This window comes from Streptococcus sp. ELY_125 (assembly GCF_058314535.1).
This window is the reverse complement of record NZ_JBZFUM010000021.1, coordinates 1-42,799: the sequence shown is the minus strand read 5'-3', so window position 1 is coordinate 42,799 and position 42,799 is coordinate 1. Positions and strand designations below refer to the sequence as shown.

Sequence of the window (42,799 nt, the reverse complement as noted above, 5' to 3'; positions counted from 1 at the left end):
TAATCTGGCTTTTCTTTGTGAAACATGGCCTTACCTCACAAACTGTTTTCTTTTAGTATACTCCTAAACAGAGCAAAAAGCTCTTAGAAATGTAATTCCAAGAGCTTTGTCTTCAGTCTGAAACGCTCCACCGGAGCGTTTTTTTCATCTAAGTTTGTCTGTAAATAGTATAAAAGCTTTTGAGATTAGATATAGGAAGGAAAATAAGCCTTCCCACACTTCTGCTATTCGGTTGAACCTAGTCCCGATTGTTCTTTTTCTGTTAATTTACCATTGGTAAAGTTAATAATCATCTGGCCTTGCTTCTGTCCCTTAGCCAATTTGAGATTGCTAGACCAAACAGCTTGAAGTTCTGTTTGATCCGATGAAGCAGCCTCAGACAAGCTGTCAGGTGCACCGTATTTTGCGACCATATCGGCATAGGCTAAACCATCTTTTAAATTATTATAGTCCTTAGCTGAAAAATTGGTTTCACGTTTATAGGAATAACCCTTAATAGAACGTACCAAGGCACTATCGTTGAAGAGCTTCACTTCAACGCTGACATCATCAAAAGTCCAAGTGTAGACCTCCAAGGTAATATTACCTGAGCTTGGTTTTTCCTGCTTGTGACTGGTCGGTTCGCCAAAATACTTTTTGAGCTGGGATAAATTAGTTCCTCCAGCAAAATCATTATCAGCCTTGCCAAGGCTTACCTTATCAAAATTTTTACGCACATTATCATGATTGTCACTGCTTTGTAAAGTACTAGAGGAAAGTGATAAAGACGATGAACTAGTCGTTTTCTTATCGTTGTCCTTGTGACAAGCCACCAATAAAATGGCTGCTAATAAGGCCATCAATCCTACTGCTACTTTTTTCATTATCAACACCCTTTCTCTTTCCCAACCAGTTTGATATGGAGCCGGTGGGAGTCGAACCCACGTCCAAACATCCGCCAACATATTTGTCTACAACCATAGGTTATGTCTTGATTTGACCAAGAGACGACACATAACTCAAGTCCTCACTTAGCGAGCCTATAGATCTCCTTTTAATCAGCTAGGCTATGATTAAACGTAGCTTGCTGCTAATGAAACCTTCTGACGAACACAAGCAATCCGCTAGAAGATTACGCGAGCTGGTGTTTAGGCAGCTACTGCGTAAGAATTTGTATTTTTTGCAGTTATATTTAACTGAGCGTTAACGACGCCACCCGAGTTGCAAAATATATCGCACAATGCCTGTCGAATCCGTAACGACCCCTAAAAACATCACTTTGGCAATTATAACAAATCCGCTAAAAAATAGCAAAAATATATATTTTGGGGTATAATCAGACTATGTATAAGTTTGCCAAAAAGGCCATAGAGTGGCTGGGGATTGCTATCCTAATTATCAGTGCTATTTTAGTCATTTGGTTGTTTAAAGATGGGACGCTGAGTGATTTCGATGCATTTAAAAACTGGGTCTCTCAGTACAAGGTTCTCTCCCCACTGATTTTTATTTTAATTCAGATTATACAAGTAGTGCTCCCGATCATTCCCGGCGGGGTTACTACTATCGTTGGATTTGCTGTATTTGGTTTTTGGCAGGGACTCCTTTATAATTCTATAGGTATCATCATTGGCAGTATCATTCTTTTTTCTCTCGTCCAACACTTCGGTCGTAAATTTATCTTACTCTTCACTAAAGAAGAAACTTTTAAACGATACGAAGCCAAGCTGGAAAGTCCAGGTTATGAACGCCTTTTTATCCTATGTATGCTTTCGCCCGTTTCACCAGCGGATCTGATGGTCATGGTAACTGGCTTGACCAATATGTCTCTAAAAAAATTTTCTATTATCATGCTTATAACGAAGCCTATTTCTGTTATCGGCTATAATCTCATTTGGGAACTAGGAGGCAAATGGGCTTATTACCTCTTTGGCTTTACTAAAAAATAAAAGAATCGTGACCTTAGTTAACACGATTCTTTTATAATGGTCACTTATTTAGGCCATGGAGCGAACATAAGTATCCACAGCAAGCAAAGCATCAGCCACATTGGTAGCTGTAATAGTAAATGGCATCTGATGGATAGTTTCTGTATCAATTGTTGCTTGTTGGCCAACTCTAAGCAGATCCTCATAGGAGGCTTGCCCCAAATGCATCTCTTCTAGGGTTGTTGGCATGCCAATAGCTTGGTAAAAATGAATATATTTATTAATTTCTTCTTCCGATCGATTTTCCAAGAAAAGCTGTGTTAATGTTCCATAGGCAACTTTTTCCCCGTGAGTAAGATGATGAATATCACCTTCTAAAGCTGTAAAACCATTATGAATAGCATGCGCAGCAGCTAATCCACCGCTTTCAAATCCAAGTCCGCTAAGTAAAGTATTTGCCTCAACCACATTTTCAAGGGCCTTTGTGACCACTTGGGCCTCACAGCTCGCCAGTGCTTTAAGTCCGTCTGCAAATAATGTTTCCTCGCAAGCCTGAGCAATGGCTAGCCCAGCCAAAGTTTGACTTGCACCCGCCATGGTTTCACCATTTTTTTGCATGACTGCTCGCGCCTCTACCCAAGTAGCTAGCCCATCTGCAACCCCTGAAGCAAGCAACCTGACAGGCGATCTGCTGATTACTCTGGTATCTACTAGGACCAAGTCTGGATTTTTTGAGTAGAAAATATATTTTTCAAAGGCCCCTTCGTCTGTATAAATAACCGATAGCGCCGAAGTCGGAGCATCTGTGGAGGCAACCGTAGGAGCAATAATAACTGGTAAATCTAATAGATCTGCAATGGCCTTGGCGCTATCTATTGTCTTACCACCACCTAGACCAATGATTAGATTGCTCTGATCCTCTTTTGCAATAGCAACGACACGATTAATTTCATTTTCAGATGCTTCGCCATTAAAACTAACCCGAGTAGTCAAAATACCGCAGCCTCGCAAGTGAGACTCCTACTCCTCCCCAATAATTTCATAAACACGGTCATCACAGAGCAAAATTGGACTATTTCCTAGTTCTAAAATGATTTTATCGTTCTCAAACAAAGCTTTTTCACCTTGAATATAACGAGATGGACTTGCAAAAATTTTCATAATGCCCTCCTTTTTTCTATTCTAAATATAGTTACGCCCTTGTGTTTCCTTCCAATCAGCTGTAAAATCATCAACCGCTTTTTGGATTGATGGGTTCTCCAAACCAGATTCATATACTGCTCCACTAGCTGTTACAGCGTGAGCACCGGCTGTTAATGCCTTATTCATCTGGGCAACATTTTTGAAACTAGCAGCCAAAATCTTAGTTGAGCTACCTTTATTTTGAATAGCTTGTGCCAGTTGGGTAATCACTATTTCAGAATCCGTATTAAGGTTCTCCATTCTATTATAATAAGGTGCCAGATAATCAGCGTCGGCTTCAATTGCTAAAAGTCCTTGAAAAAGGCTATAAATAGCTGTTGCTGTGATATTGAATCCCTGTTTTTTAAGCTCTTTCATCGCTGCTAATCCTGCAGCAGAGACAGGAATTTTAATATAAAGATTACCCCCCAACTCATTTCTGAGCTTATGAGCATCCTTAATAATGCCCTTGACATCAGCTGCTACAACCTGTGCATGAAAACTAGATTTTTCACCGATAATTTTACGAATTTTTCGAGCTTGTTCAAAGAAGTCAATATTGCCTTCTTTTTTGACAATTGAAGGATTTGACGTTACGCCAGCTAGAGGTAAAATAGCTGCCCATTTTTCAATTTCTTCTAAATTTACAGTATCAAGCATAAATTCCATTGAAATTCTCCTTTAAACGGTAGCCATAATATTAAATCATGTATCTTCGATAAGACCTTATAAAGCTAACTGATTTTGCAGCACATAAAAGGATAACAACCACCAATGAAGTGGTACTGAAAGCGCCAAAAATTTGAAAAGCTAAAAAATATCTTACCCATAGACAGATTGCTACAGTCTCAAATAAAGCTATCCTAATCAAGGGTACCGTAACACATAACTATTACAGTTTATTTGAGTTAGTATTTCAATTACATTTCGATGTTAAATCGCTTAGCAAGTTATCGCAATCGCTAACTATTCTTGATAATTATTAAGATAATTATGGATCTCTCCACTAACAAATTGATACCTAAAGAAAATCAAATACAGGGCTGCTTAATGGGCTAAAATAGTCTGGAATAAGCCCTGTTTTAGGTCACCACCTCTAGAAAACAACCAGAGAAGTGCTGGGGACCAAAATTAAAAATTATTGGGCTGGTTCCCACTCCCATCATAAGTACCACAACATATCATGAGATTTTCAAAGAGCGTAAATCTCATAAGAGGTTAAAAATTGCTTTATGAGGATATAAAAAACCCCCAGCTGTTAGCTGAAGGTTTTATCCATCCTGAGGGAATCGAACCCCCATCTCAAGAACCGGAATCTTACGTGATATCCATTACACTAAGGATGGCGACGCTTAATATTATACCACGACAAGACAAAAGTTGCCATAGGAAAATAACAATCCGATGGAAAACAATCGCGAACTCTCTAATTCCTGAAATCAGGGGATCTTAAGTTAACAAGTGAGGAAAAGAGAAATCAGTAGACAGAGTCCTGATTTTCCTCGTTTTTTATAGTAAGTCAATAATCAATTTTAAATTCAAAACAGTCAGCAAGCTTGCAATCAAATAAGCCGTTATCATATTCCATCTAGCGTTGCTGTAGCCTCCCATCAGCTTTCGACTAGATGTGAAATAAATCAGAGGAAAGATCGAAAAAGGCAGAGCAAGAGACAAAAAAACTTGAGAGTAAACAATCAGCTGATCCAGCACCTTCTCTTGACCACCCCAAATCAGCGTTGCTAGCATTACAGGTAAAAGAGCCAATAAACGTGTCAATAACCTAATAGCCCACTGCGGTAGGCGAAGATTTAAAAAACCTTCCATAACAATTTGTCCGGTTAGAGTTCCTGTAATCGTTGAATTTTGCCCGCTCGCTAGGAGAGCTACGGCAAAAAGGGTGGACAAAAAACCACTGGCAACACTGCCAGCAATAGTTGGATCCGCAAGCGCATTGTACATCTGCGTAAAGGCACTAATCTTGCTGGCATGACCATAAAATAGGGAAGCCCCCAAAACCAAAAGTAAGGAATTAACAACAAAAGCTAAGCTCAGCTGAATATTAGAATCCCAAGTCATAAAGCGAATTGCCCGACGAATAGCCATTGGATTATCATAATCAACCCGCCTTGTCTGCGAAATAGATGAGTGGAGATAGAGGTTGTGTGGCATTACTGTCGCCCCGATAATCCCTAAGGCCAAGGTCAGCTTGGTATGAGCACCGACCTGATGAACGTCAAAAATTGAAGGACTGGGGACAAAGCCCTTGAATATGCCAGTGATGCTTGGATGCGAAATAAGCGTTAAATAAGCAAAAATAAGTAGAATGGTCAAAATCAAAGTCGATACAATCGCTTCGATCTTACGAAAACCCAGCTTCATCAATGACAGAAGCAAAAAGACATCCAAAATCGTTGCAAAAACGGCGACCATCAAGGGCCAGCCAAATAAAAGATGCAGGGCAATCCCAGAACCGATGATTTCTGCTAAATCAGTCGCCATTAGAGCTAACTCAATGATAACAAAAAGACCATAACGCAGCCATTTGGGCAGATGAGCCGCTGTCGCCTGAGCCAAGTCCTGACGTGTCACAATACCTAACTTTCCGGCCATCTGCTGCAACTGCATGGCCATCAAGGACGAAATCAAAACAATAGATAGAAGCAAATACTTATAGCTGGCTCCACCCACAACACTTGTGATCCAATTGCCAGGATCCATATAGCCGACTGCCACTAGAGCACCCGGACCAATGAAAGCACGTAAGCTTTGCCAAAAAGAAGCGCCTTCAGGAACATCGACACTTTGGTTAACCTCATCGAGTGAGCGTTTTTCCGCTGAGTTTGGACTATGATGCGTTTTCAAAAGAGAACCTCTTTTCTAACTATATTCAACTAGATTCATTATAGCACATATCAGCACAGCCAGCGATTTGGACAAATATCCCCCCCCTCCCATAAGAAAAACACAATAATTTGTAGGTATTAAAAAGAGCCTGAGACAAAGGTCCCAGTACCCTTTATAGCAATCGTTTTTTGCTATTTCACTCTTCGTTTCGTTAGCTGCACATAGTGTTAGACAGCAGCTCCGTCAGCTCCGAAGTAATACCAACGGCCATCTACTCTGACATAACGATTTTTAACACGTTCACCAGAAACTGCATCATAGTAGTATCTACGACCATTAATCGTAACCATAATACCCTTGGCTTGCTGACCTGTAGTTGGATCAAAATACAATTCTTGATTATTGATCTTCTGTTCTCCCTTAACAGCTACACCATTAGCATCATAATAGTACCATTGATTTGAGTTAGCGGCAGCTTCAGCAAAAGTATTTGTGACTAAAGATCCTGAGTCAGCATCATAGTGACGACGGCTGCCATCAGCAGCTACAACGCTGATTCCCTTAGCTTGTTTACCAGTCGCTTCATCAAAATAGAGCCTTTGACCATTGATACTTTGTGCTCCTTTGACGACATGGCCATCAGCATCAGCATAGTACCAAGCATTGTCACCTGTCGTGAAGAACTCAGCAGTCTTTCGATCACCTGAATTAGCATCATAGTAAGCAATTTGACCGTCCTGATCCGTCACAAAATCACCCTTAACCTGGATGCCTGAATCTGGATGGAAGTAAAGTGTCTGACCATTAACAGCCACTTGCCCTTTGGCCTGTTTGCCAGTCGCTTCATCAAAGTAATACCAGTTACCATCCATATTGCGGAAGCCCTTGACAACATAGCCATTAGCATCAGCATAGTACCAGTCATCACCGATTGAGAAGAAGTCTTTGACTAATTTAGCACCTGAGTTAAGATCATAATAACGCTGTCTGCCATTAGCATCTGTAAGGAAGCCCTTAGTTTGAGCTCCTGTTGTCTCATCGAAATGAAGCACAGCGCCATTGATGGTCACTTCACCCTTAGCAGCTATACCATGCTCATCGAAATAATACCAGTTATTGTCAACCTTAGCAAAATCATTCTTAATCATATTACCAGAATTTTCTGCGAAATAGCGAATGTTACCATCTTCATCAGTGATCATCTTGCCCTTAGCTTGGTAACCGTCTTGATCGAAGTAATAGGTAGCACCCTCAATCGTTTTAAGACCTGTGGCCATCACATTGTTTGCATCGATGTAGCGATAAACTAGGTTGTTGGGATCTGCTGGATCTACAGATGAGTACCAATTTGGTCCAGTAAATAGCATACCTGTCTTACCGTAGTAATGACGATCGCCTTTCTCATCTTGATAGATCGTGTCACGCAACTGAACACCATTTGACAGGAAGAAGTAAGTCTTGCCATTATCTGCTTTATAAGCTCCTGTTACCATATAGCCATCTTTATCAAAGTAATAGTAATGACCGCCCTCATAAACGAAGGAGGATACCGCCTTATTGCCAGATGTAGAGCGGTAAGTCATACCTTTACCATCAAAGTAGAAACCAGTTTGTGCACTCGTATCTCCTGTCAGAGCGGCTGGCAAGAAGTCACCCTTGTCATTAACAGTAAAGTATTTGCCAGTTGCATCATCACTGAGGACATATCCAGCACCCTTTTTAAGAATGTTAGTTCCATTGAAATACTTAGCTTCCCAAGTCTTAATTTTTGTTGACGTATCAAGTTTTTGTCCATTAGAAATCATCGGAACTTCGAACATGCTTGGGTATTTAGCCTTGAGCTCATCTAAGAATTCACCACCGTACTGTGCTTGGTAATCCTTACCACTACTCTTGGTATTAGCGGCATATAATGAGTGATCAATCTCAGCGTCAACAACTTCTTTACCGTAACTATCAATACGTGTAGCTGTCACAATTTCTTCACCTGGTAATGAATAAACTTGGTCCGGTACCCAATCGGCAATTGCTTGGATCCCTGCAGCATGGAGAGCCTTAAGCGCATTGGCCAAATCTTCCTTAGAACCATATTTATTATTTTGGCTCATAGCTAGGTCATAGCGGTCATCAAAAGCATAGCCATTTTTAATAATGGAATCAATGAAGGTGCCATCATCTGTTGATACGTACTGCGGTGCCATTTCAAAGGAAGTCACACCCCAAGCCTTAAAGAGATCGGCATTTTCAGCAATTCGCTTATTGGTATATTCAGAATCATTAGTAGCAAAGTCTTGGAAATTTGAGAAACCTTCATAGATCAGCTGTGAATCCAGAGCTGCTGAGGTCTTGTAGGTTAAGTCATCTGAACTCTTAGCTTCTTCACTAGCTGCTACACGAATATCCTGATTAGCCTGTGCCCCAACCGGTACCCAAACAGCCAGATAGCCGCTCATATCAACTGTTGAATAACCTTTGATATCATCAGCTGTAAAGGTCAAGTTCCCATTTTCATCTGTATATTTAACCAGATTAGTATCAGCATCAGTCAAGTAAGATTTGACACCATCCTGCGTACCTAACAGCAGAGGGCGATAGGCCTGATTAGCATGGACTTGCCCCACATTAACGGTAACCGTATCGTTAGCTGCTAAGGACAGGTTAGGATTATTGCTCACCAAGGTTACCATACCCGACGTACGACTAAGATCTGTTCCCTGACTGTCATCAGCCGTCATAATATCTTGGCCGAAGCGGACAGATGTTAAAACTTCTTGGCCAGAGTCAGTCTTGGCAACATTCATAGCTTGACCACCAGATACGTAGGCAATACGAGCCCGCATCAAGGTATCAATAGCATCAAAGTAAGGCGATTTAGTAGCCATATACTGGCCATCATCTGTATACAAATCACCATAATAAACCCGAGGCACAGATTCCATATTGCTCAATAAGAGGGCATAGGCGGCTGGAATATTATAATGGGTATAGGTCTTTTCAACCTTGTTCATGTCTTCATTGTAAATTTTGAAGGCCTCTTTGAGCTGATCCAAGGTAAAGGTATAACCATCCGTTGTTGTATCAATTTCCTTAGCGATAATCTTGGCAATAATCGTTTGTACCTCACTGTCGTGAGCCCGTACAAAGGAATAATTAGCGATTGTATCGCCATAAGCCGAGTCGTTGCGGCGTTCCTTATTCAGCGTATCGGTAATCAAGCTTTCCAATCCCTGCCGCTGATCAAGCTGTCTTGTTAAGGTTGACAGAGCAGCTAGACGAGAATAGTTATCAATAGAGATAGCAGCGCCGTTCGTATCAATATTATATTGATTATCGTTATAACTCCATGCTTCAAGGATGGAAATATGTGCTAAAGCATCAGCTTCTGATTTATTGACGCCGTAATATTCTTGGAAGTAATTAGTATAGACCTGAAGGAGGTCGGCATTGACATTATCAACCGCATCAACCCGTACACCATCAAAGTTAGCTTGGTCATCACCCATGACAATCGAGCCCCAGTTCATCAAATAATGCAGCTGGTTGAGCATTTCTGCTTGAACTACTGGATTCGAATTATCCACATCATTGGACAGCAAGAATTCGTAACCACCAATTGGGTTACTGTCAGCGAAATAACGCTGCTGACCAGTTTGTGTAGTTGGAGTGCGATTGAGCAAACGATAATCCGAATTGGCCCATGGTGTTAAATCACTATTATTGTAGAGTAAAGCACCATGTTGCAGATGGTCGTTGCGGTTGAGATTTTCCGAGTCAACATTCCACTTCGACTGCTGGGTGACGAAAGCCTTAATAGCCGAGCGAAGCCACTCTGTATTGTTCTCAGCTGTGATACGCTGCTCAATCTTCGTTTGAATAAGCTGAGCTGCTTTATTAAGGGCAACTTGCGAAGTTTCGTTCGTAAAGTTTTCATTATCTGAACCGAGGTAATCCGACATATAATTCAGATAAGCTACCTGCGTGTCCTTATCAGGCCACCAGCTCATCAGAACTGGACGTAAATCATCCGCTGTCGAAGCTTCCCAAGTTTGACCATTGCGCAAGATTGATTCTGGACGATACCAGCTGTTAGCTGTCAAATAGCCATCAACCAACTCAAAACTCTCAGCATTAGAATTGTAAGCCTTATTATGAGCTGTAAAATCATCAACCAAGTTGGTCAAGCCTTGTGAGAATGAGTAGGTTGATGTGCTGGAAAGCGCACCAGTATCAGCGTCAAAGTAAAGCATTTGACCATTGACTGTGATGGCAAAATTCTTTTTATAGCTGCCATCTGGCTGAACATAATAGTAATTCCCATCGATCTGCTTAACATTATCAAGAGACATAGCCGCCTCTTTTTCCTGATCAGTCAGGTCGGCTGCTTGAGCTGGGGCAGTTTCCACTGCAGCCACATCACGGCGCTCGACCCTAACTCCGTCGGAAGCTGGAACCTTCTCCTGCTCAGCAGCAGTTTGATTGGCAGCCTCTCGCTCTGGTGCTGTTTCCTGATCTGCTGGGGTTTCAGTCGTTTCCTCTGAAGACTGTGAACTACCCGCTGCAGAAACTTCGGTACTTTCTTCGGCAGGGGCACTAGATTCAGCTGGAAGTTCAGTATTGGCATCGTCAGAGGAAGCTGAATCTGAAGCTACAGCTCCCGTCTCCTGACTACCGTCATCTGCTGCAGCGACCTGTTCGCTAGCTGTCGCTTCATCTGCCGATACATGGCTATCACTGACAGAACCCATACCAATGATGCTAAGCAAACCAATAGTGGCCACGGCTATAGTTACCCACTGTTTTTTAACCTTGTGTAGTTTATAACGTAGTTTTTTTTCCATTAGGATTACTCCTTCAAGCCTTAGGCTTTAAATTATTTAGTTAAATGTACTGAGCACCAGTACTCCCTTAACCGCCAAACATGATAGCATTTTTACTTTACAAACCTACTATTTCTGATGTCATTTTCTTTGTTAATTATTTCAACTCAGTAACATTGCAATCCCTTGTCATTCATGGCATTTCCAAGACTTTGATTTCCATTTTCTGCAAAAAATAATGTATTTCTGAAAGCGTTTTTCTATAAAGTTTTTTCCTCAATCAGTTCAAAAAATCATTACAAGATATCGTAGACGATTACACCATAAAGAGTCGAGCACCGAGGCCAGTTCCAAAAAAAGCTGAATATACTTGAAGTATTCTCGAGTTGGCTTTAAGCAGCAACACTCAAGCAATACCAGCGACCATTGATTAAATATTTTCCCTACCTACTAGCAGTCTTTAAAAAGAGACGAAAAAAGCCCCAAGTTTAAGGCTTCTTCCTGACTAATAAAGATTTTTTTCCACTTCTTGCTTAACATACTCCCACTCCTGCTGGGCTCTAGCCAATTTGCGCTGATAGTCTGCTAAACCTTGGCTAGCATACTGAACAAGATAGTTTTGCTTGACAGGCGGTAACTTAGGAATTGGTATTTCCAATAGCTGAGCTGTTGAAATATTAAGAATTCCCTTACCGTGGTCTGCAGTTGCCAAGAGTTCTTGACCCAGATCCGATTCTAAAAAGAGCTTCAAATAAAAACCACTAACCTCCCCAATCGGACGTAAAACTGTAATATTTGAAGAAGCAACGATAGGATAATCCTGCTCTTCAAACACAGCTACCTTTTTAACCGTCCCTTTAGAAGCTACCAAAACATCACCAGTTTCTAAAAGATACTTGGGCAACTTGTCCTTTGATTCTTGAAAGGTTTTAAGCTGACCGTAGTCAATACCAAATTCTGTCATGTCAGATAAATTGATGTAGCTAATCTCCCCTGGCTCTGCTTTACTAGAGACGGCCTTCCCTTTAAAAGCACGCACCACCTGACCAAGAGGCACTTTTACGATCTGATTGGCAAGATATCCTTCTATCAACGCCATATGCATTCTCTCCTTCTCCTCTTATTTATCCATATCTGGTCCTGTAGCCAATATGGAAATCGCAATATACCTGCTCTATCATACCCTAATTTCTTAAGAAAATCAAAAGAATATGCAAAAGAACCCCTATAAATGACCATTTGGGGGCTATTAAAGGGGTTTTAATTTATTTTTATAAAGCCTTGAGCGCTGCGATCGCTGCCTCATAGTCAGGCTCTGAATTAACGTTCTCCAAATACTCAGTATAGCGCACTGTATTGGTTTCATCCAAAACCAGCACAGCCCGTGCTAAAAGGTGCCATTCTTCCATTAGCAGCCCATAAGCCTTGGCAAAACTATTATCATAGTAATCCGACAGCATGATAACATCCTCCAAATCCTGCGCACCGCACCAACGCTCTTGGGCAAAGGGGAGATCTGCCGATACTGTAATCACAAGAGTATCAGGCCTTGCAGCCAAGTCTCGGTTAAACGTCCGCGTCTGAGTAGAACAAAGACCCGTATCAATTGAAGGAACGATACTGATGACCTTTTTCCCTTGAAAATCAGATAAATGCTTTTTAGTCAAATCTGTCGCTGTTAAGGTAAAATCATGTGCTATATCCCCTACTTGCAACTGTTTAGCTTTATCAACCTTTACAGGTTTTCCTAAAAATGTTGGCATATTGCTCCCTGCTTTCTAGCCATCCATCAACGGCACCTACATGGTAACGCTTTTTTTAGGAGATTGCCAAGATTTTGACTATAAATTATTTGCCTTGAAAGGCTTGAAAGAGTTCAAGAATCTTATCGGCAATCGCTTGGTTATCAGCTTCAACTTGATCATCAGCGTAAGTCTTTAGATAAGTAAAACTACCGACTTGGACACCGTAGAGAGCCTCCTTGAACATCTCAATGTCATTTTTATCATTTCCAAAAGCTATGAAGGGCTCCTCATCAAGAATTTCCAAGATAGTCGAAGCCTTGCTAACTTGGTTAGGATTAAGATAAAGGCATTTTTCTTGTTCATGGTAAAAGAGCTCCAGTTTATCGGTGGACTTGATCTGATATGAGATATCAGCCACTAATTCTTCGTGATTACCCATATAGATAACCATTTTAATAGGATGTTCCAGCTCTTCCGCTGCTATCTTATTAGCTAGACTCAGGGGGTCAACCAAATTGATAAAAGGAATATGCTCCTCATTGCCCGTTGCATAATTAAAAGAATTATCAACAAAATATGGCAAATTGTAAGTACGGCAATAACTGAGAGCCTCACGATAGACTTCCGTATCCAAATTGTACTCTAGCACTAGCCGGCCTTGATTGTAGACCAGCCCTCCATTCAAGCCGATAACGCGCTCCTTGGCCAGCTCCTCACCTAGCATATCAACGGAATCCCGATACGACCTAGCTGACGCAAAAACGACAGTATGCCCAAAATCTTTGGCTTTACCAAGTACTGCTTTGATTTTACTATCTATACTAAACCCATCAAAAGACAGGGTACCGTCCAAATCAAAAATAAAATGCATCGCACATCTCCTATTCTTACGCACTTCCCTACGATTATAACAAAAAACTAGGCCGAAACCTAGATTTTATTGGACATTTATGACGCTACTGCTACTTTTTTGCGAATTTTTAAATAGAGAAAGAGGCAAACTAAGGATAGCACGAATACCGTCAAAATACTTCCCTCTACACCAAAAGCACCACCACTCAAATATGAAGCTCCTTTTAACTGCAACTGAATAATAGATGATGGCAAGGCAGCTGTGCCGGAAACTGGAATACCAAAAACAGAACCTTGAAAGCAATTCCACGCCGCATGAAGTCCAAAGACTCCCCAGATATTGCCCTTCCAAACGACATAGAGGCACATCATGAGACCAAATAATATGACCACTAAGAGAGAAAGGATGGTTACATGAGCATTTGGCAGATGTAATAAGCCAAACAGAAGCGAAGCTACCATGACGGCCGTAAACTTCCGATGGTGGCTAGCCACTGCTGGCATTAACCAGCCTCTAGTCAAGAGTTCCTCAGCTCCACTCTGAACTTGCCAAGCAAGTATATATAATAATAGGAATCCTAAGCTTTTAGCTGAGATATTAATTTTTTCCAACTCGACCATTCCAAAAAGGCTCAATAAAACCACCATAATACTAAAAAGCCCTGCACCGATCAACCACCCCTTAGCCAGTTCTCTACCTGCCTTCCTCTTAAACAGACCCAGCGAGGAAATAGGGCGCTTCTCCACCCATTTTACCCAACCAAAGACAGCAAGATAAATACCCCAGAAGGCAAACAGTCCAATTAAGGTAGAAACATCTGTTGAAAATGGTAGACTGGTTTGTATTTCTCCAGACAGATTAGGGACTGGAGAACCATTCCCCAGAAAATAAATCAAAATAACAGGTACTAGGCTAAAACCACCTATCAGAGTTCCTAAAAATAAGAGCATCAGGGCAATAAGGATCAATAATATAATTGATTTCGTTATCTTCCCCTTCGCTGTTTCGGTAAAAAGATCGGACTGCATCTTACAACCTCCTTTTTATCAGGTACTAAGTCGCTCAAATTATCCAACGGATAATTTGAAATTGGAATTAAGCTTGCAAAGCAAACATCAATGGGCGACTCAAAAGACAATAGAAAAGTTGACACAGTGGCTGAGGGTAAGACTAAGTCGGCTAAGCCAATAAGTCTTACCCCTGCACAGTAGGTACTTTAGCACCAATGAACCACTGCTGATTGAAGGTCCTTATTTAGGGCGTACTCGCATTTTCCGATATTCCTTAAAAGTCCCATTGGACCTTTTAATCCTTACAAGCGATAGCGGCGAGTGTGCTGAGCGCCATTAATCTTATTTCTAATTTCAAAAGGCTCTCTTTTTATTTTGTAATATTTAGCACCACTCATCTACTGCAGTTTGACCAGCAATACGGCCAAAAGTAAAAATGTCAGTCAAGGAGTTGCCACCCAAACGATTACCAGCATGAAGACCGCCAGCTACTTCTCCTGCTGCATAGAGGCCTGAGATAACACGACCTTGTCGGCTGATAACATGGGCTTGGGTATCAATTTTCAGACCACCCATGGTATGGTGAACTGCCGGTTTTCTAGGAGTTGCATAGAAGGGTGCTTTTTCACATTTAAGATCAAAGCTGCCTTTATTGAATTCAGGATCGTAACCGCTATCAACATAACGATTGTAATTCGTAATAGTTTCAACCAAAACTTTCGGATCAATAGCAATTTGCTCTGCTAACTCTTCTAGAGTATCGGCACGATAGAGCGTGCCTGCTGTCACCTGTGCTTCAATTTTTTCATCACTAGTGTTGTAAGCTGTTTGTTTGATATTATCGTCCGCAATCAGATAGAATAACCCACCATTATCAATAGCCGCTTGCGATAATTTATCACGACTGCCATATTCATCAACAAAGCGTTTGCCTTTCCTATTAACCATGATAAAGTTTGCAGGCGGTACCTGCAGGCCGGAAAAGAGAGCGCCAGTTTCCGGATCTGATACAGGCATCATCTGAGTAAAGCCCATGCCAACAAGATCAGCTCCAACACTTTGTCCAAGGATGATGCCATCTCCCGTAATAGCTGGTGAATTAGACGTTCTGATGTCATCATCAATTTCTGTCCAGTAAGTATTGTATTTTTGCAGCATCTTTGTGTTAGCACCGAACCCGCCAGAAGCTAGGACTACCGCCTTAGCATGGACTGTAATTTTTTGACCATTGCGACCAGTACCAATAATACCACGAACAATGCCATCCTCGACAATTAATTCTTTGACTGGGGTATCGGTCAGGATAGTTCCACCATTGTCTCGCACATATTTATCCAATACAGAGATATAAGCATAGCCCATGGGGACTTTCGGCTTGTGACCGCGGCGCCACAGGGCTCCAACCGGCATAGTGACTTCATTACGGTCAAACTCTAAACCGATATCCTCCAGCCATTTAACAGATTCGAGAGCCCGTTCTGTCAAAATTTTAACAAGGTCATAATCACCGTGAATTTCATTACCCTGCAGATCTATTCGCTTACCGCCAATGTAGGTTTGGATACGGTAGAGCAAATTTGAATCGAACAGATAATCTGGATTTTTAAGATAGCTTGCCAGTTCTAACTTCAAAGCACGGAAATCTTCCAGATACTCTGGGTCAATATCACCTTCATCAGTATCATAAAGATTTTTTAGATTTTGGGCTTCTCCAGGATGGGCTGAAAAGCTATTTTGCCACTCAGGCCAAGGCGCATTGATTGGGCCACCTGCACGGACAGTATTACCTCCCAATGCTGGGAATTTTTCAACAACAATAGCGGTCTTACCCTCTTGTAGAACAGCGGCTGCCGCCGCTAAACCTGCACCGCCGCCACCAACAACTGCAACATCAACTATATATTCTTTATCGTTCTTGTCTAAATCAGATGGTGCCTTTGGACGTTTCCGCAATACATCGGGATTCCCCCCTGCCAATTTGACAGCACGGGCAACTCCATCCAAAACGCCATTGCTGGTTACCGAAGCACCAGAAACGGCATCTACATTAAGCGTCTGCCCTTCCAAAATTTCATTTGGAATACGAGTAAAAACGATGTCTGCAATTCCAGAAGATTCTCCAGAACTATCAATATCAATTTTTTCAATTTTCTCATCGGAGAGAGTGACAGCCATCGGCAACTTGCCATTATGTCCTTGCGTCGTTACTTGGTAGGTTCCCGGTTCAAAGCGAATTTCTTCTGGAAGATTAAGCTGATTAGCCACAGTTACGAAACGCAGAAAACGCCAAAAACAGCTATCTAAAAAATCCACCGTCCGCTCGTCTCTTAAGTTTCCTTCACTATCAAAAGCCTTGTGAGCAAATCCAAGCAAGAATTCACTTCCAGGCATAACTCTAGCATTAACACCAGGAGCGTCCAAAATTTGACGTAAATGCAACTGAGCCCGAGATGATCCTTGTTCCGTATAAGAAGCACCTACAATCATAACGGGTTTTCCATCAAGCGGATGAATATTAAAGGACAGCCATTCAAGCAAACTATTCAAACTTGACGGGATTGTATGGTTGTGCTCCGGTGTTGCAATAATAACTCCTTCAGCCTCAGAAATCTTTTGATTAAAACTTTGGATAAGAGGCGATTCCGTCTGATCATCTGTTTCATTAAACATCGGAATGTCTGTGATTTCTAAAATTTCAATGTCAGCTTGTCTTGCAAAATGCTTGACCATAAACTGCAATAGTTTCCGATTGTAAGAAGTTTTTGCATTGGTACCTGTGATAGCTACTAATTTCATAACATTTCTCCTACTCTTTGACATCCCAAACAAAAGCTCTTTTGCGTTCAGTATCAGTTTCCTTAACTAACTGGTTTGTTAAAGTGACAAAGCTCTGAAATTCATCAAAAACATCTTCCAACTCAGCTAGCTTTTCAGGATTGTTAAACTGACCGCCACCTAAAACCTGCTCAGAATTGCCTAAAAGGAATTCATTTCCTGGCATGACACGAGCCTTTAATTCCGGAGCATCAAGAATTTGGCGTAAATGCGCCTGTGCACGTGATGTTCCCAGAGTTCCAAGCGAAGCCCCTACAATCATCGTCGGTTTGTTAATCAAACTACGACTAGTATAAGCGATCCACTCCAAAACAGAAGAAAGGGGGGCTGGTACGGTGTGGTCGTACTCTGGAGTTGCAATAATCACTCCTTCAGCAGCTGCAATTTTTTGGTTGAAGACAGCAATGGAATCAGGAACTACCTTATTTTCCGGTTCATTAAAAGCTGGTAAATCCTTGATTTCCAGCACCTCAATATCAGCTTGGTCAGTAAAATACCTAGCCATAAATTGCAATAGCTTTCGATTGGTTGAACGATTTGAATTCGTTCCTACAATAGCAACCAGTTTCATATTGTTCCTCCTAGTAATCATTAAGATATTAAGCCACCCGAATAATCCAGTGGATAATTCGAAATTGGAAATTGAGCTTGCAAAGAAAAATAAGAAAGACATGACTTTTTAAACTACTGCTCCTGTCAGAGCTACCTTGCTTTTTTAAAACTTTTTCCAAGCTTAGTTTTGATCTTTTAACCTAATCTTACTCTTTGTTCCCCCTTTTTGCAAGCGCTTTTAAAACAATCAATAGGCCTTTAGACAGTACGGTCAGATTACTAGATAGAATACTTGAACAAAAATAGCAGTTTTAAACTTAGGAGCTGCCGCTAGCAAGACAGACAGTTTTCAGTTTATCTATAAAAACAAGAAAAAGCTACTAGAATCTCTCCTAGCAGCTTTAGGGATAATGCTATCAACCTAATGATAGAACCTTATTTTTTAAGGTTATAGAATGAGTTGATACCCTTGTATTGAGCAACTTCACCAAGTTGATCTTCAATACGAAGCAATTGGTTGTACTTAGCCATACGGTCAGTACGTGACAATGAACCTGTCTTGATTTGACCAGCGTTCGTTGCAACTGCGATATCAGCGATTGTTGAATCTTCCGTCTCACCTGAACGGTGTGATACAACAGCAGTGTAGCCAGCTTCTTTCGCCATTTCGATAGCTTCGAATGTTTCAGTCAAAGTACCGATTTGGTTAACCTTGATAAGGATTGAGTTAGCAGCACCTTCCTTGATACCACGCGCAAGGTAGTCAGTGTTTGTAACGAAGAAATCGTCACCAACCAATTGAACACGGCCACCGAGACGTTCCGTAAGAGCTTTCCAACCTTCCCAGTCATTTTCATCCATACCATCTTCGATAGTGATAATTGGGTATTTGTTTACCAGCTCTTCAAGATAGTCAATTTGCTCTGCAGCAGTACGTTTCGCACCAGTTTCGCCTTCGAATTTAGTGTAGTCGTAAACACCATTTTCGTAGAATTCAGAAGAAGCACAGTCAAAACCAAGCATAATTCCGTTTTCACCAGCTTCGTAACCAGCTGCTTCAATAGCCTTAAGGATAGTTTCTACACCATCTTCAATGCCGTCAAAGCGAGGGGCAAATCCACCTTCGTCACCAACAGCTGTCTCAAGACCACGTTCTTTAAGGATTTTCTTAAGAGCATGGAAGACTTCTGCACCCCAGCGAAGACCTTCTTTAAATGTTGGTGCGCCAACTGGCATAATCATGAATTCTTGGAAAGCGATTGGAGCGTCTGAGTGAGAACCACCGTTGATGATGTTCATCATTGGAGTTGGCAATACTTTCGTATTAAATCCACCAAGGTAGCTGTAAAGAGGCACTTCGAGGTAGTCAGCCGCAGCGCGTGCAGCAGCGATTGACACACCAAGGATAGCGTTTGCACCCAATTTACCTTTGTTTGGAGTACCATCAAGAGCAATCATAGCACGGTCGATAGCTTGTTGATCGCGCACATCGTAACCGATGATAGCTTCTGCAATGATGTTGTTTACGTTGTCAACAGCTTTTTGAGTTCCAAGTCCGCTGTAGCGAGATTTGTCACCGTCACGAAGCTCAACAGCTTCGTGTTCACCAGTAGAAGCTCCTGAAGGAACCATTCCACGTCCAAAAGCACCTGATTCAGTGTAAACTTCTACTTCAAGTGTTGGGTTACCGCGTGAGTCAAGGACTTCGCGTGCGTAAACATCAGTAATAATTGACATTACAATACTCTCCTTATGAGTTTAATTTTTTTACACCCTCATCATAACACAATCCTTGTTAATAAGCAAACAAGAACCAAACTCAGATTAATGATTTTGACATTATAAATAATATTATAAGTCGTGCTTTATCTCAGTTTCTTTTCCTATTTATCTCTTCCAACAATCTTGTGGTAAAATGGTGATAAGAGAGGTAACACTATGGACAATTTAGAAAAGAAATTGAGGACCGCGGCCTCCGGTGAAACTAGGCTAAATCCTGATGAAATGAGGCAGTACTTAGGAACATTCAGGGAGCGAATCTTACTGACAGTTGACAAAAATATGGGCAATCGCGATGATGTTAAGACAGCTTTCCCAAAGATTTTAGCCAGTCTCAAATCCCAATACAGTACGGTTAAAGTTAAGTCCTGCCCCAATCTTACCCAAAGCAACCAGCTGCTCTATATGAAGATGGCTCAAGAGGCTGGAGTTAGTTTTACTAATGTTAATGAGAAAGGGATACACCCTTTTGATCTTATCGTTCATACGGACAAAGCTGTCAATCAGGAAGAAACGGATATTTTTAAAGTCTTCTCCTCCTACTTTGAAACCAAGCAAGCAGCTCCAGACGCAAGTAAAGGGTTCTGGAAAAGGTTGTTTAAATAGGCTAGGAACTGTTATCAACAGATCAAGAAATTTTTAGATAAGCTGAACGAACTTCTCCTTGCCTTAATCACTTTCTATTCTGGTCAATCTTATTGCACCCTTATTTATGAATACAAGAAGGGACTATTATGACAATATTTAAGCACACTTACATGACAAATGAGCAGCACTCCGCCAAGGTCCTTGGCTCAGGATCTCTGAATGTTCTAGCAACACCAGCTCTCGTGGCATTTATGGAAAATGCTTCCTGCCTAGCAATTGCGCACCTTTTGCCTAAGGAGCAGACAACTGTAGGAACAGCTATTGATGTTCAGCATTTGGCTGCTAGCAAAATAGGTGACAAGGTCACGGTCTTTGTTAAACACTACCAGGTAAAGGATCGTCATTTTGAATTTGATATTGAAGCTTATGTAGAGGAAAAATTGATTGGCAAGTCCAAACATCAGCGCGTCGCTGTCGATGCCCAACAATTTTTAAACCATTTGAATCATTAAGGAAGATAAATATGACAACCGAGCACTACTTACATGAAATTAAAATTTTTGAGAATGGTACCATTGACACATTTGAATTTGGTCATGTTGTGATTAAGACTGAAATTGTCAGCTCTTCTCTTAACTACTACGGCCACGCGCACGGTGGCTATTTATTTGCCATGTGTGACCAAATCAGCGGCCTAGTCTCCATTTCGACAGGTTTTGATGCGGTGACTCTGCAATCAAGTATCAACTACCTAAAGTCAGGGAATTTAGGGGACAAGCTAACTATTGAAGGTAGCTGCATTCATAACGGCAGAACCACCAAGGTCATCGATGTCACCATTAGCAATCAAGACAAGGAACTCATGGCCAAGGCTAGCTTTACCATGTACGTAACTGGCCAGCACGAGGAAGAAACAATCCAGTAGGAAGTGTGTGATCAACCACGGTCAGCGTGGTAATAAAACAATCGAGTGGCTATCTGACTCATTAAAAAAGCGCCTGTCAAGCGCTCCTATTAATCTTCAAAAAAATTTCGAAAATCTTTTTGGATAAATACAATATCGGGGTGGCTCCTTGCCACCTCATTTTTTTCCTTACCCAGCCAGATAATTTTTGCAGGATCTTGTTGCAGAACGAGGCCTGCCAAAGGGTAGACTTCCAAGGTTGACCCAATAACAAGGATGAGATCACTGAACTGAGTCCAACGAGCTGCCAAGGCTAAATTGTCAGGATCAATGGCATCTCCGTAGAGGACAATTTCCGTGTCGACATGATCTGCTAGAATAGCTATAGGATCACTGGTTAGCAGGGCGTGGACATGTCTTATGATAGCTTGATCATCCCGCAAATCAATTTCTTGAAAACAGCTTTGGCAAATCCCTCTGTCAGCCTTGCCATGAAATTCAATAATATCCTTTGAACCAGCCTGACGGTGAAGGCCATCAATATTTTGTGTCAGGACAGGGACTGCCTGCTTAGCTATCCAACGATGAACCTTGTTGGGCTCCAGTCTTTGTAAAAATTGTTGCTTATGCCACTGCCAGAATTCTCTAGGATAAGCTTGGAAAAAGGGACGTGATAAAATTTCACGGGCCTGAAAATAACGCTCATGGAGGTTCATTCCCTTCATGGCGGTATAGTCAGGAACCCCCGATAGGGTCGAGACACCTGCACCAGTGACAATAAGGGGGTTCTGAGCTGATTGGATGCGTTTTTCGAGGTCTTTTTGGTTCATAGCTGCCTCCTATCTTTTAGTTTTATTATACTACGAAATGAAAGTCTTAGCGTTTTCAGGCCACAGTCACACTTAAAGGGCTATGGAATCTATCTCAGATATTGCCAATGGATAGCTTTAAAAAGAGTTTGATACCTAAACTCTAGCTACGAGTACAGGAAAAACGAACAAAGATAGAATTTTAATCACTTGAAATTTATCATTGTTCGTTTTTATATGGTATACCTTATAAAATAAGAGCTGATTATTTCTAATAAGAATATTTTTGCTTCAGGCTCAGTGACACGCTACCAATCATTCTTGAGGCCTATCACAAATCGCGGTTGTAAAAGGCTGCTCTTTGTCTAAATACTCTCTCTTCCCCGTTTCTCATCTCCACTAGTTCCTGCCCTTTAAGTTGGAGCTGCTGGCAAAACTCATTGAGATTGCTTTCTAATTCAGCGATATAGGACTTAACCTTCTTGTCTTCGGACAGCCGTTTCTGAGCATCCAACAGAATATCTTGGTGAGCTTCAAAGGTCTGTCTCACTTCCATTTGTATATCGGACAGCTGCTGATCAGCTCCACTGTAGGCGTTCATACGTCCCGCGTATGCTTCTGCTAATTCATCAAAACTCATGTTAGACATCTCTCTTACCTCCTTATCAAATTCATTAACGACTAACAGGATTGGCAAAATGAGGTTCGGGTAAACTGGCTACCTGATTCTTAGCAGCATCGGCTGCCTGTCCCTGAAGAGCTGCCTCCAAACTAGACCTGACTTTAGAAGCAATCTTGGATTTCATCTTTGTTCCCAGAGCTTTTAAATCAGCTTTTAGCTCCTCACCAATCTCTTGGATCTCTGCCTTGGCTGTTAGAACCAAGGCTTTTATCATGATACGTTCTTGTTCTTTTTGGAACTCTTCCTGCGCTTTAGCTAAATCGGCCATCTCTTCTTCTAAGCTTGCCATCTTTCCTCCTATAGCAGTTTGATCTGTTGAGCGTCTTCTCTATCAGTCTCTTCAATACGGTCAGCCGCAGTCGTCAAATTTTCTGATAACTGTGTGACCTTAGAGGCAAACTGGTGGGCTTGAGTCTCATTCTCCGCTTCAACCCCAGACTGCCAGACTTGCCCAAGGGAGAGCTCCGATAACAGGGCTTCAACTTCTCCAGCGGGCAGTGTCTTAGCAATCTCAAGAGCCTGAGTACGCGTACGCTCAATAATCTTCTCAATCTTTTCTTTAGCTTCTTCCTGTTTCTTCGTTACCTTTTTCTCCTGAGCCTGGACATCTTCTTTGATTTCACTGGCCAGAGAGGTCAAAAGCTCCTTCTTTAGGAGGATTTTCTCAGATCCGGAAGCAGAGCCAAGGCGCTTGGTCAAGACACTGACGCTGGCATTTTTCATCTTGCTCTTATCTACTGAAAGGTTTTGGTTAGCTTTGCCTTTCTTAGCTTTGACCTTGCGCTTCTTCTTAAAAGAACCATAGGTATCGTTGTACTCATCTAGGTAGTCCTGAGTGCTCTTAAAGGGATTATGGTCATGCTTGGCTTGATACTTGGCGACCTTTTTGGCCTGCTCCTTAGTCATGCCAGAACAGAATTGGTGGTGCTTGACGTACCAATTCACATCAGGACCGTTGCCTTTGATATGAGCATATGCAAAATCATGGTCACTTATGGGATTGAGGTCATGTTTACCTTCAACAACCACCTTTTTCCCGTAAGGAATTTTTCCACCTTTATTGAGCCAAGTTAGATCCTTACCAGAATCAGTATAGATAGTGGCATGTTTATCCAAATACTTTTTATCTTCCTCGGTAATATCTCCATTATCATAAGCTGCTTGAGCTCCCCAGTCCGCAAAATTGGTGACTTTATCCACTTTATGGTCGGCAGCTACTTTAGCAACAGCAGGACCAGACTGACTGTAGCCAGACATGTTAGTGATTTCTCCGCCGTGGTTATCAACCTTCTTTTCGGTATCATTATAAAACTTTTCAACATCATCATACTGGGGTGTCATTCCACCAAAAGCTTGAATCGCATTACCTGTTGAGTCATTGATTCCAGGCTGGGTACCATAGACAGCTATTGAGGTTTGTTCGTAATCTACCGAACCATCTTTGTTTACTGGAGCTACTGCAATAGCTTGGGTGGTGCCATCCGTAGAATTAACAACTTCATAGTATTCAGGATTTTCGTCAGTTCCAAGATTTATTTTTGTACCTTTTTCTGCAGATGCATAATCTTGTACCTTTCCCTGTAAATCTTGCATTGTTTCATCGGTTAATGCCATTTGGTATAATCTCCCTCTCTAATTTCAGTATTATATACAATCTTAGCGGAAGGGCTTCCTGATTTATTTTGTTCTAGCCCCTTTAATTGATTATCTTTAATTAAAGCTCCTATATTGTCATCAGTTACTTTTGCGCTTGTAAGCTTGGCCTTCTCAGGAAGTTTTTCATACTCTTGAACTTCAATTCTTGAACTTCCACTGGATTCTAACTCAATGATTTCTTCATCTGTGGCACCATCACGATCTAACTCTAGGCCATTATGGAGCCCATAGTCCATAAACCCGTTGTTTCCGATCATTCGCCCTAGATAAGCTCTATTGCCATATTCATCATAAATTACTGGCACAATATGAGCATTCTGCATCCCACCTCGTCTGATAAAAATAGGAGAAAACTCAATCTTTTTCACACCTGAATAATGCTCTGTAATATAAGTCGCAATCTGTTCCTCGTACAACCTAAATCCATGTTGATAAAGCTCCCTTGCTTTTTGCTTTTCCATATAATATCGTCCTCCTATTATTCCAATAATTAAAACAATCACACCAATAAAACCACCCAACACAGGCCATAAAGCCTTGTGTCTTGTTTTACCTCTTGCCATAAAACACCGCCTTTACGTTATTTTACAAATGAACTAAGGGTTAGTTCCCTTATAGGATAACATAAAGTTAAAAGTTCGTTAAGGTCAGTTACATCCTGACTGTAGCCAGACATGTTAGTGATTTCTCCGCCGTGGTTATCAACCTTCTTTTCGGTATCATTATAAAACTTTTCAACATCATCATACTGGGGTGTCATTCCACCAAAAGCTTGAATCGCATTACCTGTTGAGTCATTGATTCCAGGCTGGGTACCATAGACAGCTATTGAGGTTTGTTCGTAATCTACCGAACCATCTTTGTTTACTGGAGCTACTGCAACAGCTTGGGTGGTGCCATCCGTAGAATTAACTACTTCATAATACTCAGGATTTTTCTTCGTTCCAAGATTTATCCTTGTCCCTGGTTCTGCAGATGCATTATCTTGTACCTTTCCCTGTAAATCTTGCATTGTTTCATCGGTTAATGCCATTTGGTATAATCTCCTTCCTTAATTTCAGTATTATAAACGATCTTAGCTAGAGGACTTCCTTCTTTATCTTGTTCCACCCCATCTAATTGATTATCTTTAGTCAAAGCATCTATATTATCATCAATTTCTTTTACGCTTGTAAACTTGGCCTTAGCTGGAAGCTCTTCATACTCTTGAACTTCAATTTTTGAACCATTATCCGACTCTAGTTCAATAATTTCCTCATTCGTAGCACCATCAAAATCTAACCAAATACCTTCGCCAAGACCATATCCTCCATAATTAATTCTATTAATTGTTGTCCCTAATAATGCCTTATTTCCTTTATTATCATATATTATAGGCACAATATGAGCATTCTGCATCCCACCTCGTCTAATAAAGATAGGTGAAAACTCAATTTTTTTCACTCCTGAGTAATTTTCTTTAATATAAGTCGCAATCTGTTCCTCGTACAACCTAAATCCATGTTGATAAAGCTCCCTTGCTTTTTGCTTTTCCATATAATATCGTCCTCCTATTATTCCAATAATTAAAACAATCACACCAATAAAACCACCCAACACAGGCCATAAAGCCTTGTGTCTTGTTTTACCTCTTGCCATAAAACACCGCCTTTACGTTATTTTACAAATGAACTAAGGGTTAGTTCCCTTATAGGATAACATAAAGTTAAAAGATCATTAACCTCTCATAATCTGCCCAAACTCCTCAATCCGCAAAATTTGCAAAGGGATCTCTAAAAGCCAAAATTTTATCATTTAAAATGATGTCCCATCAGTATTCTTGAGTAGTTATGATATCTAAAACGGGAATTTTCGGAAGTACTTATAATTTTTTTGATAACAGGCCATCTCGATAGAATAGAAACGAATTACTCCTTTGCTGAAAGTAATTTGTTTTAATTATAGTCAAATAGTTGACTATAGTCAACACAATAAGTGTGTTATCTTACACCTATCATAGTCGTTAGGAGGTGTAAGCGTGATTTCATATCGGCCATTTTATGAGACCTTATTTAAAAGATCAATGACTGAATATGAATTGATTGTCAAATATGGAATCAGTGCTAACACCATCCACAGAATGAAAAAGGGTGAAGCCATTACGACCAAAACCCTAGATAATTTATGTTTAGCTCTTGAGGCACCTGTTGAAGACATCATTGAGTATATTCCTGATTAGAAGAAAAGAAACAGGCAGATTTTCCCTACTTTGGGTATAAATCTACCTGTTTTTTATGTCTTATATTAATTTGCTGACTTTTATTTTCCTTTATCATTTTGAAAAGGAAAGATGCTCTTGGCTAAAGATTACCTGATCTTCAGCTAGACTTGACTTGTTAGGGTTAGAAATTTTTTCTTAAACTCTTCTAGAGAATCATCGAAATGGCAGTACCACTCTTCACCGCTGGTAATATACCATTTGGCAGGGGATTCTATTTCCGTGATCCCTTGAGGGATATGAGATTTATCTTTAAAAGTAATCAGGTAAACTATTTCAAAAGCAGCTGCTATAAATTTATTTCGCAAAGCTTTTAAAGATTCTAACACGACAGGTACCTGCTTTCTAAAGGATACTAATGCTGAATGACTTGCAATCGGTTTGCTTGGGCTCGACCAAACTAACACTGCGCTTATCTTCAAAATAATCAGACTCATCCAAGGAAGTCGACAGACCACTCCATGGTTCAAGAGCGACGAAAGGACTTTGATTGACAGTAGACCAAAGTACCAGATAGGGGAAATCTGGAAAATCTAGTTGAATACCCTTGTGATGCTTATGGGAACGTAGAGTGACACTACGGGATTTAAGACGATCCAGTGTCAGGGCATCGCGGGCAAAGAGACGATAATCCAAGTCAAGCTTTTTCTGATGATTTAAAAAGGGGAGTCGGTCATTGAGATCTAGCAGTCCCGTATCTGGAAATGAACGCGGAATTGTGCAAGTTTCTTCCTCTTCAAATTCAAGATAATAATCGTCATATCTGTCATTTTCCAGCAGGGGACAGTTGAAGCCTGGATGACCGCCAATAAAGTAGGGTAAAGTCTTATCCTTTTCCTCATTGGTTACTAGGTAGGTCGTACGGATCCTTTTTCCCGATAAACTGTACTTAATTTTCAAATGAAAATGATAAGGATAGGCTCTCAGCATTTTTTCTGTCGGCCTTATCGAAAAGGTAACAGTGTCCTCAGAAATCTCATCTACCGTGAAATATTCCTTACGAACCAATCCATGTCTAGGGATATTGCCTGTAAAATGCGGGCGGTTTGCTGGTTTGTAAACCGTCCAATTCATCCGTAAGCTGCCGCAGATAGGGAAGAGTACCGGAGCTTGAGAACTCCAATATTCAGGATCCCCCTGCCATAAATATTCAAGCCCATCCTTGTCCTTGATTGATGTCAGAGCAGCGCCAAACTCTGATAATTGAACGGCCAATTCGTCATTTTTTAATGTAATCGTCATTATTGTCCTCACTTAGCTTATATTTTCAATCAAAACAAGACAAGAGCCCCAATTAAACACTGTGACTCTTGTCTGGCTACGGTCTTTTCTGAAATTGAGAAAAGGGTTTAGTTATATTATTAGGTGGAGATTTCAATTAATAATGGAGAATATTTGAAAGTTACAAGACAGAAAACCAATAAGATCTACTGATTAATCAATTTGTTGGGTTTTAGCTAACTTTTTATACCAGTGCGCACTCTTTTTAGGGTAGCGCTCCTGCGTATCAAAATCAACATAGAAAAGACCGTAGCGTTTCTCATAGCCATTGGACCATGAGAAAACATCCATCAAGGACCAGATGAAGTAGCCTTTAACATTGGCACCATCAGCAATGGCATCTGCAAGAACCTCTAAGTGCTTTTTGACATAGTCAATGCGAGCGTCATCATAAACAGTATGATCGATAAATTCATCTTTGTAACCAAGACCATTTTCGGTGATATAGATCTTCTTATAATTAGGATAATCTTTTTTCACGCGCATGATCTGGTCATACAGGCCCTGCGGGTAAATAATCCAGTCCCAATCTGTTTTTGGAATATGGGTTGGTGCTTCTCTGCGGCCGACACCTTTAATTTGGTATTTAGAGCTGCCTTTTTCGCCCTTACCATTGTGAATAATTTCCGTTTCACCATCAAAAGCCTGCATCCAATCGCTCATATAGTAGTTGATGCCTAAGAAGTCATTCAGGTCCTTGGCAGCCTTAAGAGCTGCAAAATCGTCATCGCGAAGATCCAGTTCACCACCATTGACAGCTAAGATATGGTTGACTCCTTCCATGGTTTTATCCGAATATTCCCCTAGATAAGTGGCATCAAGGATAAATTTATTGTGGATGATATCTTCTAGCTCCGCGGCACGCACATCAGCTGGGTTAGACGGATCGTAAGGGTACTTGGTTGGAAGAGCATGAACCACGCCGATTTCACCAGAGTAGCCACCTTCTTTAAAAGCTTTCACTGCACGGGCATGGGAAACCATCATATTATGATGGGACTGGAAAACCTTGGCTAAATCATACTTGATACCCGGCGGAAATTTTCCTACCAGATACTGGCCATCGCCAATCGGTCCGATTTCATTGAAGGTTGTCCAGTAATTAACTTCTGGAAACTCTTTAAAACAGAATTTTGCATAATCAACAAAGTGATCCATGTTTTCCCGGTTGAGGAAATCTCCATTAGCATGGAGAGCTGCTGGGGTATCAAAATGGTGCAGAGTCACAAAGGGTTCAACATGACGCTTGTGACATTCAGCAAAGAGCTTGTGATAGAACTCAATTCCCTTAGGATTAACGTCTCCAAAGCCTGTCGGAAAAATCCGCGACCAAGCAATGGAAATGCGGATACCGTTGACGCCAAATTCTTCGGCCAATTTCAAGTCAACAGGATACTTGTGGTAAAAATCGCTGGCAGGTTCTGCTGTGTACCAATAATTATCTTCCAGATATTTGTCCCAAGCAACAGGACCCTTACCTTCTCCTTTGGTGACCCCTTCTGCTTGATAAGCAGCAGTTGCACCACCAAAGATAAAGTCTTTCGGTAATGTTTTAGTCATTTTATGACCTCTCAATCTTTAAATTGCTCTTCAACAAAGGCCAGAGCTCCCTGACCATCACGTGTCAGCTTGATGTATTGAGCTCCCTCAGTCTTAGCTAATTTAATACCAAGTTTGTCTGTTTCAGCCTTCATATCATCGTAGTTAGAAGCCACTTGCGGTGCCAGAATAACTAACTGATACTGCGGCAGGATTTCACGGTGAGCACCGTAGCTACCGGCAGCTGCTTTAACAGGTGCTCCATATTCTGCTGCTGCCTTATTGAGAGCATTAGCTAAGAGACCGCTGGTCCCACCACCAGCACATAAAACTAAGACATTTGTTTGTTCGGTGATTGTACTATCTGCCGCTTCTTCAGTAGCACCGGCATTTTCAAGAATAGCATCTGCTTTTTTAGTGTCAAAGTTAGCGGCAACTTTTTCTTTGAGGGCAGCAGAAGTTGACTGACCTGAGGCTTCTTCTGCCAAGATTTGTTCATCATAGACCTTAACAAATGGATAGTAGATGGCAACATCAACCACAATCAGGAGGGCGGCAAGGATAAAGGATAGAATTTGGAAATTCGTTCCCAAAACCAAACCAAGAGGCGCTGGTGTTACCCAAGGCAGATTGGAAGTGAAACTGTTCATTCCCAAAGTATCCACAAAGAATTTAAAGAGCCAAACATTGACAATCGGTGTTAAAATGAATGGAATAAAGAAGACTGGGTTGAGGACAAGAGGCGCACCAAACAAGATCGGTTCATTAACCCCAAAGAAAGTAGGTACGACAGAAGCCTGTCCGATAGCCTTGTTACGTTTTGACTTAGTCAACCACATGAACATGAAAGGAACAACAAGTGTTGCACCTGTACCACCCATGGTAACGATAAACATCTGTGTGCCTGAAGTCAGGATCTTATCCGCATGCTCACCAGCGCGCAAGAGATTGAGGTTGACTTCTGCATTAGCATAAGTGATGGCTGCAATAGCTGGTTCAACAATAGAAGGACCATGAATACCAACAAACCAGAAGAAGGCAAAAGCTCCAAAGATAAAGGTAATTCCGACATAACCATCCGCAGCTGAGAACAAAGGCGCCAAGAGAGTTCCGATTGATTCGGCAACATTAACACCCAGGAACTGCTGAACAAGCAGCTGAAGAGCATAAAGAACAACAACTGACAAGGTGAATGGAATCAAATCTTTAAAGACTTGGGAAATATTAGGCGGTACCTCCTCAGGCATATGAATGGTCACATTATTTTTGACACAGACCTTGTAAATGTTAACCGTGATAAAGGCTGCGATAAAAGCTGTCAGCAACCCCTTTGTTCCCATAAAAGCACTTAGGAAGCCACCTTCTTTTGCTGGTTCTGCTGCCATGATAAGAAATCCAACCATAGATGCCAGCATCGTTGAGATGAAGTTCATCTGATTGGTATCTTCTAGCTGACGATTCATAGAATCTGTCAAAGCCTTGGCTGTTGTTCCTGCAACAAAGAAACCAAGAATACCCATAGAATAGTTATAGGGCGTCATCAAAAGATTTTCAATCTCTTTACTCCAATGAAAGCCCCAAGAATTTGGAACGTAGGCAATCAGGATAAAGATACTGGAAAATAAGATAACAGGCATACCAGCAATAAAGCCGTCACGAATAGCACGCAGATAGATATTCCGGGAAATCTTTTCAAAGAAAGGTTTTCCTTTTTCAATCTGAGCAATCAATGTGTTCATATTTTAGTTCCCTCTCTTATATAATTCAATTAGGTGCTTCATCAAATCTTTCAGCAGTATGGTTGTCATCAAATGATCTTGACCGTGCATTAAGGTAACACTCAGTTCAATTGCATCGCCTTGCGCTTCTTTGGTCAAAAGGCTTGTCTGAGCATTATGCGCATCGGCAATACAGCTTTCTGCCGCTGATACTAGTTCATCAGCCCTAGAATAGTCTCCCAGCTGGGCTGCATTTAGAGCTTCAAGTAATTTTGAACGCGCATCCCCAGCGTAGGCCACAATTTCAAACCCCAGTAGAGTTGCTTCTTCTCTGTTCATGGTGATTCCTCCTTTTTAAAAACATTAAACTTTTGTTTTCCATGATGTTGCTGTCTCTTGCAGCACTTTATTGAGTTCATCAATATTGTGGAACCCTGTTGTCCGCAGCCATTCACGAGCAGCCTCTTCTCCCTTTTCGATGTAATCTTTGACACTGCCTGCCCAAGTAGCGCGGCCGCAAAGAACACCGTTAAAGTTTGCTCCCGATTCATGAGCAAAAACAAGCGTATCTTGGAACAATTTAGCAGATACACCAGCGCTCAGGTAAATATAGGGAAGGTTAGTTGCTTGGTCCTGCTGTTTAAAGAAAGCTGCCGCCTCTGCTTTGCTATAGATAACTTCTCCATCACCAAAACCTTCAACATAATTCATATTAACAGGAACTTCAACCTTAAGCACATCAATGTTAAAGCGTGGATTAGAGAAAACCTTCATTGCTTCAATAACCTTATGAGGTTTAACTTTAGCATACTCAGGACTCTTTGCATCGGCAATCTTTTCATCGTAGGCTAGAATCTCTAAGAAAAATGGGATATCTTCTGCCACACATTCAGAACCAACGCGTTCAATATAGGCTTGTTTTTGCTGATTAAGCTCATCAGAACTGTCTACATCATAATAAAGCAAGAACTTAACAGCATCTGCCCCTTGTTCTTTGATACGCTTAGCGGACCAGACATCCAAGCAGTCTGGCAAACGTTTGGTACTTGAGGTATCGTAACCTGTTTTTTCATAAGCCAGCAAGAGACCTGCATTTTCCGCAAGAGCCTTCGTTGCAGGCAGGCCGTACTCTGGATCCAAGAGCATTGATGACGCATAAGGAGTCAATTCTTCCGCAACCAAGACTTTTAACTCTTCCATTTGCGCAACAGTAGGTTCCTCATCCTGATGCTCAGCCATCAAACGTTTCAAGGCACCGCGTTGGTCAAAGGCTAAAGCTGAGATGATTCCCTTATCATCGCTTAATTTCTCCATATACTTACGTTTTTGTTCTGTCAATACCATTTTTACTCCTCTTATATTCTAGATTAAGCTTACGGTCTATAATTCTTTATTAATACCCAAAGGAAAATCAAAATCCAACTGAGTGATAGTCTGTGGACAATGCCCGATTACAGTGAAGTCAACAGTACATTATTCTGATTTTTAAAGAGTATAAGCATTAGTCGTGGTACTCTCCGCGATCCCACTTGTCCAAAAATTCTTTAAAAAAATTTGGATCAGCCTGATTAGCATTTGAGCTTTCCAGATGAGAAATTTTTGCAATCAATTTTTTATTTTCGTCGGTTTCTTTGTAGTCAGCCTTGATAAAAGCCTCAATAATATCATTCATTAGAAGACCACCGGTAATTTTTCCACCGAAACTGATAATATTAGCGTTAAGTTCTTCTTTAGCATAAAGGGCAGAGGTCATATCACGAACCAATGCAGAACGTACCCCTGGTACTTTATTAGCTGCGTTAGAAATACCAACACCAGTACCACAGATACAAACGCCAAGATCAGCTTGACCGCTGACAACAGCTTCGCCGACCTTTTTCCCAAAGATAGGATAGTGGGTTCGAACATGGTCATAGGTTCCAAAATCAAGTACCTCATACCCTTTTGATTTTAAAAATTCTGAGACAGCCATTTTTTCATCTGTGACGATATGATCACAACCGATAGCAATTTTCATTTTTAGATCCTCCAGTTCAAGTTACTTCTCTTAGCACATCTTATTAAGCATATCCACACGAATTTGGTGGCGGCCGCCATCGTAGTGGCCTTCGACAAAACCTTTAACAATATTCTTAGCTAACTCATCACCGACAATTTCAGCTCCCATAGTAATTATGCGGGCATTATTGTGAGCACGTGTCATATAAGCCGAGCGCTCATCCGATACTTCTGCTGCAATCATCCCTTTAACTTTGGTTGCTACCATGAAGGGACCAGCTCCGTAAGCATCAATTACTATACCTAAATTGTCATCTGTTTCATTAACCTTGCTAGCAACTGCTAAGGTTACGTCAATAAAATCCTCTTGAGCTCCATCATTAACATCAAGGACATCAAGATTTTTTTCTTGCAGATAAACCTTGATAAGCTCTTTTAGTCTTTCTCCTGCCTTATCGGCACCAAGTACAATAGCCATCTTCGTTCTCCTTTGTTTGTTTTTGTTTGTTACATGGTAATAATAAACTATTGCAAACATTTTGTCAAGAAAAAACTGATCATTTTTGTTCGTTTTAAAAACAACTCTGTAATCCCTTACTTTATTGGTTTTATAGCTATTTTAACGAGATATTTTTGCAGATCTTTTTGAAATAATTTTGTTCTTTTTTGTTTATAAATGTGATATTTAGATTTCGTTATGCTATAATAGCTTCAAAAGAAATGAACAGGAGTTATATGAATGATAAAAAAAGAGCGTTTAAACTGGATACTGGGACAGTTGTCCCAACAAACTATCATCACAGTTAACGATATTATGGAAGCTTTAGGAGTTTCTGATATGACTGTCCGCCGCGACCTGGCTGAACTCGAAAAAGAGCACCGCCTTATCAGAATCCACGGCGGTGCCCAAAGTATCAATAATCTAAATCGACAGGAAAAAACAAACCTAGAAAAGCAATCTGTACAAGTGACAGAAAAAAAACAGATTGCCACATTCACTGCCAAGCGAATCCAAGATGGGGAAACAATCTTTATCGGACCTGGAACGACGCTGGAGTTTCTAGCACAAGAACTAGTAGATCGCAATTTGCGTATTATTACTAATAGTCTGCCCATTTTTGATATCTTAAAAGATAGTTCCAATATTGATCTTTTACTGATTGGTGGCGAATATCGACCGGTTACAGGAGCCTTTGTAGGCTCCCTTGCCAGCACCAATGTTACCTCACTGACCTTCTCCAAAGCTTTTATCAGTGCCAACGCCATCTACAGAGATGCTGTAGCAACCTACAGCGAATCAGAAGGTACCATCCAAGAGCTGGCTCTCAATAAAGCCATAGAAAAGTTTCTGCTGGTTGACCACCAGAAATTTAATTCTTACGATTTCTTTGTTTTTTATAAGACCAGTAATTTTGATTATGTCATCACTGATGGAAAACTAAGCGACAATATAAAGACCGAATATGAGAAAATAACTCATGTTTTAAAAGCCAATGAAGAGTAGCTTAGTTGAGCAAACAAAGCCAGCTCCAGCAGCTTGGGCTTCCTTTGGGAAAGCCAAAAATCCATTTAAAACCACAAGCAAAAAGGCCATTAGGGTTGAACCTAGTGGCCTTTTCATGTTTAAAAATGCAAGTCAGCGCTTTAACACACATAAACTCTGTTTCATCTAGCTATGCTACTGATTTTTATTAGCTATCTCCTAGCTACTAAAATGTATAGCAACATGGCTGAAATTTTTACCGTCTTATTCATCTCTATCATCATAGCCTTTTGGGTGGCTGGAGTGCCAGGCCCAAGCAGTTTGGATAATTTTTTCGATATTATCAAATTCAGGTGCCCAGCCGAGAACCTCTCTGGCCTTGGTGGAATCCGCTATAAGGGTATCAGGATCTCCAGACCGGCGGTCAGCCTTTTCGGCAGGAATGTCCTTGCCTGTGACCTTGCGAGCAGCTTCTAAAATCTGCAGGTTAGAAAAGCCTGTCGCCGAACCTAGATTGAAGGCGGTAGAGGGATTGCCTCGACGCAAATAACCTAGGGCGAGTAAATGAGCTGAGGCCAAGTCAAAGGGATGAACGTAGTCACGAACATTAGTGCCATCTGGAGTATCGTAATCATCCCCGAAAATCATGATTTTTTCTCGCACCCCTTGAGCTACTTGAAGAATGATTGGCAGCAAGTGGGTTTCAGGTCCATGGTCTTCACCGATAGAACCATCTGGCTTAGCCCCAGCTACGTTAAAATAACGCAAAGGCACGAACTTAATACCATAAGCCTGATCGGACCATTTCATAATGGTCTCCATCATCAATTTGCTTTCGCCATAAGGATTGATAGGTCTTTGTGGCGTTGTTTCCTTGATAGGAATTTCTTCTGGAATGCCATAAGTCGCTGCGGTTGACGAGAAAACGATATGCTTGATCTCAAACTCATGCATGACTTCTAAAAGTTTAATCATTCCGGCTGTATTGTTATCGAAATACTTAAGGGGATTCTCCATGGACTCGGCCACCAGAGAAAAAGCCGCAAAATGAATAACCGCATTAAGGTCAGGATGCTCCCTGAAGACCTGCCGCATGAAATTTTGATCTGCTAGATCTCCTTGATAAAACTTGGCAGATGGATGGACAGCAGCCCGGTGACCTGTCACTAGGCTGTCCACCACTACAACCTCTTCCTGCCCTTTTTGGACTAGGTAATCCACCATGTGAGAGCCAATATAACCGGCTCCTCCAAGAACTAAAACTGCCATAGGTTATCACTACTTTAGGGCAAAAGCCCTTCCTTTCTATCTGGAGTTTTTCTTAAATCGAGGACTTCATCACGAAACTATTATACTGAGTTCTATCATTTATTTCAACCTCCTCAAGCACAGCTAATTTTCATTCCAGCAAAAAACTAACGAAAGCCCTATTCATCCGAACAGAGCCTTCATTAGTTTTTTTTATGGTAAATATTTCCCAGAAGCTAAGTAGAGTTCATACCAATCATGATGGGACAAAGTTACCTTACTTGCCTGAGCGGCCTCTTCAATATGCTGCGGATTCATACTGCCAATGATGACCTGCATCTTAGCAGGGTGACGCAAAATCCAAGCCAAAGCGATGGCTGCTTTTGTAACGCCTTCACGCTGAGCAAATTTTTCCAAAACTTCATTTAGTTCTGGGAACTTAGGATTATTAACAAAAGTTCCTTCAAAGAAACCATATTGAAGCGGTGACCAAGCTTGAATGGTAATGTCATGCAGACGACAGTAATCAAGAGCATCACCATCACGGTTGACAGACATTTCGGTTTCCTTATTGTTCATGTAAAGCGGCTGATCAATGAGCTGCGATTGCTCCAAAGAAAGCTGCAGTTGGTTAAAGACAAGAGGCTGCTTAACATACTTTTTAAGTAGCTCAATTTGCAGAGGCATCAGGTTGCTGACACCAAAATAACGAACCTTTCCTGTGCGCTCTAATTCGTCAAAAGCTTCAGCCACTTCTTCTGGATCAAAGAGAACATCTGGCCTGTGAAGCAAAAGGGAGTCTAAGTAATCCGTCTGCAGACGCTCCAAACTTTCATCGACGCTGGTTAAGATATTTTCCTTTGTCCAATCAAATTCATTGCGTTCAAAGCGTAGACCGCATTTAGACTGCAGGAAGATATCTTCACGCTTGAGTCCCGTCAGGGCAAACGCTTGGCCAAATCGGCGCTCTGCTTCACCATCTTCTCCATAACAGGTAGCATGATCAAAGAAGGTGATGCCAGCATCATAAGCGGCACGGATAACCTCAGCAGCCTCTTCCTTGCTTAATTCAGGCATCCGCATACATCCCTGAATAATAGCGGGAACTTCTTGTGGCCCTTTAACAATATTCAGTGTTTTCATAATGTCTCCTCCTTACCGGATATAAAAATTTTTATAGCAAAACTCAATAACAGCTAAAGAACTAGTTTAGCAGAGCTGATATCAGCGCCATAAACTTAGACTACAGCTAACCACATCATAGTACAATCCCTCAAAACAATCAAGCATTAGCACAGTCGCCTTTATCAATTCAGAACTGCCAAGATATTATCAACGATGTTATCAAGGGTGATACCATTTTGCGCCAGCAAGGCCTGACGGTCATAGCGATCATGGAAATGCTTATCAATACCATAGTTTTGTACTTTGAGATCGGTATTTCCCAGATAACTAGCGATGGTCTGACCATAGCCACCTTCAAGCAGGCCGTCTTCTAAGGTGACAACTACTTGATGATCTGCTGATAGGGAGTCCAAGAGCGCTTTGTCCAGTCCCGTTACAAATCTTGGATTAACAAGAGTTGCTCTAATGCCATGTTTTTCCTGCAATACTGCCGCTAGATCAGAAGCTATATGATAGAAATTACCAAGACCAAATAAGGCAACATCCTCTCCCTTTTGAGTAACTAGATTTTTATTCAAAATGGAATAATCGGTTCCATCAGGCACTCCAGTCTCTTTCAAATCACCAACTGGTACACGGATGGCAACCGGGTGTTTTTGCTGCTCAATTGCCCACTCCAGCATTGCTAGGTATTCTTCTTTATTGGTTGGAGCCAAATAAACCATGTTAGGAATGTGAGACAAGAAAGGAATATCAAAGAAACCAAGATGGCTCTCATCATTCATAGCTTGAGAAGAAGCTCCGTACACCAAGATTGTAGCCGGCTGATTGTTCAGTGCCATATCGTGGGAAAGCTGATCATAAGTACGTTGGAAAAAGGTCGAAGTTACAGCCCAGACAGGTTTAGCGCCATTCTTAGTCAGGCCCGTTGCCATTGTTGCTGCCTGCTCCTCAGCAATGCCCACATCAACAAATTGACGTCCCGCACTCTGACGCTGCTCCATAGACAGAATAATACCAGGCGTTCCGGCATTGAGCACAATGACGCTAGGATCCTTAGCAATCTTATCAGCAACAAAATCTGTTGTGACACTATTGTAGGTAGGCTTATCACTGACCTGCTTCAGATACTTCCCTGTCTCTAGACTAAATGGCCCGCCGGCATGGAAACTCGAACGATTGACTTCAGCCGGTTTAAATCCCTTTCCTTTCATCGTATGAACATGTAGAAGAACAGGGTGATCGGCGTCCTTGACTGTTTGAAAAAGAGCAATTAAGGCTTGGACATCATTTCCTTCATCAAGATAATGATAGTCAAACCCAAGTGCACGGAAAATATTATCTGCTGCTTGGCCTTTGGTTTTACGCAAACTGCGCAAGGCCGTATAAATACCACCCTTGGGATTAGGAGCAATCGATTGATCGTTATCATTGACAATCACAATGGTATTGGTACCTGATGTTGCAATCTGGTTAAGGCCCTCGTAAGCAAGACCGCCAGACAATGAGCCATCTCCGATAACAGCTACTATATTGTAAGTCTCATCTTTCAGGTCACGCGCCCGTGCCACACCTGAGGCTAAAGCCAAGGAGGTCGATGTATGACCAACCGTAAATAAATCATGATCACTCTCCCTAGGATTTGTATAGCCCGAAACGTCATCGTAATGATCTGGATCCATAAAAGCTTGGCTGCGCCCTGTCAGCATTTTATGAACATAGGTCTGGTGGGAAACGTCAAAAATAAACTTATCGATCGGCGAATTAAAAACATAGTGCATCGCTACTGTCATTTCAACCATCCCCAGATTGGGACCGTTATGACCGCCGTGTTGACTGAGCTTTTCCAAAAGAACCCTGCGAGCATCATCGACGACCGCTTGCAATTCATCAGTTGTTAAATCTTTTAAATCAGCGGGTGACTGAATTCTTTCTAACATGATTACAAACCCTTTCTTTATAGACTAATTTTAGTATACCCCTTAGAGTTAACTCCAAGTCAAGTCTGTTCTAAATCCTCTTAAAACAGTAGTATGAACGTTTTTTACATAAAAATAATGTTTTCTGACTTTCAATATCTGGCATTTTCAACATAACCTACTAAGTATAATAGTTGACCTCCATCAAATCAGCATTCAGGGCTAGGCACGACATAGACTTGCTCATATTTTAAAATATCCTTGCCTTTGTTGTGTAGGTCTTCGCCGATAGTAAAGTCAGCCGGCCCTTATCAAGAATTTATTCAAAAACTTAATTGCTTTTTATTCAACCTCAGGCCGTCTGCAACTTGCCACCTAATTTAATGCGGTTTTCTTTGGAAGTAAGTATAAAGCGATAAGGGGTACTAAAATAGAGTCGGTTTGCAGGAACTTTCACAAAAAAGAGCTGCAGGCTGTCAAAAACAAGCCCATAGCTCTCTTTGTTACTTAGATTTAGACTTACAGCTAGCCAGATTCCCCTAGCCATCTTTAAAAATCACCGCCCGTTTATCAACCAGACTAGAGCTGACTTTTAATCATCCTGTTTATAATGCTTGTTTTCTAGCAGCCGTAAAAAATGATCATTAGGCACATCACCATCATGGTACTTTTTATAGACCTCTTTGACAGATTCTGCCTGCTTAGCATATAAATCTTTTTGATGCGCCAGCTGCTTTCGACGAAAAGTCTGAAATTCCTCACGATTTTTCATGAGGATGTCTCTCATCTCCTTACGTTCATCAGGATTTTGAATAGAATCGAGACCCCAAGCGATCCGCTTAGCAGCATAATCCTGATACCGCCGAGTCCACTCTCTTTCCTGCTCAAAATGTCTGTGCAAAATAGCACTGACTTCTCTTGGCGAGTGAAAGATCTCTCTCACTGCACTGATTGGCTCTGCATCCACAACCCTATAAGCGAGAGCTCCTAAATACGGCATTAGAAAAACAGTAATAGCTCCGGCAGCAATTAAAACAGAGGCAATCTCGCTGGACATAAAATCGTCCTTAACAGCAATTCCAGTGATCCCTACAATCAAAGGCAGGGCTGTTGTGCAGTAAAAGGCAACTGAAAATCGATTATGCAAGGATAATTTTCGGTCTGGGTCCTTCTCCAAAGACAGAGAAAAAATAATCGGTAGAGCTCGGATTAAAATCAAGGCCAAAATAAAGGCAAGGAGGAGTCCAGGACGTTCAGAAACCGCCATTAAGTCAATTGTACAGCCGGACATGACAAAAAACAGAGGAATCAAAAAGCCATGGGCAATGCCATTGAGTTTCTTTTCCAGCAAATGACTGTCCTCAGGAAGCACGAAACGTAAGACAAATCCCCCAGCAAAAGCTCCTAAAACGATGTCAAGATCAAAAATAGCTGAGAAGGCGACAAGTACAATCATTAAGAGAATGGTAATGCGTACAGTCATCTGTGAATTAGTGTCTGCCTTAGATTTCAAAAATTCATAAAGAGCACCGCCACCTTGAACTGCGCGGTTTCCTAGGGCAGCTAGCCAAATGCATAACAGCAGCATGCCACCTAAAATAGCTGCTGTCTGCCAGGTACTGCGCGCCGAGAGCAAAATAGCCATTGCGATCACCGTCGCTAGCTCACCCCAGGTTCCATAAGCAATGATAATATTACCAATATAAGTACCAGTCAACCCCCTCTCTTCCAGAATGGGCATGAGTGTCCCAAGCGCTGTAGTTGTAAAAAGCAAAGCTGTCGCAATCAATCCCTGCTTTCCCGATGCGATATCAGGCATGATAATGGCTACTGCTAAACCAATCGCAAAGGTTACCACCCAAGTGGAAAACCCTTTCTTTCCTTCTTTACCGATGATAACCTTGGGATCGATTTCATACCCCGCCAGTAAAAAGAGAAAGGCACAGCCTAAATCAGATAAGAGTTTTAAAGCTTCGCTATCTGAATTAATCAGACCAAAAGCATACGGCCCCAAAAAAGCTCCAGCAGCGATTAAGAGTACAGGCTCTGGCACAATCTGTCTAGGAATCAGACGAGCCACAAGCGGTGTCACCGCTGATATAAAGGTCATAATAGTTAGTGAAATAAATGTTTCTATCATACTACTCTCCACTATCTAAGCCAGACTAATCAAATCAGCCCAACAAATGATCAACCAGTCCGTATTATAACATTTCAGCAGATAGGACGCTAGAAAGAAGGGCTGTAGGGCTAGACTTAAAAATAAGCTAGAATCACAGGAGGAGTTAAAAACATAAACAAAAACCCCTAGCAAACACTTGGAGCACCATAACAAACATAGAAGCTACCCAATGAGTTCAATTAAATGATCCTACAAAGCATCGCTACTTAGACTATACTGACAACTGATAAAAGCTATCTACTCTCGTGTTAAGGGCTAAAAATTGCCACAGGCCCTAATATAGCCTATAGCAAAATATAGCTTATTTATGTTATTTTCTTTTCAGATCTCAGCAACAGCCATTTGTTTCGTCTCAAGATAAGGTGCAGCAGTGCATATAAGATATAAGCAAGCACACCGGTCGCAAAGGTATAGATAGTCCATTTTATCAACTGGATAATAAAGATTGTTGGACTGGCTGCCAAAGTCGTTACCCAGTCTCTGAGATTCCAAAGTTCATAATAGAAACGGTTGTCATGGACAAGGTAGACCATAAAGGTCGACTGTCCCAAAAAGGCTATTAATCTGCTGTCTGGTAGCGACAGTCGTCGGAAAAGCTCAAAAATACAGATAGCAACGACAATAACGACTAAACTACTATTATTAAAGTTGGGAATACGCTGGAGAAAGACTTCTGGAGATTCACTCCTTATGTAGGTTTGAATCTTAGTTACAACCGTATTGTAACCAGAAATCAAGACCAGAGCATAAACTAATATAGGAAGGAGGAATAAAACATAGGTCCGCACCTTAGCAAGGACATCAAACCTCCTAACAAATCCTGCAAAGGAATAGAGAAAGACCCCCGTCAAGAAAACCTCTAACCCCGTCGCAAAAGACCTCATAATATGATTGGTCCAAGAAAAAGTTATCAAAGCTAAAAAGACAAGAAGAAAACTGGCATACTGTCTGTAATCCAATTGTTTGAGAAACTTATTTAAGAACAGTTTCCCAAAAAGAATCACAACAAAATAATAACCGACAAACCAAAATCGCTCATTGATCCGCATAAATCGCTGCAGGCCTGAGAATATATCTGGACGTAGATAATGCAGCCAAGGAGAAAGGCAGGTCAATAAGGTAGCCGCAAATAAAAGTTGATAGAGCAGCTTCTTGGAAATCTTTCCAATCTGAATAGTATCAGGATCCCTATTGGCCATAAAATATCCAGAAACTAGGATAAATAAGGCATTGCCAATACTGCCAAAGGTCATAATAACATTTAAAATTAACAGGCGGGGATAGAAGACAGGCTGATTAAAGATTTCTACTGCCTCTCTCCCCAAGTCTTCAGGGGATACCAGCTGAACCCTGATACAGTGTCTGACGATATGATACATAATAATCATAAACAGAGCTACAATGCGTAATAACTCTATATTTGAACGTCTTATTTTCTTTTTTATTTCCATCTTAGTCTCTTATTTTACGATTACACTCTCTGCTGACCATCTTCCAATAAGACAGAACTGACTATTGATCTGCAAGGAAGCCTTGACGAATTTTATTGTAGCTGTAAAACTATCACGTTTCAGTTTATCAATAATCTGGCTCGACGTCCATTATTAGACGCATGGGCTGCCAGACATTCACGCAAGTTTTATCATTCGTATTCCGACCCCTTCTCAATCATACTGAATTTTCCATAGTCAACTGACCTATCTGTCTCGCCAAAATTTGACATTTCCCCATCAAATAGATAGACTCGCAATTATCTCATTTTATTTCTTAAATTGTCAAATTAAGTTGGACAGTTTCACCTGACTCAGAAAAACATGATAAGGTGTTTGATAATTTAGAGATTTTCTAGGAATCTTGTTTCTCCTATCAGCTATAGCTGATAAAATGGT

The 42,799-nt window shown here is 41.2% G+C and carries 37 protein-coding genes, 1 tRNA gene, 1 other RNA gene and 2 pseudogenes; 6 read left to right on the top strand and 35 right to left on the bottom strand.

From position 1 onward, the window contains the following. Positions 1-224: 224 nt before the first annotated feature. Both AC4HAL_RS08705 and ssrA read right to left on the bottom strand, forming a co-directional pair. A complete protein-coding gene (locus AC4HAL_RS08705; RefSeq protein WP_447452141.1) occupies positions 225-863 on the bottom strand; it encodes a DUF3862 domain-containing protein in 639 nt (212 codons plus the stop codon). Between the two features lie 33 nt (positions 864-896). Further along, positions 897-1,245, bottom strand: a transfer-messenger RNA (tmRNA) gene (ssrA, locus tag AC4HAL_RS08700). Positions 1,246-1,322: 77 nt separating this feature from the next. Here ssrA and AC4HAL_RS08695 point away from each other — a divergent pair. Next, positions 1,323-1,925 carry a TVP38/TMEM64 family protein gene (locus AC4HAL_RS08695; protein ID WP_447452142.1) on the top strand — a complete coding sequence of 201 codons (603 nt, stop codon included), beginning with the start codon at positions 1,323-1,325 and terminating at the stop codon, positions 1,923-1,925. A 48-nt stretch (positions 1,926-1,973) separates the two neighbouring features. Here the strand turns inward: AC4HAL_RS08695 and AC4HAL_RS08690 are convergent. From AC4HAL_RS08690 to eno, 12 genes and pseudogenes are all read right to left on the bottom strand, one after another. Continuing rightward, positions 1,974-3,065, bottom strand: a pseudogene (locus AC4HAL_RS08690) (glycerol dehydrogenase). A gap of 21 nt (positions 3,066-3,086) precedes the next feature. Then, on the bottom strand, positions 3,087-3,755 hold the full coding sequence (locus AC4HAL_RS08685; protein WP_491093838.1) for a fructose-6-phosphate aldolase: 669 nt from the start codon (positions 3,753-3,755) through the stop codon (positions 3,087-3,089). A gap of 605 nt (positions 3,756-4,360) precedes the next feature. Further along, positions 4,361-4,432 (bottom strand) — tRNA-Arg (locus AC4HAL_RS08680). A gap of 163 nt (positions 4,433-4,595) precedes the next feature. Then, entirely contained in the window at positions 4,596-5,948 is a 1,353-nt protein-coding gene (locus AC4HAL_RS08675) for an Nramp family divalent metal transporter (protein WP_491093837.1), read from the bottom strand. Between the two features lie 209 nt (positions 5,949-6,157). After that, positions 6,158-10,768, bottom strand: a complete 4,611-nt coding sequence (locus AC4HAL_RS08670; protein ID WP_491093836.1) for a glycoside hydrolase family 70 protein — start codon at positions 10,766-10,768, stop codon at positions 6,158-6,160. A gap of 484 nt (positions 10,769-11,252) precedes the next feature. Next, positions 11,253-11,846 (bottom strand): restriction endonuclease subunit S, encoded by a 594-nt coding sequence (locus AC4HAL_RS08665; protein ID WP_491093835.1) that lies wholly within the window; start codon positions 11,844-11,846, stop codon positions 11,253-11,255. 172 nt (positions 11,847-12,018) lie between these two features. Beyond that, positions 12,019-12,510, bottom strand: a complete 492-nt coding sequence (gene tpx, locus AC4HAL_RS08660; protein WP_491093834.1) for a thiol peroxidase — start codon at positions 12,508-12,510, stop codon at positions 12,019-12,021. 85 nt (positions 12,511-12,595) lie between these two features. Further along, on the bottom strand, positions 12,596-13,363 hold the full coding sequence (locus tag AC4HAL_RS08655) for an HAD-IIB family hydrolase (protein WP_491093833.1): 768 nt from the start codon (positions 13,361-13,363) through the stop codon (positions 12,596-12,598). Between the two features lie 77 nt (positions 13,364-13,440). Further along, the gene (locus AC4HAL_RS08650; protein WP_491093832.1) at positions 13,441-14,373 is read right to left on the bottom strand and encodes a CPBP family intramembrane glutamic endopeptidase; all 933 of its coding nucleotides are present in this window, start codon (positions 14,371-14,373) and stop codon (positions 13,441-13,443) included. Between the two features lie 366 nt (positions 14,374-14,739). Beyond that, positions 14,740-17,151 (bottom strand): flavocytochrome c, encoded by a 2,412-nt coding sequence (locus AC4HAL_RS08645; protein WP_491093831.1) that lies wholly within the window; start codon positions 17,149-17,151, stop codon positions 14,740-14,742. A 10-nt stretch (positions 17,152-17,161) separates the two neighbouring features. Further along, entirely contained in the window at positions 17,162-17,761 is a 600-nt protein-coding gene (locus tag AC4HAL_RS08640; protein ID WP_491093830.1) for an NADPH-dependent FMN reductase, read from the bottom strand. Between the two features lie 416 nt (positions 17,762-18,177). Next, the gene (eno, locus tag AC4HAL_RS08635; RefSeq protein WP_447452153.1) at positions 18,178-19,479 is read right to left on the bottom strand and encodes a surface-displayed alpha-enolase; all 1,302 of its coding nucleotides are present in this window, start codon (positions 19,477-19,479) and stop codon (positions 18,178-18,180) included. Between the two features lie 201 nt (positions 19,480-19,680). On the opposite strand from eno, the gene AC4HAL_RS08630 reads away from it, so the two are divergent. From AC4HAL_RS08630 to AC4HAL_RS08620, 3 genes are all read left to right on the top strand, one after another. Continuing rightward, positions 19,681-20,127 (top strand): DUF1694 domain-containing protein, encoded by a 447-nt coding sequence (locus AC4HAL_RS08630; protein WP_491093829.1) that lies wholly within the window; start codon positions 19,681-19,683, stop codon positions 20,125-20,127. 128 nt (positions 20,128-20,255) lie between these two features. Beyond that, entirely contained in the window at positions 20,256-20,621 is a 366-nt protein-coding gene (locus AC4HAL_RS08625) for a thioesterase family protein (protein ID WP_491093828.1), read from the top strand. An 11-nt stretch (positions 20,622-20,632) separates the two neighbouring features. Further along, entirely contained in the window at positions 20,633-21,034 is a 402-nt protein-coding gene (locus tag AC4HAL_RS08620) for a PaaI family thioesterase (protein WP_491093827.1), read from the top strand. Positions 21,035-21,123: 89 nt separating this feature from the next. Here the strand turns inward: AC4HAL_RS08620 and AC4HAL_RS08615 are convergent, their stop codons facing one another. From AC4HAL_RS08615 to AC4HAL_RS08585, 7 genes are all read right to left on the bottom strand, one after another. Then, the gene (locus AC4HAL_RS08615) at positions 21,124-21,843 is read right to left on the bottom strand and encodes a Sir2 family NAD-dependent protein deacetylase (RefSeq protein WP_491093826.1); all 720 of its coding nucleotides are present in this window, start codon (positions 21,841-21,843) and stop codon (positions 21,124-21,126) included. Positions 21,844-22,153: 310 nt separating this feature from the next. Next, positions 22,154-22,471 (bottom strand): hypothetical protein, encoded by a 318-nt coding sequence (locus AC4HAL_RS08610; RefSeq protein WP_491093825.1) that lies wholly within the window; start codon positions 22,469-22,471, stop codon positions 22,154-22,156. Positions 22,472-22,496: 25 nt separating this feature from the next. Then, positions 22,497-22,793: a hypothetical protein gene (locus AC4HAL_RS08605; RefSeq protein ID WP_491093824.1), complete on the bottom strand. Its 297-nt coding sequence runs from the start codon at positions 22,791-22,793 to the stop codon at positions 22,497-22,499. An 8-nt stretch (positions 22,794-22,801) separates the two neighbouring features. Then, positions 22,802-24,118, bottom strand: coding sequence for a hypothetical protein (locus AC4HAL_RS08600; protein WP_491093823.1), 1,317 nt, complete (start codon positions 24,116-24,118; stop codon positions 22,802-22,804). Continuing rightward, positions 24,109-24,723: a hypothetical protein gene (locus AC4HAL_RS08595; RefSeq protein ID WP_491093822.1), complete on the bottom strand. Its 615-nt coding sequence runs from the start codon at positions 24,721-24,723 to the stop codon at positions 24,109-24,111. The genes AC4HAL_RS08600 and AC4HAL_RS08595 overlap by 10 nt, the downstream gene beginning before the upstream one ends. A gap of 17 nt (positions 24,724-24,740) precedes the next feature. After that, complete coding sequence (locus tag AC4HAL_RS08590; protein ID WP_491093821.1) at positions 24,741-25,193, bottom strand: hypothetical protein; 453 nt, start codon at positions 25,191-25,193, stop codon at positions 24,741-24,743. Then, complete coding sequence (locus AC4HAL_RS08585) at positions 25,184-25,798, bottom strand: hypothetical protein (protein ID WP_491093820.1); 615 nt, start codon at positions 25,796-25,798, stop codon at positions 25,184-25,186. The genes AC4HAL_RS08590 and AC4HAL_RS08585 overlap by 10 nt, the downstream gene beginning before the upstream one ends. 379 nt (positions 25,799-26,177) lie before the next feature. On the opposite strand from AC4HAL_RS08585, the gene AC4HAL_RS08580 reads away from it, so the two are divergent. Then, positions 26,178-26,378 carry a helix-turn-helix domain-containing protein gene (locus AC4HAL_RS08580; protein WP_447452164.1) on the top strand — a complete coding sequence of 67 codons (201 nt, stop codon included), beginning with the start codon at positions 26,178-26,180 and terminating at the stop codon, positions 26,376-26,378. A 143-nt stretch (positions 26,379-26,521) separates the two neighbouring features. Here AC4HAL_RS08580 and AC4HAL_RS08575 read toward each other — a convergent pair whose 3' ends face one another. From AC4HAL_RS08575 to lacA, 8 genes are all read right to left on the bottom strand, one after another. Continuing rightward, positions 26,522-26,746: a DUF3884 family protein gene (locus AC4HAL_RS08575; protein ID WP_491093819.1), complete on the bottom strand. Its 225-nt coding sequence runs from the start codon at positions 26,744-26,746 to the stop codon at positions 26,522-26,524. A 16-nt stretch (positions 26,747-26,762) separates the two neighbouring features. Beyond that, positions 26,763-27,659 (bottom strand): aldose 1-epimerase family protein, encoded by an 897-nt coding sequence (locus tag AC4HAL_RS08570; protein WP_491093818.1) that lies wholly within the window; start codon positions 27,657-27,659, stop codon positions 26,763-26,765. A 192-nt stretch (positions 27,660-27,851) separates the two neighbouring features. Continuing rightward, a complete protein-coding gene (gene lacG, locus AC4HAL_RS08565; protein ID WP_491093817.1) occupies positions 27,852-29,258 on the bottom strand; it encodes a 6-phospho-beta-galactosidase in 1,407 nt (468 codons plus the stop codon). A gap of 11 nt (positions 29,259-29,269) precedes the next feature. Beyond that, complete coding sequence (locus AC4HAL_RS08560; protein ID WP_491093816.1) at positions 29,270-30,976, bottom strand: lactose-specific PTS transporter subunit EIIC; 1,707 nt, start codon at positions 30,974-30,976, stop codon at positions 29,270-29,272. A gap of 3 nt (positions 30,977-30,979) precedes the next feature. Continuing rightward, positions 30,980-31,294, bottom strand: a complete 315-nt coding sequence (lacF, locus tag AC4HAL_RS08555) for a PTS lactose transporter subunit IIA (protein ID WP_491093815.1) — start codon at positions 31,292-31,294, stop codon at positions 30,980-30,982. A gap of 24 nt (positions 31,295-31,318) precedes the next feature. Then, on the bottom strand, positions 31,319-32,299 hold the full coding sequence (lacD, locus tag AC4HAL_RS08550) for a tagatose-bisphosphate aldolase (protein WP_491093814.1): 981 nt from the start codon (positions 32,297-32,299) through the stop codon (positions 31,319-31,321). 157 nt (positions 32,300-32,456) lie between these two features. Next, positions 32,457-32,972, bottom strand: coding sequence for a galactose-6-phosphate isomerase subunit LacB (lacB, locus tag AC4HAL_RS08545; protein WP_447452171.1), 516 nt, complete (start codon positions 32,970-32,972; stop codon positions 32,457-32,459). Between the two features lie 30 nt (positions 32,973-33,002). Continuing rightward, on the bottom strand, positions 33,003-33,431 hold the full coding sequence (gene lacA / locus AC4HAL_RS08540) for a galactose-6-phosphate isomerase subunit LacA (RefSeq protein ID WP_491093813.1): 429 nt from the start codon (positions 33,429-33,431) through the stop codon (positions 33,003-33,005). A gap of 261 nt (positions 33,432-33,692) precedes the next feature. On the opposite strand from lacA, the gene AC4HAL_RS08535 reads away from it, so the two are divergent. Continuing rightward, positions 33,693-34,457 carry a DeoR/GlpR family DNA-binding transcription regulator gene (locus tag AC4HAL_RS08535; protein ID WP_447452173.1) on the top strand — a complete coding sequence of 255 codons (765 nt, stop codon included), beginning with the start codon at positions 33,693-33,695 and terminating at the stop codon, positions 34,455-34,457. Positions 34,458-34,700: 243 nt separating this feature from the next. On the opposite strand, the gene galE is transcribed toward AC4HAL_RS08535, so the two are convergent. From galE to AC4HAL_RS08505, 6 genes and pseudogenes are all read right to left on the bottom strand, one after another. Next, positions 34,701-35,705: a UDP-glucose 4-epimerase GalE gene (gene galE, locus AC4HAL_RS08530; RefSeq protein WP_491093812.1), complete on the bottom strand. Its 1,005-nt coding sequence runs from the start codon at positions 35,703-35,705 to the stop codon at positions 34,701-34,703. A 192-nt stretch (positions 35,706-35,897) separates the two neighbouring features. Further along, complete coding sequence (locus tag AC4HAL_RS08525) at positions 35,898-36,827, bottom strand: aldo/keto reductase (protein ID WP_491093811.1); 930 nt, start codon at positions 36,825-36,827, stop codon at positions 35,898-35,900. Between the two features lie 164 nt (positions 36,828-36,991). After that, positions 36,992-38,749 carry a 1-deoxy-D-xylulose-5-phosphate synthase gene (locus tag AC4HAL_RS08520; RefSeq protein WP_491093810.1) on the bottom strand — a complete coding sequence of 586 codons (1,758 nt, stop codon included), beginning with the start codon at positions 38,747-38,749 and terminating at the stop codon, positions 36,992-36,994. Positions 38,750-39,320: 571 nt separating this feature from the next. Continuing rightward, a complete protein-coding gene (locus AC4HAL_RS08515) occupies positions 39,321-40,868 on the bottom strand; it encodes a cation:proton antiporter domain-containing protein (protein WP_491093809.1) in 1,548 nt (515 codons plus the stop codon). Positions 40,869-41,215: 347 nt separating this feature from the next. After that, positions 41,216-42,361: an acyltransferase family protein gene (locus AC4HAL_RS08510; protein ID WP_491093808.1), complete on the bottom strand. Its 1,146-nt coding sequence runs from the start codon at positions 42,359-42,361 to the stop codon at positions 41,216-41,218. Between the two features lie 324 nt (positions 42,362-42,685). Further along, positions 42,686-42,799: pseudogene (locus AC4HAL_RS08505) on the bottom strand (IS30 family transposase); the annotation flags it as partial.

What these genes read in the sequence shown, in the direction of transcription:
- AC4HAL_RS08595 (WP_491093822.1), bottom strand. Translation starts at nt 24,723, where the DNA reads ATGGCAAGAGGTAAAACAAGACACAAGGCTTTATGGCCTGTGTTGGGT.
- AC4HAL_RS08630 (WP_491093829.1), top strand. Translation starts at nt 19,681, where the DNA reads ATGGACAATTTAGAAAAGAAATTGAGGACCGCGGCCTCCGGTGAAACT.
- AC4HAL_RS08705 (WP_447452141.1), bottom strand. Translation starts at nt 863, where the DNA reads ATGAAAAAAGTAGCAGTAGGATTGATGGCCTTATTAGCAGCCATTTTA.
- AC4HAL_RS08695 (WP_447452142.1), top strand. Translation starts at nt 1,323, where the DNA reads ATGTATAAGTTTGCCAAAAAGGCCATAGAGTGGCTGGGGATTGCTATC.
- AC4HAL_RS08585 (WP_491093820.1), bottom strand. Translation starts at nt 25,798, where the DNA reads ATGGCAAGAGGTAAAACAAGACACAAGGCTTTATGGCCTGTGTTGGGT.
- AC4HAL_RS08590 (WP_491093821.1), bottom strand. Translation starts at nt 25,193, where the DNA reads ATGGCATTAACCGATGAAACAATGCAAGATTTACAGGGAAAGGTACAA.
- AC4HAL_RS08640 (WP_491093830.1), bottom strand. Translation starts at nt 17,761, where the DNA reads ATGAAACTGGTTGCTATTGTAGGAACGAATTCAAATCGTTCAACCAAT.
- AC4HAL_RS08510 (WP_491093808.1), bottom strand. Translation starts at nt 42,361, where the DNA reads ATGGAAATAAAAAAGAAAATAAGACGTTCAAATATAGAGTTATTACGC.
- AC4HAL_RS08560 (WP_491093816.1), bottom strand. Translation starts at nt 30,976, where the DNA reads ATGAACACATTGATTGCTCAGATTGAAAAAGGAAAACCTTTCTTTGAA.
- AC4HAL_RS08615 (WP_491093826.1), bottom strand. Translation starts at nt 21,843, where the DNA reads ATGAACCAAAAAGACCTCGAAAAACGCATCCAATCAGCTCAGAACCCC.
- AC4HAL_RS08605 (WP_491093824.1), bottom strand. Translation starts at nt 22,793, where the DNA reads ATGGCAAGCTTAGAAGAAGAGATGGCCGATTTAGCTAAAGCGCAGGAA.
- tpx (WP_491093834.1), bottom strand. Translation starts at nt 12,510, where the DNA reads ATGCCAACATTTTTAGGAAAACCTGTAAAGGTTGATAAAGCTAAACAG.
- AC4HAL_RS08670 (WP_491093836.1), bottom strand. Translation starts at nt 10,768, where the DNA reads ATGGAAAAAAAACTACGTTATAAACTACACAAGGTTAAAAAACAGTGG.
- lacG (WP_491093817.1), bottom strand. Translation starts at nt 29,258, where the DNA reads ATGACTAAAACATTACCGAAAGACTTTATCTTTGGTGGTGCAACTGCT.
- AC4HAL_RS08520 (WP_491093810.1), bottom strand. Translation starts at nt 38,749, where the DNA reads ATGTTAGAAAGAATTCAGTCACCCGCTGATTTAAAAGATTTAACAACT.
- lacB (WP_447452171.1), bottom strand. Translation starts at nt 32,972, where the DNA reads ATGAAAATTGCTATCGGTTGTGATCATATCGTCACAGATGAAAAAATG.
- AC4HAL_RS08610 (WP_491093825.1), bottom strand. Translation starts at nt 22,471, where the DNA reads ATGTCTAACATGAGTTTTGATGAATTAGCAGAAGCATACGCGGGACGT.
- AC4HAL_RS08525 (WP_491093811.1), bottom strand. Translation starts at nt 36,827, where the DNA reads ATGAAAACACTGAATATTGTTAAAGGGCCACAAGAAGTTCCCGCTATT.
- AC4HAL_RS08625 (WP_491093828.1), top strand. Translation starts at nt 20,256, where the DNA reads ATGACAATATTTAAGCACACTTACATGACAAATGAGCAGCACTCCGCC.
- AC4HAL_RS08515 (WP_491093809.1), bottom strand. Translation starts at nt 40,868, where the DNA reads ATGATAGAAACATTTATTTCACTAACTATTATGACCTTTATATCAGCG.
- AC4HAL_RS08645 (WP_491093831.1), bottom strand. Translation starts at nt 17,151, where the DNA reads ATGAAATTAGTAGCTATCACAGGTACCAATGCAAAAACTTCTTACAAT.
- lacF (WP_491093815.1), bottom strand. Translation starts at nt 31,294, where the DNA reads ATGAACAGAGAAGAAGCAACTCTACTGGGGTTTGAAATTGTGGCCTAC.
- AC4HAL_RS08600 (WP_491093823.1), bottom strand. Translation starts at nt 24,118, where the DNA reads ATGGCATTAACCGATGAAACAATGCAAGATTTACAGGGAAAGGTACAA.
- lacA (WP_491093813.1), bottom strand. Translation starts at nt 33,431, where the DNA reads ATGGCTATTGTACTTGGTGCCGATAAGGCAGGAGAAAGACTAAAAGAG.
- eno (WP_447452153.1), bottom strand. Translation starts at nt 19,479, where the DNA reads ATGTCAATTATTACTGATGTTTACGCACGCGAAGTCCTTGACTCACGC.
- lacD (WP_491093814.1), bottom strand. Translation starts at nt 32,299, where the DNA reads ATGGTATTGACAGAACAAAAACGTAAGTATATGGAGAAATTAAGCGAT.
- AC4HAL_RS08650 (WP_491093832.1), bottom strand. Translation starts at nt 14,373, where the DNA reads ATGCAGTCCGATCTTTTTACCGAAACAGCGAAGGGGAAGATAACGAAA.
- AC4HAL_RS08665 (WP_491093835.1), bottom strand. Translation starts at nt 11,846, where the DNA reads ATGGCGTTGATAGAAGGATATCTTGCCAATCAGATCGTAAAAGTGCCT.
- galE (WP_491093812.1), bottom strand. Translation starts at nt 35,705, where the DNA reads ATGGCAGTTTTAGTTCTTGGAGGAGCCGGTTATATTGGCTCTCACATG.
- AC4HAL_RS08535 (WP_447452173.1), top strand. Translation starts at nt 33,693, where the DNA reads ATGATAAAAAAAGAGCGTTTAAACTGGATACTGGGACAGTTGTCCCAA.
- AC4HAL_RS08570 (WP_491093818.1), bottom strand. Translation starts at nt 27,659, where the DNA reads ATGACGATTACATTAAAAAATGACGAATTGGCCGTTCAATTATCAGAG.
- AC4HAL_RS08685 (WP_491093838.1), bottom strand. Translation starts at nt 3,755, where the DNA reads ATGGAATTTATGCTTGATACTGTAAATTTAGAAGAAATTGAAAAATGG.
- AC4HAL_RS08620 (WP_491093827.1), top strand. Translation starts at nt 20,633, where the DNA reads ATGACAACCGAGCACTACTTACATGAAATTAAAATTTTTGAGAATGGT.
- AC4HAL_RS08655 (WP_491093833.1), bottom strand. Translation starts at nt 13,363, where the DNA reads ATGCATTTTATTTTTGATTTGGACGGTACCCTGTCTTTTGATGGGTTT.